Genomic DNA, 55,749 nt, shown 5'->3' with positions numbered 1-55,749 from the left:
TTGATACGTTGGTAGAAATGAAGGATGAAGTTTTCCACTACCTCAACTGCATCCTTGATAACATACAAACCTATCTTGATACACAGTCCTATTTAAGAGCTGCCGGTTGAAATTCGCTCAGATGCTGAACGATCGAGAGACCAATGGCTTTACCTAAGTTAACGGGAACAGCATTACCTATCATGCGGCCTACATTCTTCATCTTGATAGATTCGCCTGGTTGCGCAAATGAGTATGTAATAGGAAATGTTTGAAGTAATGCTGCTTCCCTAAGTGAGATGGCCCGATGTTGTTCTGGATGACCGAAACGTCCATTCCCGAATCCATAACAAAGAGTTGTTATTGTTGGACTCGGCTTATCCCAAGACATGCGGCCATAGACACTACCGTAACCCTGCCCGCTCTCCTTCGCATGACATGAAGCTATTAATTCAGGTGGCCAATCTCTCCATGTACCTCCGGGCTTAGAATGCAAGATACGTTTGAGATTGATTTCACTCAATTTGCTAGCCTTATGGAGAGGATCTTTTGGGTCTGTTTGACCCGCTTCTAATGCCGTCAAACCACCTATACAGTCTTTAACCGTCAGCATAATGTCTGATCGTGGTTTCACTAAAGAAATAGGTGCGAATTTTGAGGCAAGCAACACATGCCTAACCCTGTTCTGCGGAACACCAAAATCAACGCATTCAATCCTATCTGCCCAAACATGATAACCCATTGAGCTTAGGCTATTGTAAAAATCATCATAAACGGAATGTTTCGTCACATCAGGAACATTCTCCATGGTAACGATCTCAGGATTAGTTGCCCTTATTAATCTTTCGAATTCATATAGTAGCGGCCACTTTTTATCATTTTTTTTATCTTTCCCCTGAGTGTACTTGGAAAAGGGTTGGCATGGAGCACAGCCAGCTAAAACCCGAACACTAGCCCCTTCAAAAAGGTTATCAATTTCTTCTTTAGTCACCAGAGATATATCTTTTTCAATGAAAAGTGAGTCGTTATTGCTTTCGTAAGCGACACGACAATCACCTTCCAAATCAATGCCGGCAACAACGTCCAAACCGGCTAAATGTAAGCCATGTGTTAAGCCGCCTGCGCCGCAAAAAAGATCAACAACTTTTACCGCCATCTTAGTCTCCGATTTATTTCCAAACGGAGTATAACTGGAGATCTGTAAAATCTCGAGCATTTTAACAGAACCTTACCCAGTATATGCCGCTTCAACCCTGCTACTCACCTTCATCAATCTCGTATGGTTTCGCAGAGAAAACAACAGAAAATGACTTATTTCTCAACAAGTTTCCTCTAGCAATTTCAGCTATGAGATCCAGTGCAATCTCACGATCCTTTTCCTGACATACCCCCTCGGTAGTCAGTCGCGCAATCATTTCCACCCGTTCAAGCATGACCCGCTCATTCAATTCATTATCCACAAGACCTCCTCAAACGAGATACTGTATAAACATACAGTAACACGTATTAGCAAAAGGTGTGAAGAAAAAAATCACAGTTAAATTCACTGTATGTACATGATATGGATGAATATTAGCGGTTACATTTTCGTAGCCAGTTCAGCTAAAGCCGCAACACGATTAAGGATTTTCTTGGCTTTAGCCTGATGCGATGGCGCTGCGGAAAATATTTCTCCTTTGGACGTTCCGCGTAGCCATTTGCCATCAAAACAACTTTTACCACCGGCCATCAAGTGCAGGGATTCTCCCCGGCTGATTGTGATGCCGGTTGTCAGATGTATCTCGTCGATAGTTTTCGCTATAGCTGCGTTTTGCTCATCCCTTCCGTGGATAAATTTTCGCCGTGTTGCTGGCTTTTGCTTCCTTAGTCGGTTGGTCAGCTCCCGTCTTTCACGCCGACTTAGTGGTTTTGTTAAATCCAGTATCGGTGGATCGCTTTCACTTCCCGTACAGTTATTGACAGAACTCCGAGAGGGCGCAGGAGCGCCCTTAACGTCAACGGCCAAATCAACGGCACGCTTCGGTACAATTTTCCACTGCGTTAGCCGGGTTAAAATCGGGGTACCAGCACCGACAGCAGAATCGTACACGCCACGGATGCAGACGGTTTCCTCACCATACTGGTTAAACTCGGCGCGCGGTTCATACAGCGTGCGCACCTGCAAATCATCGCGACGGACAAACGGGCCACCCTGCGCATTAACGTAACCAGCCCAGTCACCGGCGTCAGCGGCATCATGGACGGCGGCAAATTCAACGCTCAGACCGTGCGCGGTCTCGGTATCGGCGAGACGACGCAATTCACGGTAGACCGTCACCGGCGCACCGCCGATAAACTGGAATTGACGAATGTGCCAGCGCGCCGCCCATGCTGATACAGCGGGGGCTGTCTCTTTCAGCAGCTCACCGCTTTCGTCATCGGTTTCACCATCAAGAGCATAGCCGTCGATATTTTTCGAAATGTATTTAGCAACATAGCCGGTAGCGCTGCCTTTTTCCTGGTCAATGGCCTCGGCATGAAAGCGCGCTTTTTTGGCTTTATCGCTTCTCAGTTCGTGGCGGTCTTCCTCCCACGCATAATCACGGATGATGAGGCGCACGCGCTCGACGTCTTCCGGCAACATGAACATAAGCATGTGCCAGTGTGGCGTTCCGTCGTGATGAGGTTCGGCAACACGGATGCCGAAAATGCGGATTTCTTCCCGATGTAACTTGGCACGAATGCGCGCCCAAAGGCCGGTGAGATAACTTTGCGTGTCCGACGGGCTGGCTCCTTTCCATTTGGTGTTACGGTAACCCGCCTTAGTTGTGGCGTGATATTTTGACGGCGCGGTCAGGGTATAAAACTCACCGACATAACCGAGCTCATTGCAGATATTTTCAAACCCACGGATGCGGGTCATCAGCTCGCAGCGACGTATCGCAGGGTTAGCGACCGAGCCATCGTATTTTTCAATCAGGCTGATGCGGTTGCCGTCTTCGTCTTCGAGATCCAGCCCCTTGAGAAATTCACGCGTGCGGCGCTTTTGCTCGCGCCAGTCGGTCACGCAGATTTTACTCGCATAGACATGTCTTTTCTTGCTGACGTTGCCAGCGGCAATGTGCAGGTGTTCGCGCCATGCAGCCGCAATGCGCCGTAATCGGCCACGCCACCAAACCTCATTAAACATGCGAGTGATAGCAGGGGCTATTTCATCCTCACCAACATATTTCTTTGTCACCCTCTCCCAATGCGGCGGGGTAACGTTGAATTGCAGGGAAATGAAACCGGCTTGCATGTACCAGGTGTACAGCGTTTTAAGCTCGCTAAATCCGGTGTCATCAATGTCAGCCAGTTCAGCGCGAATGAAATTAGCGATATCAGCGGCCAGCAGGTCAATATCGGCGCGCGACATATCCGGGAGGCGGTTATATCTGGCAACCATATTGACCATGCGTGACGCCAGATATTGCATAAGCTGGGTATCAAAATGACCGCCAAAAACAGCGGCTGATACGTTGCTGTGGATACCTGCACACTCATATTTTTTTGCGACCAGTTCAAGACGCGGCAATGCCTTTTTGCAGAAGCTGATTAAAAAGGCATTGGCTCGTTGACTGCCCTGATTTTGCTCCAGCACTGCAGCGGTGCGATAAACGTCAAAGCGCACGCACTCAGGCTGGAGAGAAAGCACCTTTCTCGCATGCAGCAAAGCCGCGAACATACGGTCGCGGCGATACTGTTGGTCGTAGGTGAGATATGGGCTGGCTATTGCCGACCGTGGAGCATTCCACGGATAAGCATAAGCAACCGTAGAGCTATGCATCAACGCTAGCCCCTTGAATGGCTGCTATGCATAGTTGCCCTACCCGCTCAATTTCTACCGCCATAGCGTCAATGGCAGTAATATCCGAGCCATGAATCTGATGGTGTATCAGGCCGGAAATAAGCTGGTTAATCTTCGGATAATAGCCGATAGTGTCGAGCCATTCTTCACCAGCTTTTTTACCGGACTTAACGACTTTCTTTTCATTCAGGATGAATTGATATTGGTCGCTGGTAATAACCCATTTGTCACCTATTACAATGCGGAGGCTCATTTTTTACCCCCGGCAATAGAACGGATTACACCCAACGTCAGATAGCAATCATAAAGCGCACGGTGCGGATTCTCGTCAATTTCTTCCGGCCACGCATCCAACGATGTAGCGGCGTCGGTTAGTTTCTTCCATTTGTATTTGCGGCGTTTTTTATCCCACTCCCCGTTATATTCAGCATAGAGTTGCATAGCACACTCAGGCATACCAAAATAATCAGGGTCAACGCGAGAGCCTGACGCTTGCTCTAACATTCTCGCGTCAAATTTCGCATTATAAGCAACCCAGCCGTGCGATATTAGCTCTAAGACTTGAGGTAACATTTCTTTCCAGCTTGGCGCATCCTCAACCATTTCATCAGTGATGCCATGAATCTCGGTAGCTTCTGCCGGAATATCTTTGGATGGTTTAATAAGGGTGTTAAGCAGAATAGCACCGGTACAGTCGATGATTGATATTTCAATTATTTCGGCTTCTCTGTTCAGCCCCGTAGTTTCGGTATCAACAATAACGATATTTTTATTAATCCATCTGTTAGCAATCTCGCGTGGTGATTCCACTCGGTCAGAATGGTAAATAATACGGTCAGCCATCGCCCAGCATGTGCGGATAGCCTCATCAGGATTAGCATCATTAAACTGGTCTTTATGAGATAAAAAACCGTTAAATATCGCCGCGAAAAATGCCTCTCTTTTATTCAGTTCCATATTAAACACCTCTGTAATGCTTTGATTTGAGTTCTTCGATTTGCTGGCAGGTCACGCAAAAAGCCACGCCCGGAATCGCAATGCGGCGAGCTTCCGGGATTGGTGCGTCACACTCTTCGCATAGAAAACGGGAAGGCGCAGCGATACGGCTGCGCGCGTTGCTTATGTGGCGTTCGCGGTCTTCCTGCTCGCGCAGTTGTGCTAAATCCATTGCATCGGCCATTAGTGCAGCTCCTGTGATTCGTTCTCAAAGCGGGTGGCTTCACGGCGCAGCAGTTCAGCGGCTTCGGTGCCGCTCATCCCCTCTTTGGTGATATGAATCGCCAGTGCCTCAAGACGGATTGAAACAGCGAGTGCGCGGTCTTTACGTTCTTCTTTTTTGGCATCGGTCAGCAATACGGCCAGCGCATCGCTATCAGTGTTAAAACTACGGGTTACGGTATTACGCATAATTGATTCTCCTGATTTCGGGCAATAAGAAGCCCGGCGGGTTTACGCCATTAAATTTCTGTTTGGATTAATTCGGCATGGTTAGCCGTTTGGGAAATAAACTCACCACTGCACGAAAATGATTCATCGCTGTAATAAGCGCCTTTTTCTCGTCAGTAGTCAGCTCACTTAATTCGAGCTCATGACGAGCCGCCGGGATTTTTGCCAAAAAGAAAATAGCGGCCAGCGCCCGATTATTTTCTTCAAATTGTGGGTCACGTTTATCGCGCATATCATCGACAAATCGCTCAACCTCTTTCCAGCTATCGCCCCAATATCTCGCGCGCAGTTCAGCCACATGATTGAGACCGGCCAGACGTTCACCCGCTTTTAGCGGAACAGTTGCGGAAACAGCTTCGATAGCCATGATTCCCCCTGCTTTTGAGTAGAGAGGCCAGCAAGTAAATCAGCCTGTGAGCGGCTCGGGTGCCAACGCTTGCCGTCCTTACCTGCGATCCAGCCGTGGCCGTAGTGCATGCCGGGGCTTTGTTTAACGAGCAGAGACGCGAATGACGGTTCACTTTTCAGCATACGCACCTCAAATCAGCCCGAAGGATGCGCCAATACCGCTCATGGTATCGACCACGCTCGACATAGCGGGATTAGTCTGCAGACGCGCATGCAACGCCAGCGCCGACAACGACAACATGCGAATGCCAGCATTAACGCTTTCAATCATGTTGTGCTTACGGGCAGAGGTCAGGCGTTCATCAGATACCGCACCGCTCGCCAGCTCGCCGAGTTCACGCATTGCGCGCATGACATAAGACTGCAATTTGTCTTTAGCCAGCTCATTAACCGGTACACATGGCAGGCAATGAATCTGCGCCAGAAAACCATCAACGAGGGTTGAGTCTTCGGTAAGGTCAGTTAGTAGCCACAATTCAGGCGGCGTGAACTGGTGAGGCTGTTCCGGGTTGAGTTTGTTACGTAACGTCTGAACATTCATACCCGCACGCTCGGCCAGCTTCGCCATGTTGTGACGCTGCGCAAAAGCGCGGCATGCTTCGTCATAGTGGGGATGTTTGGAAACCTGAAAATCAAACATGTTGCATCCTTAAAATTCACATAAAGTGAATCAAGCGCCAATGACGAGTTGAAAACGGGAATGACCCAATGCCTTACGCAACTGTTCTTCTTTCCAGCGTGCGTAATAAATACGAATCGGGCCACCTGCTTTCTTACAGCCTTTACGGATGGTGCGGGGTTCGATTGGTACACAAGGGTTGTCGCCGGTTGTCCAGCGGTAAGCGGTGCGTTCAGAAACACCCTCAAGCTCTGCGAATTGTTGCAGAGTAACGATAGGTGCAGGCACTTTGATGATTGCGATTTCAGAAGCCATATTGCATGATTCCCTATTTGCCAATACTTACAATTAATGGTCATCAGTTTGCCAACGTTTGCCATTAATCACATTAGGTTTAGCCGCATACTAATGCGCATAAACCGCAACAGTCAATACGTGGATGCGAATTTTATGCAAATCGATTCAGGAATCAGTAACGAACATGTCTTAGACAGGATTTGTGATGTTTACGGTTACGCCCAAAAAATACAGCTTGCTCGGCACTTCAATATCGCTGCCAGCTCCTTGCAGAACCGCTACACGCGGGGCAGTATCTCTTATGACTTTATCGTCCATTGCGCTCTTGAAACTGGTGCCAATATTGAATGGTTGCTTACCGGAAAAGGGGATAAATTCGCAAACGACAAAGCATCTCCCTCTTGCACATCTGAGGAACTGACCATCAAATCATTCACATTAAGTGAAGGGAAACTGGTTGATGAGTCAGAAATAAGAATTTCAAAGTCACTTTTTAGCCGAGCCCCCCTTAACCCACAATGCCTACGGTCAGACAACGTAATTCACTTTCTTGAGCTTGATGCTTCGCTCTCCGATGGCTCATGGCTTGTAGATATTGAGGGGGCAAAAAGTATCCGCGAGTTAACTGTTTTGCCTGGCAAAAAGTTACATGTGGCAGGCGGCAAAGTACCGTTTGAGTGTGGGATTGATGAGATAAAAACGATTGGCCGTGTAGTGGGTGTATACAGCGAGGTTAATTGATGACTGTCCGTAAAAATCCGGCTGGCGGTTGGATTTGTGAGCTTTACCCAAACGGTGCAAAAGGCAAACGCATCAGAAAGAAATTCGCTACTAAGGGCGAGGCTCTGGCGTTTGAACAGTACACCGTTCAAAACCCGTGGCAGGAAGAAAAGGAAGACAGGCGCACGTTAAAAGAGCTGGTTGATTCATGGTATAGCGCTCATGGCATTACACTGAAAGACGGCTTGAAACGCCAGTTAGCCATGCACCATGCTTTTGAGTGTTTGGGCGAACCACTCGCACGCGATTTCGATGCGCAGATGTTTTCCCGCTACCGAGAAAAACGGTTAAAAGGTGAGTATGCCCGTTCAAACAGAGTGAAAGAGGTATCACCTCGCACGCTTAATCTTGAGCTTGCCTACTTCCGGGCAGTATTCAATGAGCTAAACCGCCTCGGAGAATGGAAGGGTGAAAACCCACTGAAAAATATGCGCCCATTCCGCACAGAAGAAATGGAAATGGCCTGGCTAACTCACGACCAAATTTCGCAACTGCTCGGAGAGTGTAATCGGCATGACCACCCTGATTTAGAAACCGTGGTAAGAATCTGTCTCGCCACTGGCGCACGGTGGTCTGAGGCCGAGAGCCTGAGAAAAAGCCAGCTCACGAAATACAAAATCACATACACCAACACGAAAGGCAGAAAAAACCGCACCGTCCCAATCAGCAAAGAGCTCTATGAGTCTCTGCCTAATGATAAAAAAGGCCGGTTGTTTAGTGATTGCTATGGCGCGATCCGGTCAGCTCTGGAAAGAACAGGCATCGAACTACCGGCAGGGCAGCTTACCCACGTTTTGCGCCACACCTTCGCCAGCCACTTTATGATGAATGGTGGTAATATTTTGGTCTTGCAGCGCGTACTCGGCCATACCGACATAAAAATGACAATGCGATATGCGCACTTTGCCCCTGACCATTTAGAGGATGCCGTGAAGCTCAACCCACTGGCGGTGAGTGGCGATAAAGTGGCGGTAGAAATGGCGAATAATGGGTAATCATTGGCAAACAATGGCAATCTATGTCAATGATAAATAACGCAAACTATTGTTTATCTGCTTCAACGCGGCGTATAACGCGCAAAAGCGCAGCAAATATATCGACAAAGCCTTTGTGTCATCATTTATCGCCATTACCACCGGGGCCGGGCTGACGCTGGCGGTGCTGGTTTTCTCCGGCTCGATTGCCTTTGTGCCGATGCAGGTGATCCCTATCTCTGGGATGATTGCCGGTAACGCGATGATTGCGGTGGGCCTGTGCTACAACAACCTCGGCCAGCGCTTTAGCGCCGAGCAGCAGCAAATTCAGGAGAAGCTGAGCCTGGGGGCCACGCCGAAAATGGCCTCCGCGCGGCTGATTCGCGAGAGCATTCGCGCATCGTTAATCCCGACCGTGGATTCGGCGAAAACCGTGGGGCTGGTGAGCTTACCGGGGATGATGTCGGGGCTGATTTTTGCCGGTATCGACCCGGTGAAGGCGATTAAGTATCAGATTATGGTCACTATTATGCTGCTTTCTACCGCCCGCCTGTCGACCATTATTGCCTGCTATCTGACCTATCGGAAGTTTTACAACGCCCGTCACCAGCTGGTAGTAACGCAGTTGAAGAAGCGTGGGTAACGTTGCCGTGGGTTCCCGGAGTCGGCTTTGCCTCGTCCGGGCTACATATAACTGCAAACTGTAGCCCGGCCGAGCAAAGCGACGCCGGGATTTGCACCTGAGCCGCCTCGGGGTCGGCGTGAACGCCTCGCCCGGGCTACAAATGTGCACAAGATGAGATCAGTACAGCAGCGAATACAGCTGGCGGCGGTACTTCGACGCCAGCGCGTCGCCGGTGCCGAGCGCCGCCAGAATTTCCTGCAGCATTTTGCGCGCCTGACCATCGGCCGCGCCTAAATCTTTGCGCAGGTGGCTGAACAGCAGCTCCAGCGCCTCTTCATTACGCCCAACCTGATGCAGCTGAAGTGCCAGCTTCGAGGCCAGCGCCGCGTCGTCCGGGTTCTGCTCAACCTGCTGCTGTAGCTGCTGAATCTCCGGCGTATCCGCCGCTTGCTTCAGCAGCTCAATCTGCGCGACCAGCCCCTGATAGCGGGTATCCTGATCCTGCATTGGGATGGTTTTCAGCACCGCTTCCGCGTCTTCAGAACGGTTGAGCGCAATCTGCGTTTCCGCCAGCAGCAGGCCAATCTGGCTGTCCTGGCCGGAGAGCTGCCACGCGTCTTTCAGCAGCGGCAGCGCTTCGGCGTGCTTGCCTTCCTGAATCAGCGCCAGCGCCTCTTGCGCCTTCAGCTCTTCTTCACGCGGCAGCACTTTATCGAGCAGCGCGCGAATGGCTTCTTCCGGCTGCGGGCCCTGGAAGCCGTCAACCGGCTGGCCGTTCTGGAACAGATAGACGGTGGGAATCGCGCGCAGGCCAAACTGTGACGCGACCATCTGCTCGGCGTCGCAGTCGACCTTCGCCAGAATAAACTGACCGTTGTACTGCGCCGCCAGATTTTCCAGCACCGGCGTCAGCTCCAGGCAGTGCTGGCTGCGCTCGGACCAGAAGTAGAACAGCACCGGCGTGGCAACGGACTGTTCCAGCGTCTGGTGCAGGTTAGCTTCAGTAATGTTTACGATATTCTGTACGGACATGAGTCATTCTCTGTAGTCGGTTTGTATTCGAGATGGGGGCAAAAACGTGCGCTTCAACGCTACCCCTGCAGAATTTTGTCCATCGCGCGCCCCGGCAGCAGGCGCTTCAGCCAGCTTACGGCGTGGGTGACCAGCGTCACCGGATAGCGTAATTTTGGTTTATCGCTGATAAAGGCGTGGCGCACTTTTTCCACCACCGCGTCCGGGCCGAGGGTAAAACGAGCGGCGATCCCCGGGTTCTCGACGCGCTGGTCGCTGGTCTGATTGACGTTGTCGGTAAAGCGGGTGCGAATCGGGCCGGGTTCAATCAGGCTGACCTTGACGCCGGAATGGCGCAGCTCCATGCGCAGCGCGTCGGACCACGCCTCCAGCGCATACTTGCTGGCCGCATAGGCACCGCGGCCCGGGGTAGAAATCAACCCCATCACCGATGAGGTCATCACAATTCGCCCTTCGCCGTGGGGCACCATGGCGGGCAGCAGACGCATCGTTAGCTGATGGGCGCCAAAAAAGTTGGCGGAAAACTGCTGCTCCATTTGCTCGCGGCTGATGCTGGTCAGCGGGCCATACACACCGTAGCCGGCGTTGTTGAACAGGCCAAACAGGCGATTATGGGTGAGGGCGATCACCTCTTCGGCGGCGCTATCGATGCTCTCCGGGCTGTCGAGATCGAGCAATACGCCGGTAAATCCCATGCCGTTCATTCGCTTCACATCATCAGGCTTACGGCAGGCGGCCAGCACGCGAAAGCCCTGGCGTTTCAGCTCAAGCGCGCTTTCCAGGCCAATTCCGCTGGAACATCCTGTAATTAAGACCGATTTTTGCATAACTTTACCTGAAGACACCGCTTTACTTTCCGGCGTCGTGATTAACTAATGGAGCCAGACGTGTCGCCATCCAGTCGGCAATAAACGGCTGGGCGTCACGGTTGGGATGAATGCCATCATCCTGCATCCACTGCGGCTTGAGGTAGACCTCTTCCATAAAGAAGGGCAGCAGTGGAATAGAGAATTCGCTGGCGAGCTTGGGATACACCGCGCTAAAGGCCTCATTATAGCGGCGTCCGTAGTTTGCGGGCAGAGCAATTTGCATTAACAGCGGCTGCACGTTAGCGGCTTTGACCTGCTGCAAAACGGTGCGCAGGGTCTGTTCAATCTGCTGCGGTGGAAAACCGCGCAGGCCATCGTTGCCGCCAAGCTCTACCAGCACCCAGCGCGGCTGGTGCTGTTTGAGCAGCGCCGGTAAGCGCGCCAGCCCCTGCTGGGCGGTGTCGCCGCTGATGCTGCCGTTAACGACTTTGATATCAGGCTGCCACTTATCGTTTAACAGGGCAGGCCAGGCGGTATTCCCCGCCATGCGGTAGCCCGCGCTCAGGCTATCGCCGAGAACTAACAGCGTGTCCGCCGCCGCGGCGCGAAGGCTAAACAGCATTAAAAACAGGAAAGGCAAATGCCAGCGGAAAACGTACTTGAAGTGCATCATCTTAAGAAATCCGTCGGTCAGGGGGAGCATGAGCTTTCCATCCTTACCGGAGTTAACCTGATTGTCAAACCGGCGCAAACCCTTGCTTTAATTGGCGAGTCGGGTTCCGGCAAGTCGACGCTGCTGGCGATCCTTGCCGGGCTGGACGACGGCAGCAGCGGTGAAGTAAAGCTGCTAGGGCAGCCGTTGCACAAAATGGACGAAGAGGCGCGAGCGCGCCTGCGCGCTCAGCACATCGGCTTTGTGTTTCAATCCTTTATGTTGATTCCCACGCTGAACGCGCTGGAAAACGTCGAATTACCGGCGCTGCTGCGCGGCGAAAGCGACGCGCAAAGCCGACAGGGGGCGAAGGCGCTGCTGGAACAGCTTGGTCTTGGAAAACGCCTCCAGCATCTTCCCGCCCAGCTTTCCGGCGGCGAGCAGCAGCGTGTGGCGCTGGCCCGCGCGTTTAACGGCCGTCCGGATCTCCTGTTTGCCGACGAACCAACCGGTAACCTCGACCGTCATACCGGCGATAAAATCGCCGACCTGCTGTTTTCACTCAACCGCGAGCATGGCACCACGCTGATTCTGGTCACCCACGACGCTCAGCTGGCCGCCCGCTGCGACCGCCGTCTGCGTCTGGTCGACGGGCAGCTCAGGGAGGAAGCATGATCTTACGCTGGTTCTGGCGCGAGTGGCGCTCGCCGTCGCTGCTGATTGTCTGGATGGCGTTAAGCCTGGCGGTGGCCTGCGTGCTGGCGCTGGGGAGCATCAGCGACCGCATGGAGAAAGGGCTTAATCAGCAAAGCCGTGAATATATGGCGGGCGACCGGGTGCTGCGCAGCTCGCGTGAAGTGCCGCAGGAATGGCTGGAGAAAGCCCGCGTGCTGGGGCTGACGGTGGGCGAGCAGATTAACTTCTCCACCATGACCTGGGCGGGCGATACCCTGCAGTTAGCGGACGTGAAGGCGGTGGACGATAGCTATCCGCTGTACGGCCAGCTGGAAACTACGCCGGCTAGCCTGAAGCCAGCCGCCGGAACGGTGCTGCTGGCGTCGCGTCTGCTGGCGCTGCTGAACCTGAAGCCTGGCGACAATATCGACGTTGGCGACGCCACGCTGCGCATTGCCGGGGAAATCGTCCAGGAGCCGGACAGCGGCTTTAACCCGTTCCAGATGGCCCCGCGGCTGATGATGAACCTGGCGGACGTGGCGAAAACCGGCGCGGTGCAGCCCGGCAGTCGGGTAAGCTGGCGCTATATGTTCGCCGGTAACGCCTCGCAGCTGGCCAGCTACGAAAGCTGGCTTCTGCCGCAGCTGAAGCCGGAGCATCGCTGGCTTGGCCCGGATCAGGATGATGGCGCGCTGGGCAAATCGTTGCAGCGCTCGCAGCAGTTTTTACTGCTGTCGGCGCTGCTGACGCTGCTGCTGGCGGTGGCTGCCGTGGCGGTGGCGATGGGGCACTATTGCCGCAGTCGTTACGATCTGGTGGCCATTCTCAAAACGCTGGGGGCCGGTCGCGCGCAGCTGCGTAAGCTGATTATCGGTCAGTGGGTGCTGCTGCTGGCGCTTTCCGCACTGGCTGGCGGCGCGATGGGCCTGCTGTTTGAGTCTATTCTGCTGACCTTGCTGAAGCCGGTGCTGCCCGCGGCGCTGCCCGCCGCCAGCGCCTGGCCGTGGCTGTGGGCGGTGGGGTCGATGACGGTGATTTCCCTGCTGGTGGGCCTGCGCCCGTACCGGCTGCTGCTGGCCACCCAGCCGCTGCGCGTGCTGCGTCAGGATAGCGTGGCTAACGTCTGGCCGCTAAAAATCTATCTGCCGCTGGTCACCGTGGTGACCGTCCTGCTGCTGGCATGGCTGATGGGCGGTAGCCCGCTGCTGTGGTCGGTTCTGGCCGGTGCGGTGGTGCTGGCGGCGCTGTGCGGCCTGGTCGGCTGGCTGCTGCTGAAGGTGCTTAAGCGCCTGACTCTGCGCGCGCTGCCGCTGCGTCTGGCGGTTAACCGCCTGCTGCGCCAGCCGTGGTCAACGCTGAGTCAGCTGGCGGCCTTCTCGCTGTCGTTTATGCTGTTGGCGCTGCTGCTGGTGCTGCGCGGCGACCTGCTGGACCGCTGGCAGCAGCAGCTGCCGCCGGAAAGCCCGAACTATTTCCTGATCAACATCGCCCCGGAGCAGGTCAGTGAGGTGAAAACCTTCCTTGCCGAGCATCAGGTGATCCCGGCGGCGTTCTACCCGATTGTTCGCGCGCGGCTGACGCAGATTAACGGCCAGAGTACCGAAGGCAATAAGGATGAGTCGCTCAACCGCGAGCTGAACCTGACCTGGCAAAACCAGCGTCCGGCGCATAATCCGCTGGTGGCGGGAAGCTGGCCGCCAAAGGCTGGGGAGGTCTCGATTGAAGAGGGGCTGGCGCAGCGCCTGAAGATTCGCATTGGCGATAGCGTCACCTTTACCGGCGACACGCAGGACTTTAGCGCGAAGGTCAGCAGTATCCGCAAGGTCGACTGGGAGAGCCTGCGGCCGAACTTCTTCTTTATCTTCCCGGACGGTGCGCTGGACGGTCAGCCGCAGAGCTGGCTGACCAGCTTCCGCTGGGATCGCGGCAACACGCTGCTGACGCAGCTTAACCGTGAGTTCCCGACGGTGAGCCTGCTGGATATTGGCGCGATCTTAAAGCAGATTGGTCAGGTGCTGGCGCAGGTGAGCCGGGCGCTGGAGGTGATGGTGGTGCTGGTGACCGCCTGCGGCGTACTGCTACTCCTGGCGCAGGTGCAGGTGGGTATGCGTCAGCGTCATCAGGAGCTGGTGGTGTACCGCACGCTCGGCGCCGGGAAGTCGCTGCTGCGGATGACGCTGTGGGCCGAGTTTGCCCTGCTGGGTGCTATTTCCGGCCTGGTGGCGGCCATCGGCGCGGAGACGGCGCTAGCGATGCTGCAAACCCACGTGTTCGACTTCCCGTGGTCGCCGGACTGGCGGCTGTGGGTGGCGTTGCCGCTCAGCGGCGCGTTCCTGCTGTCGCTGTGCGGCGGCGGTTTAGGTTTGCGGCTGTTAAAAGGTAGGGCGCTGTTCCGCCAGTTTTCCAGTTAGTCTGTGGCCTGTAGTTTCCCGGGGTCGGCGTGAACGCCTCGCCCGGGCTACCAATGACCCGTAGCCCGGGCGAGCGCAAGCGACCCCGGGTTGCCCCATTTTTGTTTATCCTTTCATCATGTTGCCTTTTTTATGGCACCTTTCGGTAATTCTGGAAACCTAAGTCGCACGTTTTATTAAAAATCAGCGAGGTGGAATTTATTAATAAACGATAATATTTGTAAGCCAGATAGTTGGCTATAAATCTATCAAGGAAAAATAATGACTATAAAAATGAAAGCACTGGCGTTATCGATCGGTGCTGCAGTGGCTTTAACGTCTTTCGCATCCCAGGCTGAAATTACCCTGCTCAAGCAGGATCCTCAGGCCGGGAACCCGCTTAGCCGTCTGAATTTCACCGTGGGCGGCAGTATTCGTCCGCAGTTCAACATGATGACCGGCGACGGCGACAAAGGCTCTTACAAACGTAATGGCTTCGACGGCGGCACCCGTTTCCGCTTCGCCGCAGATTACTACCTGTTCGATGACATTAGCTGGGTCAGCTACTACGAGCTGGGCGTGAACATTCCGGCGGTCTTCGACTGGGATAACCACTACGCTGAAGGCGCCAACGACACCACCCGTCGTATGCTCTACACCGGCCTGAAGAGCGATACCTGGGGTACGCTGACCTTCGGTCAACAGAACAGCATCTACTACGATGTGGTCGGTGCGAAAACCGATATCTGGGACTATGACATGATTGGTCAGGCGCCGGGTAACGGTATCAACGGCGACTACGATGGCTCCTATCGTACCCGTAAATCCCTGAAGTATAAGAAAACCGTAGGCGATGTGGATCTCTACGCCTCTTACCTGTTCAGCGACGATCTGAACCTGAACAACGGCCTGATGTACAAACGTAAAGGCGGCGGTTCACTGGGCGTGGATTACCATATCACCGACGACCTCTCCTGGGGTACGGCGTGGAACTATACCCGTGCGGATATGAATACCACTTACAACAACGACGGTAAAACCTACGATCAGAACATCCTCGGTACCGCGCTGAGCTGGACCCCGGATAACTGGACGTTCTCCGTTGGCGGCGGCTGGTATCAGAACTTTATGACCACCAAAAAATCATCCGTTCACGACTACTTCGCGGGCGATGCGTGGGGTATTGAATACTTCGCGGGTTACAAAATTCCGGTGGGCCAGTACGCGCTTAAATCCGTTCAGCCGTACTTTATGGGTGACCGTATTGAATACGTGAATGGTCGCAACTACCAGCGCATCGATAACGGCGTGGGTATCAGCTTCCAGCTGGATTATGGTTTCCGCGTGGACTACGAACACGTGTTTACTTCCAGCACCGACGATCTGGGCGATATGAACCTGGTGCGTCTGCGTTACGATTTCTAAACGCAACAGTAACGCCGGGCATCCCCGGCGTCACTGCGTTCGGCTGGGCTACATTGCATTTTTGTAGCCCGGCCGAGGTGCGCGAGCACCGACTCCGGGAGCGCTACTGCGTTGCCGCCAACCACTCCGTTACCGCCTCCGACGTTCCCCGAAACACAATCTTGTCGGCTTTCTTCTCCAGCTGATAGCAATACATCGGATCGTAATACTCGTTTAATAACGGCACCAGCCAGGCAAAATGCGCCTCGGTAGCGCCAGTGCGCTGCTGTTCCGCCAGCGCCTCGTCGAGCGTCGCCGTCAGTTCAGCAAAGCGCTGTAATCCCAGACGACGGCGAATAGCGAACAGGCCGTGATGCAGATATTCACTGTACTCCAGCCAGCCTTTTTCTTCGCCGTAGGCGGCGAGGAAATCGTGATGCATGCCGGTGAAATACTCTTCGCGCAGGCGCTCAAGACGCAGATCGAACGGATCTTCCACCACCGCGATCGGCGACTCGGCCATTCGATCCCGCAGGCATTCCGGCAGATGATTGGCGCCGATCATCCGGCCTTCATCTTCCAGCACCCAGCGCACGTTGTCCCGCTGATGCGCGTCCTTAAGCAGCGCGGTGGCCAGATGATTTTCAAAGGTGGCCTGGGAAAACTGCGCGTTGAGCGTGCGGCCAAACGACGAACCGCGATGGTGCGCCAGCCCTTCCAGGTCGATCCCCAATGGCTGCTGGCGAACCAGCGGCGTTTTACCGTTGCCGGTGCAGCCGCCGATCAGCACGATCGGGTGACGAACCAGATCTTCCGTGGCCTGCATTGCCGCCAGACGCAGCGCTTTGTAACCGCCGACGATCAGCGGATAGTCGACGCCCTCGGCTTTCAGCCAGCTTTGGCTAATATGCGAACGCTGCCCGCCGCGCGCGCAGCACAGGTAGCCCTGCGGCACCTGGCGGCAGGCCTCCAGCCAGGCGTCGATACGCTGCCGGCGCGTTTCGCCAGAGACCAGTTCATGCCCCAGCGCCAGCGCGGCTTCCGGCCCCTGACGTTTATAACAGGTACCGACGGCGGCGCGTTCTTGATCGTTCATTAACGGCAGGTTGACGGCGGCGGGCATCGCGCCATGGGCAAACTCAACCGGCGCGCGAACGTCAATGATGGGCGTTTCTGCGCGCAGAATCGCGCAGTAATCCGTCCCATTTTTCATGGGGCAATCCTTCTCTAACAATGTGCGGTAAGGCGGTCAGGGCAGGATTTTACGCTTCAAGGAGGGGGCCGGGGAAGCGTTAGATACTTTCCCCGGCACGAAAGGCCTATTTCAGACGCGCCTGCGCCCAGGCAATGCCGCTGGCATATTCGCCCGGCAGCAGCGGAACCAGCGCTTCCAGCGTCGCGCTCAGGCGGCCCGTGTCGCTGTCGTTAAGATTCAGGTGGCCCACTTTACGGCCCGGACGCACCTCTTTGTCATACCAGTGCAGATGCACCAGCGGCAGCTTCAGCCAGTCGTAGTTCAGGTCGCTGCCAATCAGGTTGACCATCACCGACGGGCTGTTAACCACCGGCGGCGGTAGCGGCAGGTCGGTAATGGCGCGCAGATGCAGCTCGAACTGGCTGATGGAGGCACCGTTTTGCGTCCAGTGGCCGCTGTTGTGCACGCGCGGGGCCAGCTCGTTGATCAGCAGGCCGCCCGGGGTGACGAAGCATTCCATCGCCATCACGCCAACGTAGTTCAGCTCCTGCATAATGGCGCTGAGCATGGCTTCCGCCTGCGCCTGCTGCTCGGCATCGGCCTGCGGGAAGGCCACGCTCATCCGCAGAATGCCGTCCTGATGCAGGTTATGGGTCAGCGGATAGAACACGGTGCTGCCGTCGTGAGCGCGGGCACCAACCAGCGACACTTCGCCGGAGAAGTTAATGCCCTGCTCAACGATGCACTCGCCGTAGCACTCATCCGGCAGCTGTGCGGTATCGTCTTTACGCAGACGCCACTGGCCGCGGCCGTCGTAGCCGCCGGTGCGGCGCTTAACGATCGCCAGCTCGCCCAGACGGTCAAAAACGCCCGGCCACTCATCGGCGCTGGCCAGCAGCTGCCACGGCGCGGTCGCCAGGCTGAGTTTATCGAACAGCTGCTTTTGCGTCAGACGGTCAGCAATAATCGGGAAAACGTCGCGATTCACAAACGCGGTATGTTCCGCCAGCTCACGGGTGAGGGCGGTTTCCGGCCAGCGCTCGATTTCCGCGGTGATCACGCTCTGCTGAAACGGCACGGCGGCCGGGTCTGCTTCTAAACCCACCGGCCAGACCGCGATGCCCAGCGGCTCGCCGGCCTGACGCAGCATGCGGCCCAGCTGACCGTTGCCCAGCACGCAGACCTGCTTCATGCGGCACCTCGTGGATCCGGGTTATCCAGCACTTCATCGGTTTGCGCTTTACGCCAGTCGGCGAGGCGTTGATGCAGCTCGGCGTCGTGCTGAGCCAGAATCTGTGCGGCAAGCAGGGCGGCGTTCGCGGCACCGGCTTTACCGATCGCCAGCGTACCGACCGGAATTCCGCGCGGCATCTGAACGATGGAATAGAGGCTGTCGACACCGCTTAATGCGGCGCTCTGTACCGGCACGCCCAGCACTGGAACCAGCGTTTTGGCGGCAATCATTCCGGGTAAATGCGCAGCGCCGCCGGCACCGGCAATAATCACCTGATAACCGTTGCTTTCGGCGCCTTCGGCGAAGCTGAACAGTTTATCGGGGGTGCGGTGGGCGGAAACCACTTCAACATGGTGAGGAACGTTCAGAATATCGAGGATTTCTGCGGCGAACTGCATGGTAGCCCAGTCGCTTTTGGACCCCATCACGATGGCGATACGTGCCGGATTATTGCGGGAAGACATGCGTCTTAAAACTCCTGTGGGTGTGCTGCACACGACGTTAGAGGCCACAGAGAATAACACGGAAAACGGGCAAGGAAAACGGTTGCGTCACCGTGGGACGGCCCATTACGGCGGAAAAATTAAAACGGGAAGGGGATCAGTTCAACGTCGTCCGCGGTCACTTTGACCATGGAACCGTGGCTGTGCCATGCGCCGAGCACCACGCGGTGCGCCAGCTCGTCGTTGGCGCTGAGCGTGTGGATATCCGGGCGATGGGTATGGCCGTGAATCAGCCACTGCACCTGATGCTTTTCCATCACCTCAACCACCGCCTGCGGGTTGACGTCCATGATTTCCATCGATTTGCTGCTGTTGGCGGCCTTGCTGTCGTTACGCATTTTCTGCGCAATACGGCGGCGGACAAACAGCGGCAGGGCGAGGAACAGCGTCTGGATCCACGGGGTATGCACTTTAGCGCGAAAGGCGAGGTAGCCTGGGTCGTCGGTGCAGAGCGTGTCGCCGTGCATAATCAGCACCCGGCGGCCATACAGATTGAGCACCTGCTCCTCAGGCAGCAGCTGCATGCCGCTCTCAAGGGCAAAGCGCTTGCCGATCAGGAAATCACGGTTGCCGTGAATAAAGAAGCAGGGGACGCCGGAATCAACCAGCGATTTAATGGCAGCAGCCATTTCACGGTGCAGCGGGTTGGGGTCGTCGTCGCCAATCCAGGCTTCAAACAGGTCGCCTAAGATGTACAGCGCGTCGGCCTGACGAGCTTCACCGCGTAAAAAACGCAGAAAACCGGCGGTAATCGCCGGTTCTTCTGTTTGCAGATGCAAATCTGCAATAAAGAGTGTCGCCACCAATTACTCGCTGACGGTCACGCTTGTAATCACAACGTCTTCTTTTGGAACGTCCTGATGCATACCGCTGCGGCCGGTAGAAACGCCTTTGATCTTGTCAACCACGTCCATGCCTTCAACCACTTCAGCAAACACGCAGTAGCCCCAACCCTGCAGGCTTTCGCCGGAGAAGTTCAGGAAGTCGTTGTCTGCAACGTTGATAAAGAACTGCGCGGTTGCGGAGTGCGGAGCCTGGGTACGCGCCATCGCCAGCGTGCCACGGGTGTTTTTCAGGCCGTTGTTCGCTTCGTTTTTGATCGCTTCTTTGGTGTTTTTCTGCTTCATGCCCGGCTCGAAGCCGCCGCCCTGAATCATAAAACCATTGATAACACGGTGGAAAATCGTGTTGTCGTAGAAACCTTCGCGGCAGTAGTCCAGGAAGTTTTTGACTGTTTCCGGCGCTTTGTCGTCGAAAGTTTTGATAACGATGTCGCCGTGATTAGTGTGGAAAGTAACCATTTCTGCATCCTGTTCCGTTTAGAGTGGTGCTTTAGCCCGCCTGTGGGCGGCATATAGGCGTCTGTTATAGCATAACCGACAACATCGATCACCTTGCATTGTGTGCTGCTTCCGGGTTGAATTACGGGTAGAATATGCCGTTTCAGGCGAAAGCCCGGTTCACACACGTAAACATGGAATTCTCGATGCTAAAAATCTTCAACACAATGACCCGCCAAAAAGAGGAATTTAAGCCCATTCATGCCGGAGAAGTTGGCATGTACGTGTGTGGTATCACCGTTTACGATCTCTGTCATATCGGCCATGGCCGTACCTTCGTCTCCTTTGACGTCGTCGCGCGCTACCTGCATTTCCTCGGCTATAAGCTGAAGTACGTGCGCAACATCACCGATATCGACGATAAAATTATCAAACGCGCCAACGAGAACGGCGAAAGCTTCGTCGCGCTGGTGGATCGCATGATTACCGAGATGCACAACGACTTCGACGCGCTGAATATTCTGCGTCCGGATCAGGAGCCGCGCGCCACGCATCACATCCACGAGATCATTGAAATTACCGAGCAGCTGATCGCCAAAGGCCACGCCTACGTGGCGGACAACGGCGACGTGATGTTCTCCGTGCCGACCGATCCGAACTACGGCAAGCTGTCGCGTCAGGATCTGGACCAGCTGCAGGCCGGCGCGCGCGTCGACGTGGTTGACGTGAAGCGTAACCCGATGGACTTCGTGCTGTGGAAAATGTCCAAAGCGGGCGAGCCGAGCTGGCCGTCCCCGTGGGGCGAAGGGCGTCCGGGCTGGCACATTGAATGTTCCGCCATGAATTGCAAGCAGCTGGGCAACCATTTCGATATTCACGGTGGCGGTTCGGATCTGATGTTCCCGCACCATGAAAACGAAATCGCCCAGTCTACCTGCGCGCACGACGGCGAGTACGTGAACTACTGGATGCACTCCGGCATGGTAATGGTTGACCGCGAAAAGATGTCAAAATCGCTGGGTAACTTCTTTACCGTGCGCGACGTGCTGAAATACTACGACGCCGAAACCATCCGCTACTTCCTGATGTCCGGCCACTACCGTAGCCAGCTGAACTACAGCGAAGAGAACCTCAAGCAGGCGCGTTCCGCGCTGGAACGTCTGTATACCGCGCTGCGCGGCACCGACAAATCCGTCGCGGCGGCGGGCGGCGAAGCGTTCGAAGCGCGCTTTATCGAAGCGATGGACGACGATTTCAACACTCCGGAAGCCTACTCCGTGCTGTTCGATATGGCGCGTGAAGTGAACCGTCTGAAAACCGAAGATGCGCAGGCGGCCAACGCGCTGGCGTCGCATATGCGTAAGCTCGCTTCGGTACTCGGCCTGCTGGAGCAGGAGCCGGAACTCTTCCTGCAAAGCGGTGCGCAGGCGGATGACGGTGAAGTGGCGGAAATTGAAGCGTTGATCCAGCAGCGTCTGGACGCGCGCAAGGCGAAAGACTGGGCGGCGGCCGACGCCGCGCGTGACCGTCTCAATGAGATGGGCATCGTGCTGGAAGACGGCCCGCAGGGCACCACCTGGCGCCGTAAGTAAGCATTATCCCCTCTCACCCTCGGGGAGAGGGGCTTCCCTTCTAATACCCTTTAGCGTCTTCGCCACCACAGCCAGGCCATTACAATGGCTGCCGGCAGCCACACCCACAGAAGCTCAGAAATGATCACCTGATGCCCATATGGCGTGGTATAGCGCGAAAGCGCAAACGGCGCGACCTTAATTACCTGCCACGGCGCGAAAAAGCGTTCATCCGACCACGGCCACAGCCAGCCGACGCCTTTGCCGCCGGTGGTGATGGAATCCAGCAGGCTATGCGACAGCAGCGAAACCGTCAGAAAAAGCCAGCAGCGCATCAGCCCAGCCTTAAACCATTTACGTCCCACCAGAACGCAGATTAACGGCACGACAAAGGCGAAAAGCAGCGAGTGGGTAAAGCCGCGGTGGCCGAATATATTGCCGTAGGCGATACCGAATTTAAAGGCCAGCACGTCGGCGTCGGGCAGCATCGCCAGCGCCACGCCCGCGAACAGCAGGCGTGGCGGAATAACGCGGGTGCCGAGCCCTAAACCAAGGCACAGCGGAACGGCGGCATGGGTTACGATTGTTGGCATCGGGCGTCCGTTGTAGCAGAGGAAATACAGAGTATGACCGCTGAACGGGATGAATGCAGCAGGGTGTTAATCTGAATTTTGCGGGATAAAACCCGGCATCGCGCCGCGAAGCCGGGTGACTGGCAGGATTTAAGCGGTAACGGTGATGCTCTGGCCTTCAAAACTCACGGTTTGACCCGCGACAATTTTGCAGCGTTTGCGGGTTTCTACAGCGCCGTCTACTTTGACCAGACCGTCGGCGATGGCGATTTTCGCCTGTGCGCCGCTTTCGCTCCAGCCTTCCAGCTTCAGTAAGTCACAGAGTTCCACATGCGGATGCTTACCCAAAGAAAATGTTGCCATCTTATGCTTTCTCCACGTCGTGATACTCTTCACAAGCCTGTAAGGTGTTTTCAATCAGGGTGGCGACGGTCATTGGCCCGACGCCGCCCGGTACCGGTGTGATGTAAGACGCGCGCGCGGCGGCATCTTCAAACACCACATCGCCGACTACTTTACCGTTTTCGAGACGATTAATCCCGACATCAATGACGATCGCGCCTTCTTTAATCCACTCGCCCGGAATAAAGCCCGGTTTACCGACCGCGACGATCAGCAGATCGGCATGCTCAACGTGGTGACGCAGGTTTTTGGTAAAGCGGTGGGTGACGGTGGTGGTGCAGCCCGCCAGCAGCAGCTCCATGCTCAGCGGACGGCCAACGATATTGGATGCGCCAATCACCACGGCGTTCAGGCCGTAGGTGTCGATGTTGTAGCGCTCCAGCAGGGTGACGATACCGCGCGGCGTGCACGGGCGCAGGCGCGGCGCGCGCTGGCACAGGCGGCCCACATTGTACGGATGGAAGCCGTCGACGTCTTTATCCGGCGCGATGCGCTCAAGGACCTTAACGTTATCAATGCCCGCCGGCAGCGGAAGCTGGACCAGAATGCCGTCGATGGTGGTGTCGGCGTTCAGGGTGTCAATCAGCGTCAGCAGTTCGGCTTCGGACGTGGTTTCCGGCAGATCGTAGGAGCGGGAGACGAAGCCCACCTCTTCGCAGGCTTTACGCTTGCTGCCGACATAAATTTGCGAGGCCGGGTTGCTGCCAACCAGCACAACGGCAAGCCCAGGGGCGCGTTTTCCAGCGGCGACGCGCGCCTTCACTTTTTCCGCAACCTCAGAGCGCACCTGCTGCGCAATCGTTTTACCGTCAATAATCTTTGCTGCCATCAGGGAAAATTATCCATCTGTCATTCACGAAGGGGGGATGCACATATTTTGTCAGATGCGAGGCTTGCTGTCAGGTATCGTTTGCGAGTTTTCATCGGAAAGTCATTTTGCCGAAGAGTTGAGCGATAGTTGGTCGCACTTTATCCATCGCCGTCGGCGACGCAGGTTTCCGGAGGAAATGGATTGACTCACCTGTCAGTGACCGTATAATTCGACGCGTTTCACCCCATCATGAAGTTTTGACTTCCTCAGTGCGCCCTTAGCTCAGTTGGATAGAGCAACGACCTTCTAAGTCGTGGGCCGCAGGTTCGAATCCTGCAGGGCGCGCCATTTCAAATCATACGCATACACAATGCTCAACAAACACGCACACCACTGCGCGCACACTTCCACTTAATTGCGTATCAAATTTTTTTTGGGAAAGTTTAAGGTGCTGGTTTACATATCGGCAGGCAGGTCCTGAAATATATATTGATAGGTAGTTTCGACGACATGATTTTATGTCAGATGAATTTGAAAACGCTCAACTCGGATAAAAAGAGGTCGGCGCCTAAACGTCTTATTTAATTTGAAGTCAAATGACTTGTTTTTATTAAAATGGCGTCATTTGAGTCGTTTTATTCCCCGCCCATCAGGACGGGGCCTTGAGATATTAGTTGTTGTGGTGTCCGATGTGCTTTGAAAAAGCTCTCCATTTCTTTTTCTGCTTGTAGATGCAAATTTTTTTCGACAGTCTGGCGAGTGGAATGAATATTGCCTCGCCGATATTATCAACAATGACGAGCTTTATCTTTCCACAACTGTGAGTCTGGCAGAGGATGTTTTGTGGCTTGATAGTCATCGTTATCAGTTGGTTTTGGTATATCGATTGCTCCAGCTCGTTAAGAGCGTAGCTAATGGATTTGATGTCGTTGCCTTCCTGGATGAAAGTAGAGAGCGGTTTTGATACCCTTCCATCATAATCTCTTATTATATCATATACATAACCTTGTCCAATGTCCGTTTCAACAACGCCGTGGTAGCGGGGGAGAATGGACCAGTCCCGCATTTTCTTTGATAGGCGCTTATAGTATTTTAACTCGCGAACAATTTCTTTAGCACCTCCCGTGTTGTAATTATAGACGATCTTAATGCACTGCTCTTTATTGGCAGGGTTTTCGTAACACGCTCTGTGCGCCCCTTTTCCTAAAGGTTCTCTATCAGACAGGACTATCATTTTATTTCCGTGAGATATTAAAAATTTAAGAGCATTCTACGTATGTATGCTTTATTAATTTTGCGTTCGGTCAATGGTGCGCTCTGCATTTAATCTGTTTGTTAGAATGCGGGTATTTAATTATATTATTCTCTTATTTATGTTCAGGTATAACCTGATAATGAGTAGGGTGACTATTGCTCCTCAAATATATAGCTATTAATTTCATCGTCTGAGAACAGTGGGTATTCATTACTTCATCCCGAAATATCTACAGGAGGTAATGGTATTGGTATTATGTCAATTTTTGGAAATGCACGATTTTGGTCAGGAGGATAAGCTCCAGGAGCCCTATAACGGTTCTGTGCCTTTCTGGCGGGACGCAAGTGCACTTTAGCAAGAGTGCGAATTTGCTCACATAATGTTCAGAATGCGGTTGTCGTAATTCAGTTACGATGAATATACTGTATACATTTACAGTGTGATTCTGGAGGCAGCATGGAATACGAAGTCAAGCAGGTTGCAGCGCGTAAAATTGCCGGTTTTCATATGGTTGGGCCGTGGGAACAAACGGTCAAGCAGGGTTTTGAACAGCTGATGATGTGGGTTGACGGCCAGCAGATCCCCGTCATGGAGTGGCTGGCCGTGTATTACGACAATCCGGATGAAGTACCGGCGGAAAAGCTGCGCTGCGATACCGTGGTGTCGGTCGCCGATGATTTTGTTATTCCGCCGAACAGCGAAGGGGTGATGATGTCGGAGGTGGCGGGCGGCCTGTATGCGGCGGCGCGCGCGCGGGTTATCGATCACGATTTTTCCACGCCCTGGTATCAGTTTTTCGATAGCGTCCTGAAAGATGAGGCTTACCAGATAGCGCCGAAGCCCTGTCTGGAGATCTACCATAATAACGGCGCGGAAGACGGCTACTGGGATATTGAAATGTTTGTCGCCGTGGAGCCAAAGGCGTAATGAAACAACGCCAGTTCGCGCGGTGCTGGCTGCGTAGGCTATCGCCGACGATCGGCCATAATCACCAGCCCGATACCTGAGAGGGTAAGGGCGATAGCCAGCAGCATCCGCAGACCCAGCGGTTCGCCCATAAAGACTAACCCGCCCAGCGCCGCAAGACAGGGAACGCTCAGCTGTAGCGTGCTGGCGGTGGCCGGGCTAAGCTGCGGTAACAGTGAATACCACAGCAGATACGCGCCGCCGGACATCAGCGCGCCGGAGATCACCGCTAACAGCAGCCCAACGCTATCGGCGTGAACCTGCGTACCGCCAGGCACAAATACCACCAGCGCCATCGGCACGGCCAGCGTAAAGTTGCCCGCGGTGGCCGCCGCCGCGTTGTTGACCTTTTTACCGGTAATGCAGTAGGCGGCCCAGGCCGCGCCGGAGACCATCATCAGCAGCGCCGCGCCGCCGGAAGGATGGCCTGCGCCCGGCAAGAGCAGCAGCGCCAGCCCGGCCATCGCCCCCAGCATGCCCACGCTTTTTAGCCACGTCAGCCGCTCGCCGCGCATCAGCCCCCAGCCGGTCATCACGCACTGCACCGTACCGAACAGCAGCAGCGCCCCGGCGGCGGCGGTTAAGGAAAGATAAGCGAGAGAAAAGGCAAACACGTAAACCGCCAGCAGCGCCGCGTTCAGCAGGTTGAATTCCGGCCTTTTTCTGATGCCGGGCAGCCTCAGCAGAATCAACAGCGCCACCGCGCCGCTCACTAAGCGCACGCTGCTAAAGGAAACGGCATCCATATGCATGCCCTTCAGCGCCAGCCGACAAAGCAGAGAGTTGGCGGCAAATGCGGCCATGGCAAGCAGGATTTTGAGCAGCACGGAGAATTCCTCGAAATAAAGTGAGCGAATTATGCCGCAAGCCGCCGCGCGCCGCGCCACCGTTTTGTGCGTCAAAGGGGCTAAGAACATGTATTGAGTATGGTTATTGTATTTGGTTACGTCTATTTACGCTTGATTACGGAAAGATAATGAGTATAGTTCTCAGTCTCTTTTTTATTCACTTATATGGCACAGTCGGCCCAGTAATCGGTGAGGATATTTCACAGGGGGATTCTGCGGCGTGAAGTTCCGACCAACCGACTGCCGGCATCGGTGAATTTTTGATGGCTACCGGGAATCCTCTTATGAAAACCAAACTCTCCGTGCTGGCTCTGGCGATAAGCGCCGTGATGCCTGCCGCCTATGCCGATGATGCAACGGCGACAAAAAAACAACCCGAAACGATGATCGTTCAGGGCGTTGACGGCAGCGACTTTAAAGCCGGCGGCGAACAGCTGGTGCCAGCGTACATGGACGGGCAGGTGGCCCACGGTGGGCGCGTTGGGATGCTGGGCGAACAAAAATCGATGGACGTGCCGTTTAACGTTATCGGCTACACCTCGAAGCTGGTCGAGGATCAGCAGGCCAAAACCATCGCCGACGTAGTGAAGAACGATGCGGGCGTGCAGGCGGTACAGGGCTACGGGAACTTTGCCGAAACCTACCGCATTCGCGGCTTTAAGCTCGACGGCGACGACATGACCATGGGCGGCCTTTCCGGCGTGGTGCCGCGTCAGGTGATGGACACCCAAATGCTGGAGCGCATTGAAGTCTTCAAAGGGGCGAACGCGCTGGTCAACGGCGCGGCCAGCTCCGGCGTGGGCGGCATGATTAACCTCGAGCCAAAGCGCGCCGAAGATATCCCGACGACGCGCGTCGGTGTGGATTATACCGGTGACTCGCAGGTTGGCGGGGCGCTGGACGTTGGCCGTCGTTTCGGCGATGACAACCAGTTCGGCGCGCGGGTGAACGTGCTGCACCGCGAAGGGGAAGGGCGTATCGATAATGATAATCGCCGTACCACGCTGGCCTCCATCGGGCTCGACTACCGCGGCGATCGCTTCCGCTCCTCTTTCGATTTTGGCTACCAGAAAAAAACCTTCCACGGCGGTGAGATGGGCGTCGGTTTTGCGGCGATTGACGAAGTGCCAGCGGTGCCGAGCAACAGTAAAAATACCGGCCAGAAGTGGGGCTACAGCGACATCGAAAACGAATTCGGTATGGCGAAAGCGGAGTACGATCTTAACGATAGCTGGACGACCTACGCCGCTTTAGGCGGGCAGCATGCACACGAACTGGGGACCTACGGCGCGCCGAAACTCACCAATATCAACGGTGACGCGACCATCAGCCGAATGGACACCAACCGTATTATCGACAGCTTTAGCGGGATGGGCGGTATACGCGGCAGCTTTGACACCGGCGTGGTGTCGCACAAGGTGAACGTGGGTTATTCCGCGCAGATCCGCCGCGATGCCACCGCCTGGCGCATGTCAAACAGCAAAAGCAACCCGGCGGTCAATATCTACGACAACCACGATGTGGCGATGCCGGACTACGCCTCGGTGGGCGGTAACTATCATGACCCGCTGACCACCTCACGCAACCGCACGCAGGGCTGGCTGATTAGCGACACGCTGGGCTTCTTTGACGATACCGTGCTGTTTACCGCCGCGGCGCGCCATCAAAAGGTGGTGATTCGTAACTACAGCAATGAAACCGGCCTGGAGACGACGTCATCAAGCTTTACCGAAAGCCGCTGGATGCCAACCTTTGGTCTGGTCTACAAGCCGTGGGAAACGGTATCGCTGTACGCCAACCATACGGAAGCGCTTCAACCAGCGAGTAATGCGCCAAAAACGGCGAAAAACTACGGCCAGAGCATCGGGATTGCCCATTCTAAACAGGATGAAGTGGGCGTGAAAATTGACTACGCCCGCGTCGGCGGCTCGCTGTCGCTGTTCCAGATCACCAAACCGTCCGGGGTTCTGGATAACGACGACTACTACCGTATGGACGGCGAGCAGCGTAACCGCGGTCTCGAGCTGAACGTCTTCGGGGAACCGGTACTCGGCCTGCGTCTCAACGGCAGCACGCTGTGGATTGATCCTGAGATGACCAAAACCGCTGGCGGCCTGAACGATGGCCACGACGCTATCGGCGTGTCCCGCTTCTATGCGGTGCTGGGCGCGGAGTACGACATCAAACCGGTTGACGGCTTAACCGCCACCGCGCGCGTTAACTACACCGGCTCGCAGTATGCCGATACCGCCAACACCAAGAAACTCGACAGCTACACGACGCTGGATTTAGGCATGCGTTATCGCATGCGCCTCAACCAGGAGCAGAACGATCTGGTGTGGCGCGTGGGCGTAACCAACGTGACCAATGAAAAATACTGGTCCGGCGTCGATGATACCGGCGTTTACCTCTATCAGGGCGAGCCGCGCACGCTGAAAGTCTCGGTCAGCTACGACTTCTAAGTCATTGCAAAAATAAGGTTATTGCCCCGGAAGCCCGTGCTTTCCGGGGCTTTTTATTACCGGACTGCGGGTACCGATAGCCTTGCGACAAGCCGCGCTAAGTGTTAAAAGGTGCCCCTTCCTATAAAAGCTACAGGGGTTAGACGTGAAAAACGCGTCCTCAGCATCCAGCCAGAATCAACCGGATGCTTCGTCGGAGCAGGGGCCGACGCTTCACCGCGGGTTACAAAACCGCCATATTCAACTTATTGCCCTCGGGGGCGCTATCGGCACCGGCCTGTTCCTCGGCATCGGCCCGGCTATTCAGATGGCAGGCCCGGCGGTGGTGCTCGGCTATGCGATTGCCGGGATCATCGCGTTTCTGATTATGCGCCAGCTTGGCGAGATGGTCGTTGAGGAACCGGTATCCGGTTCGTTTGCCCATTTTGCTTATAAATACTGGGGGCCGTTCGCCGGTTTTCTTTCCGGCTGGAACTACTGGGTGATGTTCGTGCTGGTGGGAATGGCCGAACTGACCGCCGCCGGGATCTATATGCAATATTGGCTGCCAGACGTGCCGACCTGGGTCTGGGCCGCAGGCTTCTTTATCCTGATCAACGCCGTGAACCTGGTTAACGTGCGCATGTACGGTGAAACCGAGTTCTGGTTTGCGCTGATTAAGGTGCTGGCGATTATTGGTATGATCGGCTTTGGCATCTGGATGCTGACCACCGGCCGCGGTGGCGATCATGCCAGCATTGATAACCTCTGGCGCGACGGCGGTTTCTTTGCCACCGGCTGGAAGGGGCTGATTCTGTCGCTGGCGGTCATCATGTTCTCCTTCGGCGGGCTGGAGCTTATCGGCATTACGGCAGCGGAAGCGCGCAGCCCGGAAACCACCATCCCGAAAGCGGTTAACCAGGTGGTTTATCGTATCCTGCTGTTTTACATCGGTTCGCTGATTGTTCTGCTGGCGCTGTATCCGTGGCAGGGCGTGAAGTCCGACAGCAGCCCGTTTGTGATGATCTTCCATAATCTTGACAGCAACGTTGTGGCATCTGCACTGAACTTCGTCATTCTGGTGGCCTCATTATCGGTTTATAACAGCGGCGTGTACTCCAATAGCCGGATGCTGTTCGGCCTCTCCGTGCAGGGCAACGCGCCGCGCTTCCTGACCCGGGTGAGTCGCCGTGGCGTGCCGGTAAATTCGCTGCTGCTGTCTGGCGCGATCACCTCGCTGGTGGTGCTGGTGAACTATCTGCTGCCGCAGAAAGCCTTTGGTTTGCTGATGGCGCTGGTGGTGGCGACGCTGCTGCTGAACTGGATCATGATCTGCATGGCGCACCTCAAGTTCCGCGCCGCCATGCGCCGTAAGGGCCGCGAGCCGAAGTTCAAAGCGCTGCTGGCGCCGGCCAGTAACTATATCTGCATCGCGTTCCTGCTGATGATCCTTGGGCTGATGTGCACCATGGACGGCATGCGCCTGTCGGCGATTCTGCTGCCGGTGTGGGTACTGTTTCTGTTCGTGGCCTTCAAAACGCTGCGCCGTAAGGCCTAAGTCGCCAACGCCGGGGCATTCGCCCCGGCGATCTCTTTCTCTCTTTTATCGTGACCGCTCTCCCAAATTCGGATCAACCTGCGGGAACTTATTTTTGTAATCGATTACTTTTTATTTGAACTGTTTTGTAATCGATTACTTTTGAGGGTGAGAAAATGGTCTCAACAACGGAAAGTCGTGAGCATAGCGGCGTACAGCACCGGCTGTTAGTCCCGCGCCTGTCGTTAATGATGTTTATGCAGTTTTTTATCTGGGGAAGCTGGTCGGTCACGCTCGGACTGGTGATGACGCAGTACAACATGTCGCTGCTGATTGGCGACGCTTTCTCCGCGGGGCCGATTGCCTCGATTCTCTCGCCGTTCGTGCTGGGGATGCTGGTTGACCGCTTCTTTGCCTCGCAAAAGGTGATGGCGGTGATGCACCTGCTGGGCGCGGCGATTCTGTGGTTTGTACCGCAGGCGCTGGTGGCGGAAAACGGCGCGTTGCTGATATCGCTGCTGTTTGGCTACACGCTCTGCTACATGCCGACGCTGGCGCTGACCAACAATATTGCGTTCCACAGCCTGAAAAATATTGATAAAACCTTCCCGGTGGTACGCGTCTTCGGCACCATCGGCTGGATTATCGCGGGCATCTTTATCGGCGTGACCGGTATTTCTGATACCACCGGCATCTTTACGCTGGCGGCGCTGTGTTCAGTGGTGCTGGCGGTCTACAGCCTGACGCTCCCCCATACCCCGGCCCCGGCGAAAGGCCAGCCGCTGAAGCTGCGCGATCTGTTCTGCGCCGATGCCTTCGCGCTGCTCAAAACCCGCCACTTCCTGGTCTTTGCCGTCTGCGCCACGCTGATTTCCGTCCCGTTGGGCACTTACTACGCCTATACCGCGTCGTATCTGGCGGATGCCGGCGTGGCGGATGTGAGCACCGCGATGTCCTTCGGTCAGATGTCTGAAATCTTCTTTATGCTGATTATCCCGCTGCTGTTCCGCCGCCTGGGCGTCAAGTACATGCTGCTGATCGGCATGCTGGCGTGGTTCGTGCGCTACATGTTCTTTGCGCTGGGTATCAATGAAGAGACGCGTTTCCTGCTGTACCTCGGCATTCTGCTGCACGGCGTGTGCTACGACTTCTTCTTTGTGGTGGGCTTCATCTATACCGACCGCGTGGCGGGCGAAAAGGTCAAAGGGCAGGCGCAAAGCATGGTGGTGATGTTTACCTACGGCATCGGCATGCTGCTCGGATCGCAGATTTCCGGCGCGCTGTACAACCATCTGGTGGCTGGCCAGACCGTTCCGGCGGCGTGGGTCAATTTCTGGTGGATCCCCGCCGTTGCGGCGGTAGTGATTGCTTTAGTTTTCCTTGTTTCGTTTAAGTACGACGAGCAAGAACAGGCGTAAATTTTAAGGAGGTGGCATGAAAACCATCAAGGGACCGGGCATTTTTCTGGCGCAGTTTATCAGCGGGCAGCCGCCGTTTAATACGCTCGACGGGCTGGCCGAGTGGGCGGCGGGGCTGGGCTTTAAAGCGCTACAGCTGCCGTGCAACCACCCGGCCATATTCGATCTGACGCAGGCGGCTGCGAGCCAAACCTACTGCGACGATATCGCCGGTCGGCTGGCGGAGCGTGGCCTGGTGATTAGCGAACTGTCAACGCATCTGGAAGGGCAGCTTGTGGCCGTTAACCCGGCCTACGACAGCGCTTTCGATGCCTTTGCGCCAGCGGCGTTGCGTGGTCACCCGGCGGCGCGTCAGCAGTGGGCAGTGGAGAGCGTCAAAAAAGCGGCGCAGGCCTCAGCCCGACTGGGGCTGAAGGCGCATGCGACTTTCTCCGGGGCGCTGGCCTGGCCCTATTTTTACCCGTGGCCGCCGCACAATGCGACGCTGCTGGACGACGCGTTTAACGAGTTGGCCCGTCGCTGGCGGCCAATTCTGGACTGCTTTGACGAGCACGGCGTCGACCTGTGCTACGAAATTCATCCCGGTGAGGATCTGCACGACGGCGTAACGTTCGAGCGTTTTCTGCATAAGCTGGATAATCACCCGCGCTGCCACATGCTGTACGACCCGAGCCATCTGCATTTGCAGAATATTGATTACCTTAACTATATCGATATCTACCATTCGCGTATCCGCGCCTTCCACGTCAAAGACGCGGAGTTCGAACGCAACGGGCGCAGCGGCGTCTACGGCGGCTACCAGAACTGGGCCGATCGCGCCGGGCGTTTCCGCTCGTTGGGCGACGGCGATATCGATTTCAAAAAGATATTCAGCAAATTAACCCAGCATGATTTCGACGGCTGGGCGGTGATGGAGTGGGAGTGCTGCCTGAAGGACGCGCAGACCGGCGCGCGCGAAGGCAGCGAATTTATTCAGCGGCATATCATCCCCGTCTCCGCGCGGGCGTTTGATGACTTTGCCGCCGGTAGCGAGGTTCGCGGATGATTCAGGTGGGTATTGTTGGTTCAGGTTTCATTGGCCCGGCGCATATTGAAGCGCTGCGGCGGCTGGGGTTTGTGGAGGTAGTGGCGCTGTGCGATGCCTCGCTGGAGCAGGCGCAGGCCAAAGCGCAGCAGCTCAATATTCCGCACGCTTACGCGGACGTTGACGCGCTGCTGGCGCATCCGGGGCTACAGGTCGTGCATAACTGCACGCCCAATTTTCTGCATGCGTCGGTCAACCGGCAGATTTTACGCGCGGGAAAACACGTCTTCTCTGAGAAACCGCTGTGCATGACGCCGGAAGAGGCGCGCGAACTGGAACAGATGGCGCGGGAGGCGGGCGTGGTCCACGGCGTCAGCTTCGTCTATCGCCAGTTTGCCATGGTACAGCAGGCGGCCAGCATGATGCGCGCAGGCCAGGCCGGGCGGCTGTTTTCAACCTACGGCGGCTATCATCAGGACTGGATGCTGCTGGAAAACGATTTTAACTGGCGAGTCGATGCGGAGCAGGGCGGCGTATCGCGCGCGGTGGCCGACATCGGATCGCACTGGTGCGACACGGTGCAGTTTGTTACCGGGCGGCGGATTGTGGAAGTGATGGCGGATCTTGCCATCGTCTGGCCGACGCGTAAGGCCAGCCTCACGGCGCGGTCCTCGTTCAGCGGGCCGCAAGACGGGGCGCAGTATCGCGATGTCCCGGTCACCACGGAGGACGCCGGTTCCGTGCTGTTCCGCTTCGACGACGGCAGTAAAGGCTGTTTCAGCGTCTCGCAGGTCAGCGCCGGGCGTAAAAATCGCCTGCATTTTGATATTAACGCCAGCGCCTGTTCGCTGGCCTGGGATCAGGAGACGCCGCAGCAGCTGTGGATTGGCCATCGCGATCGGCCAAACCAGCTGTTGAGCGACGACCCTGGGTTGCTTAACCGCGATGTTGCCGGGCAGGCGCACTTCCCCGGCGGCCATAATGAAGGCTGGCCGGACGCGTTTAAAAACATGATGGGCAATTTCTATCAGGCGGTGCAGAGCGGGGAAATGCCCGCTGCCGGAGAACGGCGTTTTGCTTCGTTCATTGACGGTGCAAATGTTATGTATATCATTGATGCTATTGTAAAAAGCCATCAGCAGCGGTGCTGGGTTAGCGTCGAACAATAACCCTGTGCCCGGTACGCCGGGCACGCTTTTTGTGGTAGCCTGCACGCAAAGCGTTAACTGCAGGGAACGGCGTTGTATGTCAATTCAGAAAATCGCCCAGCTGGCGGGGGTTTCGGTGGCGACCGTATCGCGGGTGCTCAACAACAGCGAGACGGTAAAAGCGAAAAACCGCGAACGGGTGCTTCAGGCCATCAAAGAGAGTAACTATCAGCCTAACCTGCTGGCGCGTCAGCTGCGCACGGCGCGTAGCTCGATGATTCTGGTGATGGTATCGAACATCGCCAACCCGTTCTGCGCCGAGGTGGTGAAGGGAATTGAAGAGGCGGCGGAAAAGAACGGCTATCGGATCCTGCTGTGCAACTCCGGCGCGGATATTGAACGCTCGAAATCAGGCCTGCGTCTGCTGACCGGGAAGATGGTCGACGGCATTATCACCATGGACGCGTTCAGCAAGCTGCCGGAGCTGACCGCGGTGATCGGCGACGCGCCGTGGGTGCAGTGCGCGGAATACGCCGATGCGGGCACTATCTCCTGCGTGGGGATTAACGACGTCGACGCGGCGGAGCACGCGGTGGGTTATCTGGCGGCGCTGGGGCGTCAGCGGATTGCGCTGATTAACCACGACCTGAGCTATAAGTACGCCCGGCTGCGCGAGCAGGGCTACAACAATGTGCTGCAATCTCAGGGACTGGCGTTTCAGGCGGTGGAGTATGCCAGCGATTTGAGCGCGGCGGCGGGTAAAGCGGCGATGAAAAATCTGCTGGCGATGAGCCCGCGCCCGGACGCGGTGTTTACGGTGTCCGACTCGCTGGCCGCCGGGGCCATCCGCGCCATTGACCAGGCGGGGCTGAAGGTGCCGGAAGAGATCGCGGTGGTTGGCTTTGACGGCACCGAGCTTGCCGAGATGCTATCGCCGCAGCTGACGACCGTCCAGCAGCCGTCGCGGGAGATCGGTGCCAGAGCGGTCGAACTGTTGCTGAATAAAATTGATAACCCGCAGGCCGTGGCCGAGCGGGTTATGCTGGACTGGCGCTTTATTTCACGCGCCAGCGCCTGATTATTGCTGCCCCATCGCGCCCGCCAGGGCGCGAATATCATTACCGGTCGGCGACTGGTGAATGCGCAGGCCAAACTCTTCAACCACCGCAAAGATATGGTCAAAAATATCGGCCTGAATACTTTCATATTCAGCCCATACGACGGTATTGGTAAAAGCGTATATCTCAATCGGCAGGCCGTTATTATCCGGCGCTAGCTGGCGGACCATCAGGGTCATATCTTTGCGAATTTTGGGATGGTTTCGCAGATATTCGTTGAGGTAAGCGCGGAAGGTGCCAATATTGGTCATCTTGCGCAGATTCAGCACCGAGCCGTCGCCACCGTGCTCCTGATTCCACAGATTAATTTCCTGATGACGCGAGTCCATATACGGTTTCAGCAGCCGCGCCTGAATTAACCGCTGCTGCTCGTGTTCATCGAGAAAATGCACGCTAGTGGTATCAACGTTGATGCTGCGCTTAATTCGTCGACCGCCCGACGCGGACATGCCGCTCCAGTTTTTAAAGGAGTCTGACACCAGTGACCAGGTGGGAATGGTGGTGATGGTATTATCCCAGTTACGCACTTTGACGGTGGTTAACCCAATATCGGTCACCGCGCCGTCGGCGCCGTATTTCGGCATTTCCAGCCAGTCGCCGAGCTTCAGCATGTCGTTGGCCGACAGCTGAATGCCCGCCACAAGGCCGAGGATCGGGTCCTTAAACACCAGCATTAATACCGCCGCCATCGCCCCGAGGCCGCTTATCAGAATAGCCGGCGATTGCCCCAGCAGCAGGGAGATCATCAGAATGCCAATCAGAATGGCGCTGACCAGCTTAACCCCCTGGAATATCCCTTTAAGCGGCAGCTGAGAAGAGAATGAGAGCTTCTGCGAGAGGTTGAAAATAACGTCCAGCAGCGAGAAGAACGACAGCAGGGCATAAAGCATCACCCACAGCTGTGCACAGGTGGTTAATATCTGTGCGGCATCGCTGCCTTTTTGCAGCCACAGCACGGCCTGCACGTTGACGATAATCCCCTGAAGGGTGAACGCCAGTCGGTGAAAAAGTTTATTCTGCGTAATGATTTGCAGCCATAAATGGCTGCTAGCCTGCGCCCGTTTTTCAAAGGTGCGTAGCACCACCCGATGGAGTATCAGATGGACAATGATGGCAGTGAGAAAAATAATACCAAAAATGATGATCAGCGAATTGGTATGATTTATTTCAATGCCCATCTCTTCGATCTGTGAAATCAGTTCCTGCATAACGTCTCCTGTATAGCCAGCTAATTATAATGGCTGTGCTGGCTATATTATGCAAACGACTATACAGGAACTTAAGCTCAGGACGCCGCCATTGCCGGGCTCCGGTTTAAATGATGACGCAGGCAGGCGGCCACGATCGCCAGCAGCAGCATCATTGCCGCCTCGACGCCGAGAAAACCGACCATCGCTTCGGTATAGCTGCCGTGATGGTTGCGCATCAGCACCAGCAGCAGCGAGCCAAACACCGCAGGGCCAAGACCGAGCGTGGCCTGCTGCAGGGTGCTCAGCAGCGCGCTGCCCGCGCCCGCGTCGTTGGCGGTAATATCGCGCATTCCTACCCGATAGAAACAGTTGACGATCAGCGCCTGGCCGTAGCCAATCAGCGCCGTCGACGGCACCAGCGTCAGCGTGGTGGTGGCCTGGCCGAAGTGATGGAACGTCTCCATCAGCAGCAGCAAGCCGCTAATCTGCACCGCCAGCCCGGCGAGCAGGATGCGCCCCATGCTGTGACGGGCAATCAGTTTCGGCGCGTACATCGCGGAGAGAAAATAGGCCACGCCCAGCGCCACGAAGCTATTGCCCGACTGCCACGGCGCCATGCCGAGGCCGGACTGCATGGTCAGCGCCATGCAGAACATAAAGCCGGACCAGGCGCTGAAGAACAGCAGGGCGATCACCATGCCGAAGCGAATGCTGGCAAATTTCAGCAGCCGGGGCGGCAGCAGCGGGTGTTCACCGCGCTGCTCTTTGCGCAGCGCGCTGGCGCGCATCCACAGCAGCAGCGGCACAATCGCCAGCAGCATCAGGCGCATCGACCACGGCCAGTGCAGCTCCGGCCCCAGCGCCATCGGGAACAGCAGGCAGCAGAGAATCAGCCCCAGGCTTAGCGTGCCCTGCCAGTCGATGCGGGAGTGCTCGTCGCGGCGAGTTTCCGGCACGTAGCGACGGCTGTAGGCCAGCACCAGCAGGCCAATCGGCACGTTGATAAAGAAGGCGTTACGCCAGCCGAGCCCGGCGATATCCGCCGACACCAGCCAGCCGCCGAACATCTGCCCGACGATAAACGAGATCCCGCCAATGCCGCCGTACAGGCTGATGGCGCGCGCATGCGCCGTGCCTTTCAGGGTGACGTGCAGGGTGGCGAGGATCTGCGGCACGATCAGCGCCGCGCCGGCGCCCTGTAAGGTGCGGGCGGCCAGCAGCGCGGTAATCGAATTCGACACGCCGCACAGCAGCGAGGCGAGGCTGAAAATTGCCACGCCCCACATAAACAGGCGGCGGCGACCGTAGTTGTCGCCGAGCTTGCTGCCCATCGCCAGGCACACGGCAAAGGCCACGCCGTACAGCGCGACGATCAGCTCCAGCTGGGTGGGGCTGGCGTGCAGCGACGCGGTGATTGAGTCGAGGGCGACGTTGGTGATCGAGGTGTCGATCTGCGGCAACATCAGGCCGGTCAACAGCAGGAAAAGCCCCGCGCGACCGGGGGAAACAGCGGACGTTTTCATGGTGACTCCATTGCGTCATTCAGCGAATGGTCGTAGCATCGCTGATTCAATAAACGGGTACCAGTTCCTGGTTATACGGGTACTGGCACTACTATGCTGGAGATACCATGAGCCTCATCAGCCACAGTGAAATGGACGTATTGCAGACGCGGCAGATGGATAGCCGTAAGCAGTTGGGTGCATTTCTTCGGGCGCGACGGGAAAGTCTCGATCCGCAGCGGTTAGGGTTACCGCGCAGCGGGCGGCGGCGCACGCCGGGCCTGCGTCGCGAAGAGGTGGCGATGCTGGCGGACGTTGGCGTGACCTGGTATACCTGGCTTGAGCAGGGGCGCGAGGTTAATCCGTCGGCGGCGGTAATGCAAGCGGTCGCCGAGGCGCTCCAGTGCAGCGCGCTGGAAACGCGGCACCTGTTTGTGCTGGCAGGCCTGACGCCGCTGGAATCGGTTAACGTTCCCCAGTGTGAAGGCATAAGCCCCGGCACGCGGCGTATGCTGGACAGTTTGCTGCCGCAGCCGGCGAGCATTCAGAAGCCAGATTTCGATATCGTGGCGTGGAATGAGGCGTTTTGTCGGCTAATGGGCATCGATTTTTCGACCATTCCAGAAGACGATCGAAATTGTATCTACCTGTATCTTACCCATCCCGGCTGGCGCTGTCGGCTGGCTAATCGCGACGCGCTGCCGACGTTTGTCTCGTATTTTCGTGCCGCCATGGCGGAGCATCGCGGCGATCCGGCGTGGGAAAACAAGCTGGCCCGATTCTTTGCCGCCTCCAGCGAATTTGAGGCGCTGTGGCACCAGCGCTACGAGGTGCGCGGCGTCGAAAATCAGATTAAAAATTTCCGTCATCCTGAGTTTGGCGAGTTCCAGCTCCAGCAGATGTACTGGTACTCCGCGCCGCGCAACGGCTCGCGTCTGCTGGTGTATTTACCGGTGGATGAGGTGGGGGAGGCGGTGCTGGCAAGGTTGTAGTTTAGAGTAAATCCCGGCGGCGCTTCGCTTGGCCGGGCTACAAGATAGGCGTAGCCCGGCCGAACAACGTGACGCCGGGAAGGTCAGTGACGCAAAATCCGATCTTTGTCCCGCCAGGTTGGTTGAGTTGTTTTACGATCCGTTTTCCAGATTACGTTCCTGAATCTGCATTGGCCACTTAGCCGGTGTAGGGTTAAGCACAATGGCTAAATTAGCCTTTAAGGCAATTTGCCTTATATGCTAATATTCAGGGACAAAATTGTGTTCAAAATACTTGTTCATGCGAACGTGAAAGACGAAATGCTGGCGCTACCCGCATCGGCGCAGGCCAAAATGATCGGTAAAATTGAAAAGCTGCGGCGTCATGCTACCGTTTTGCGGGAGCCAGACAGTAAGCCGTTACCCCATGGCCTTTTTGAAGTCCGCACCCTGGGAGCCATTCATTGTCGCGGCATTTATGCCTTTCAGCGAGGCGAGACGATTTTCTTACTGCGCGTTTTTATCAAGAAAACGCAGAAGACGCCCACCTCAGAGATTCGCCTGGCACTGGCACGGCTGAAGGAGATGCAAATTGAGCAAGACAATTATTGACTGGGATGACCTGAAGAGCGAAATGCTCGCACGAGCGGATGTTAAGGCGGCTTTTGATGCGCAAGAGAGGCAAGCGCGTTTGCGCGAGATGCTGGCGCAATGGCGTCAACACGCTGGGTTAACACGCGCGCAGGTAGCACAGCGCATGGGCGTGAGTGCACCAACGGTTTCAAGGATGGAGGCCAACGTAACGCGGGCGAGTCTCGACACGCTCACGCGCTATGCGCTGGCTTGCGGCGTAAAACATCCGCAGATTTTGCTCTATTAAGACGTCCCGACGGCGCTGTGCGACGCCGGGACCGATTAAAGCTAAATCAGATCTCAGTAATCACCACGTCTTCCGGCAGACGAGATTTCGGCAGCGCCTTGTTGAAATCTTCTACGCTGTGATGGCCCACCGGCACCACCACCAGGCTGGTGAAGCCTTTCTCTTTCAGGCCAAATTCGGCATCCAGAATCTCAGCATCAAAGCCTTCGATCGGCACCGCGTCCAGACCCATGGCGCCCATGGCCAGCAGGAAGTTGCCAACGTTCAGGTAGGTCTGGTTAGCTGCCCACTGTGCGTCATCGTGACGCTCTTTACGGTGCAGGTCGGCGAAGAAAGTGCGGCCTTTGTGATTAGCGGCTTTGGCTTCCGGGGTGGCGAAACGGCCATCGGCGTCTTCTTGATCGACCACTTTTTCCAGCCAGGCATCATCGATTGCCGTTTTTGCGCAGAATACCACGACGTGGGAAGCATCCAGCATTTTGCGTTCGTTGAACACATAGCCGCCAGCTGCGGATTTTGCAACGCGCGCTTTACCTTCGTCGGTGCTGGCGACGATAAAGTGCCACGGCTGGGAGTTGGTGCTGGACGGGCTATAGCGCAGCAGCGTTTTCAGATTGGCGGCCTGCTCGGCGGTCAGTTTTTTGCTGGCGTCAAAGGCCTTGGTGGAATAGCGCGCTTTAGCAACGGAAACGATATCCATAAATACTCCTGAATGATGATAGGCACCGCGAATCGGTGCGTTGAATCACAGCAGGGTACCGCGCGCGTTAATAAATGAGAAGGGTATTCAGTGCGATAACACTTATCGTTTTGAGCGCAAAATCAGGTGGGCCGCACCCGGTTCTGCACGCGTTTAGGGAGCTTATTGACGACCTGATTCCATGAATCTTCGATCAGGCCGTGAAGCAGATCGACCGTGATCTCCTCGCCGGGATAGACCGAGATCCAGTGCTTCTTGTTCATGTGGTAGCCGGGTTTAATCGACGGATAGATCGCCTGATGCAGCAGCGACAGTTCGGGATTCACTTTCAGGTTAACGATCGCTTCGCCGCGCAGAAAGGTTTTGATCATAAAGATCTTCCCTTCGACGGTAAACACGTCGTACTCCGGCCCAAAAGGCCAGTAAATCTCGGAAAAGGGGAGCGTCAGCGCAAACTCATGCGCCTGTGCGTGCAGCGTTTTACCGTCCATTATTGATCCTCGGCCAGCGCCAGCCACATGGCTTCAAAGCCTAGCGCTTTGAGCTTATCGGCGCGCTGCGGCTCACGGCTGGCGAACTCAATGGTGGTTTCCGCCAGTGACAGAAACAGGGCGTCGCCAAAGGCGCGGAAGTCGTCGGACATAAATACCGGGCGCACCGAGCGCTGGCAGAGCTTTTGCAGCTCCGGGAACATGGCCCTGACCTGGGTGATGGTCTCCTCGGTAATTTTTTCACTGACCGCCATCCGGCGCAGCGCATGGTGCCCGGTAGGGTTTTGTACGCCCCAGTCGATATAGCTGTTCCAGATGCTGTGGGTGAACGCTTTCGGTGACTCGGTATCGGTCAGCCCGGTGAGCATCGCCTGGCACAGGCCGGTTTTCAGGTGCAGGTAAAGCGCGTTAAGCAGGTCGTCTTTGGTGGCAAAATAGCGAAACAGGGTGCCTTCCGCCACGCCCGCACTGCGCGCGATCAGCGCGGTTGAGGCGGCAATGCCGGATTGAGCAATGGCGCTGGTGGCCGCTTCCAGTAACGCGTGTTTTTTATCTTCACTCTTCGGACGAGCCACTACACTTTACCTCTCTGACTGTAAAAAATGTGATTGAAACATGTCGACCCCAGTGACTTCAACGTCGATTGTCAAAATTTGAAAATGGCTTGACGATTTTTTCCTCTCCTTTCTATAATGAGTGCCTACTCACTCATAATCAACTTTTTTTGTGTGGCTTCCTGGATGAGGCCGGTCTTGGGTCAGGATATGAAACCTTTCATCATCAGCGTGGTTGCCATCATGCTTATCGCCAGTGCAGCAAGTTTGCCCTTTGTCCTGAACGCCGGTTTCGGCCAGGCGCCGCAGGGGGTAGAGAAAAGTCAGATTGAGCGCTCGCCGAACTACCGCGACGGGGCGTTTCAGAACACCCTGCCGACGCCGGGGTTTACCGGCGACAAAAATATGCTGATGGCGTGGTGGGAGTTTTTAACCGCCAGACGTGAGAACGCGCGGCCGCAGCAGCCGTTGCCGCTGGTGGCGACCGATCTCGCCAGCCTGACGCCGGAGCAGGACACCATGATCTGGCTGGGCCACTCATCGTGGTATCTGCAGCTGGCGGGCAAGCGCATTCTGATCGATCCGGTGTTCAGCCACTATGCCGCGCCGTTTTCGTTTCTCAATAAAGCGTTCGACGGCGACTACCCGTGGCGCGCCGAGACGATGCCGGAGATCGATCTGCTGATCATCTCTCACGATCACTACGACCATCTGGATTACGCCACCATCAAAGGGCTGATGCCAAAGGTTAAGCGCGCCGTGGTGCCGCTGGGCGTCGGTTCCCATCTGCGTTACTGGGGGATGGCGAGCGAGGTGATTACCGAGGCCGACTGGCAGCAGAGCGTAGCCATCAGCGACGCGCTGACCGTTCACCTGCTGCCCGCGCGTCACTTTTCTGGCCGCGGCCTGAAGCGTAACCAGACGTTGTGGGCCAGCTTTATGTTCGTCACGCCAGAACAAAAGATTTATTACAGCGGCGACAGCGGTTACGGCCCGCACTTCAGGGCGATTGGCGAGCAGTTTGGCAAGGTTGACGTGGCCATTCTGGAAGATGGCCAGTACGACCAGGACTGGCGCTACATCCATATGATGCCGGAGCAGACCGCCCAGGCCGCGGTTGATCTCAACGCCGAGCGCGTATTGCCAGGGCATGCCGGGCGCTTCGTGCTGGCGAAGCATACCTGGGATGACCCGTACAAACGGCTGGCGCAGGCCAGTAAAGACAAAGCGTATCGGCTGCTGACGCCGATGCAGGGCGAGCCGGTATGGCTGGCGAATCCAACGCAAACATTTCACGCCTGGTGGGAATAACCACCGGCTGTAGGTAAACGAGGGGAGGGGTGTATGACTGATTTAGCCACTCAGGTGATCGACACACTGGTCGAATGGATTGACGAAAATCTGCATCAGCCATTGCGCATTGATGAAATCGCCCGCCGGGCAGGGTATTCAAAATGGCATTTGCAGCGCCTGTTTTTGCAGCATAAAGGCGAAAGCCTTGGCCGCTACATTCGCCAGCGCAAGCTGAATCTGGCGGCGGATGAACTGTGCACGACCGATCAAAAGGTCTACGACATCTGCCTGAAGTACGGGTTTGATTCCCAGCAAACCTTTACCCGCATTTTCACCCGCACCTTTAACCAGTCGCCGGGTGCCTACCGTAAAGTCCATCATCGCCCACGGACGCATTGATACCAACGCCCTCTCCTTGTGGGAGGGCGGGCTAATCCGCCAGTGAAAACCAGCGCCGCCACACGTAGCGAACCACCAGATACTCAATGGCCCCCAGCGCCAGAAACCACACGCAGAACAGCACGGTATAAAACTGGTTCAGATCCATAAAGTGGAAGGTGGCAACCAGCTTTTGCGCCAGCGTCAGGCCGAGCGACGGTGCCGGCAGCAGCAGGCAGGAGAGGAACGCCATCAACAAAATGCCGGCTGCGGTCATCAGGGATTCAAGAGGATGCTTCATGCAGTGTTAATCTTTAGTTAAAGATATTATTGTCCGGTAATTTTTATTGGAACGCAATGTTTCTGAGCTAATAAACCCTTTTTGAATATTTAAAATAAATGACTAAGCCTACGAATATATTCGCAGGGGAAAACGTGTAATAATATTAAGGATTAAATAAAATAGTGCTTTCGTAAATTAACGTCATAATCACGATAATAATTTTACAAAAGTATAAGTACTATATCCAACCAGCGTCGCAACCACGATAGCCAGCACTATGTACAGCGCCAGACGGCGTCCTCTGTAGATTCCGAACATAATGACCTCGTTTAGATGGGGTTTAGGAACATTCTGTAATATTAATATGAGTAAATCAACTGAATGTCGTTTTGAAATTTAAAAAGCGAAAATATTGTGAGCTAAATAATATTCCTTCGCCTTAAGAAAATACCCAACGATGTCGCCTTGGCCAGAAATGATTTCAGGCTTTCCGTTTGCAGGAATTTAAAAGGAAAATTTATTGTGTCGAAAATGATGAATAGCAAAAATGTGCCGCACGCGGGTTACGACCCGCAAGAGCACGCCTACCAGCAGCCCACCGAGCGCGTGCTATCGCAGCTGAACAGCCAGCCGAAAGGGCTGAGCGCGGCCGATGCCGCGGAACGCCTGAATACCTACGGCCCGAACGCGCTGCCGGAGAAAAAAGGCAAGCCGGCGTGGCTGCGTTTCCTCGCCCACTTTAATGATGTCCTGATCTACGTTCTGCTGGCCGCCGCGGCGCTGACCGCCGTAATGGGCCACTGGGTGGATACCTTCGTTATCCTTGGCGTCACGGTGATCAACGCCCTGATTGGCCACATCCAGGAAAGCAACGCGGAAAAATCGCTGAAAAGCATCCGCAACATGCTCTCCAGCGATGCGCAGGTGGTTCGCGACGGCAGCCATAAAACGGTCGCCACCACCGAGCTGGTGCCGGGCGATATCGTGGTACTGCGCGCGGGCGACCGTATTCCGGCGGACATGCGTCTGATCGAGGCTCACAACCTGCGCGTTGAAGAGGCGATTCTGACCGGCGAGTCCACCGTGGTGGATAAGCACACCGACGTGCTGCACGGCGAACTGCCGCTGGGTGACCGCACCAATATGGTGTTCTCCGGCACCACCGTCAGCGCGGGCGGCGGCACCGGCGTGGTCGTCGCTACCGGCCAGGAGACCGAACTTGGCCACATCAACCAGATGATGGCGGGCATTGAAAAGCACCGTACGCCGCTGCTGGTGCAGATGGACAAGCTGGGCAAAGCCATTTTCGCCATTATTCTGGCGATGATGGCTGCGCTGTTCGTCTTCAGTATGCTGCTGCGCGATATTCCGCTGGGCGAGCTGCTGCTGTCGCTGATTAGCCTCGCGGTTGCCGCGGTACCGGAAGGCCTGCCGGCGATTATCTCGATTATTCTGTCGCTGGGCGTTCAGGCGATGGCGCGCAAGCGGGCGATTATCCGCAAGCGGCCTACCGTGGACACGCTGGGGGCGATGACCGTGGACTGCTCGGATAAAACCGGCACCCTGACCATGAACGAACTGACCGTGAAAGCGGTAATTACCGCCGATAGCTGCTACCGCGTGGACGGCGACAGCTACGAGCCGCACGGCAATATCTACCTCGAAGGCAGCAACGAGCCGGTGCAGGTTCAGCCGAACACCGTGCTGGAAAAATACCTGCGCACTATCGACCTGTGCAACGACAGCCAGCTGGTGAAGGATGCGCAGGGCCACTGGGGCATTACCGGCGGTCCAACCGAAGGCGCGCTGAAGGTGCTGGCGGCGAAAGTCAGCCTGGAGCCGGTGCGCACTCAGCTGATTGCCAAGATCCCGTTTGACTCGCAGTACAAGTACATGTCCACCCACTTCCAGCTGGGTGACGAAGAGATTGTGATGGTGACCGGCGCGCCGGACGTCCTCTTCGCGCTGTGCCAGCAGCAGCAGACCTCGCGCGGCGTGGTGCCGTTCGAGCGCAGCTACTGGGAAGCGGAAATGGCGCGCTTTGCCAGCCAGGGTCTGCGGATGGTGGCGGCGGCAACCAAGCCTGCCAACGCCGGGCAGAATACCCTTGACCACAGCGACCTGCAGGAAGGCCTGGTGTTCCTCGGCATTGCCGGCATGATGGACCCGCCGCGCCCGGAAGCGGTCGACGCGATCCACACCTGCCAGAATGCGGGGATCCGCGTGAAGATGATCACCGGCGATCACCCGCAGACGGCGATGAGTATCGGCCAGATGCTGGGGATCCGCAACAGCAGCGAAGCGATGACCGGCTACCAGCTGGAGCACATGGATGACGCTGAGCTAGCGAAAGCGGCGGTGGAGTATGACATCTTCGCCCGTACCAGCCCGGAGCATAAGCTGCGTCTGGTGAAAGCCTTACAGGAAAGCGGCGAAATCGTCGGCATGACCGGCGACGGCGTCAACGACGCTCCGGCGCTGCGTCAGGCGGACGTGGGTATCGCCATGGGCATCAAAGGCACCGAGGTGACCAAAGAGGCCGCCGACATGGTCCTGACCGACGACAACTTTGCCACCATCGCCAGTTCGGTCAAAGAGGGGCGTCGCGTTTACGACAACCTGAAGAAAACGATTCTGTTCATCATGCCGACCAACCTGGCGCAGGGGCTGCTGATTATCATCGCCCTGCTGGCGGGGAACATTATTCCGCTGACGCCGGTGCTAATTCTGTGGATGAACATGGCGACCTCCGCCACGCTCTCCTTCGGCCTCGCGTTTGAAGCCGCCGAGCGTAACGTGATGAATCGCCCGCCGCGTAAAACCGGCCAGCACGTGATGGATCTGTTCGCCGTGTGGCGCGTCGCCTTCGTCGGCTCGATGATTGCTATCGCCGCCTTCATTCTTGAGGCATGGCTGGCACCGCGCGGCCACAGCGCCGAGTTTACCCGCACCGTGCTGTTGCAGATGCTGGTGACCGCGCAGTGGGTGTACATGATTAACTGCCGCAGCAGCGACCGCTTCTCTCTGAACAGCGGCCTGCTGAAGAACAAAGGCATCTGGCTGGTGACCGGCGTCCTGCTTCTGCTGCAGCTGGCGATTATCTACCTGCCGCTGATGCAGACGCTGTTCGGCACCGAAGCGCTGCCGCTGCGCTACTGGGGCATCACCCTGGCGATTGGCGTCGCGATGTTCCTGGTGGTGGAAGTTGAAAAGCGTCTGACCCGCCGTTTCCGCAAGACCACGTAGTGATGACTTGCCCCTCTCCACGCGGAGAGGGGCGCTTGCCACGCAAGGATCCCCGACATGAAAAACACTTTCCGCCTCGCCCTGTTGGCCTGCGGGCTGGCCAGCTGCACGCTGGCTTTCGCCTCGATACCGGTCCGCGTCGCCACCGTCGAGCGCGCGCCGCACGCGGTTGAGCGCCAGCTGCCGGGCCGCGTTGAGGCGATTCACGCCGTTGAAATTCGCGCCCGCACCGAAGGCACTATCGTGCAGCGCCATTTCCAGGACGGGCAGGACGTTAAGCAAGGTGACCTGCTGTTCACGCTGGATGATGCCCAGCCCCGCGCCGCGTTAGCGCTGGCGCAGGCGGAGCTGAAGAGTGCGCAGGCCTCGCTGCGTCAGGCTCAGCAGCTGTTGACGCGCTATCAGAGCCTCAAAACCAACCATTCCATCAGCCGTAACGACGTAGATACCGCACAGATGCAGCGTGATGTCGCCGCCGCCGCCGTTGAACAGGCGAAGGCGCGGGTGACGGCGCAGCAGATCGTCCTTGATTACACCCGTATCACCTCGCCGGTCAGCGGCCGCGTGGGCCACAGCGGCTTTCACGTTGGCACGCTGGTGAATGCCGCCAGCGGCGTGCTGGTGGATATCGCCCAGCTTGACCCGATCCGCGTGAGTTTTGCCCTCGACGAGGCCGCGTTTTACAGCAAGGCGGGGCAGTATGCCGATATCCGCGCGCTGAAGGCCGCGTGGCTGGCGCAGATTACCCTCGACGGCAAACGTGAGGACGGCGTGCTGACCTCGGTGGATAACCGTATTGACGCCCGAACCGCCAGCGTGGCGGTGCGCGCCGAATTTGCCAACCCGCAGCATCGGCTGCTGCCCGGCGGCAACGTCACGGTAACGCTGCGCCCGCAGGCGCAGGACGAGAGCGTGATGATCCCGGCCGCAGCGGTGCAGCAGGACGCCAGCGGCTATTTCAGCTGGGTACTGACCGCCGAGAACACCGCCGGGCTGCGCCGTCTGGAATTAGGCGGACAGCAGGGGCAAAGCTTCGCGGTGGCGAAGGGGCTGAACGCCGGTGAGCGCGTAGTCACCGATGGCGCGCAGCGTCTGAGCGACGGCGCCGCCGTGCAGTTGTTGAATTAAGGAGTTCAGGATGCTGACGTTTTTTATCCGTCGTCCACGTTTCGCGATGGTGATTGCGCTGCTGATGACCTTTGTCGGCGCGGTCGCGCTAAAGCTCATTCCGGTAGAGCAGTACCCGCAAATCACGCCGCCGGTCGTGAACGTCAGCGCCAGCTGGCCGGGCGCCAGCGCGCAGGACGTGGCGGAAGCCATCGCCGCGCCGCTGGAGACGCAGCTCAACGGCGTGGATCACATGCTCTATATGGAGTCGACCAGCGCCGATGACGGCGGCTATAGCCTCAACCTGACCTTCGCCGCGGGCACCGACCCGGATATGGCGGCTATCGACGTGCAGAACCGCGTGTCGCAGGCGGTGGCGCAACTGCCGTCCGAAGCGCAGCAGAATGGCGTACAGGTACGTAAGCGCGCCAGTAACCTGTTAATGGGGGTGAGCCTCTATTCGCCGGAGGCGACCCTGTCGCCGTTGCAAATCAGTAACTACGCCAGCACCCAGGTGCGTGAAGCGCTGGCGCGTCTGCCGGGCGTCGGCCAGGTGCAGATGTTCGGTGCGCGCGACTACAGCATGCGCATCTGGCTGCGGCCAGACCGCATGAACGCGCTGAACATCACCAGCGAAGATATCGCCCAGGCGCTGAACGAGCAGCACGTGCAGGGCGCCGCCGGGCAGATTGGCACCCCGCCGGTGTTTAACGGCCAGCAGCAAACCCTGACCATCAACGGCCTCGGGCGGCTGAGCGACGCCGATGAATTCCGCAGCATCGTGGTGCGCAGCGGCGAGCAGGGACAGCTGGTGCGCCTTGCCGATGTCGCCACTATCGAGCTTGGCGCGCGGAGCTACAGCGCCAGCGCCCAGCTTAACGGCGTGGACTCGTCCTATATGGGGATCTACCCGACGCCAACCGCTAACGCCTTACAGGTAGCAAACGTGGTGCGCGCCGAGCTCACGCGCCTGCAAAGCCGTTTCCCGGCGGATCTCAAATGGGAAGTGAAGTTCGACACCACCCGTTTCGTCGCTGCGACCATCAAAGAGATCGGCACATCGCTGGCCCTGACGCTGCTGGCGGTCGTCGCGGTGGTTTCACTGTTCCTGCAAAGCCTGCGCGCGACGCTGATTGTCGTGCTGGCAATCCCCGTTTCGCTGATTGGCACCTTTGCGGTGCTTTACGTGCTGGGCTACAGCGCCAATACCCTGAGCCTGTTTGCCATCATTCTGGCGCTGACGATGGTGGTTGACGATGCCATTGTGGTGGTCGAAAACGTGGAAGGTCACATGGCCGAAGGGCTGGGGCGTAAAGAGGCGACCGCGCTGGCGCTGCGGCAGATTGCCGGGCCGGTTATCGCCACCACCCTGGTACTGCTGGCGGTGTTTGTTCCGGTGGCGATGCTGCCGGGGATCGTCGGCGAACTGTATCGTCAGTTTGCGGTCACGCTCTCCACGGCGGTGACGCTGTCTAGCATCGTGGCGCTGACGTTGACCCCCGCGCTGTGCGCGCTGCTGCTTCGCCCGCGTCCGGCAAAGCCCGCCGCCGTTTTCCAGCTGTTTAATCGCGGGCTGAATACTACCCGCGATGCCTATGGGTGCCTGGTGGCATGGATGAACCGCCGTCCGCTGGTGGCGGTGGGGGCGACGTTAACCGCCGCGCTGCTGGTGGCGTTGAGCTTCACCACCATGCCGAAGGGCTTTCTGCCGCAGGAAGATCAGGGCTACGTGTTCGCCAACGTGCAGCTGCCGGAGTCGGCCTCGCTGGAGCGTACCGAAGCGGTGATGGCGCAGGCCCGCACGCTGCTGGGCGCACACCCGGCAGTGGAGGATGTGATTCAGGTGTCCGGCTTCAGCATTCTCAGCGGCACCAGCGCGTCGAACGGCGGGTTCATCTCGCTGATGCTGAAAGACTGGTCGCAGCGCGCGCCGCTGGATGCGGTGATGAGTGAACTGCAGCGTCAGCTGCATGCGCTGCCGGAAGCCAACATTATGCTGTTTGCGCCGCCCACGCTGCCGGGCCTCGGCAGCGCCGCGGGTTTCGACCTGCGTATTCTGGCGCAGGCCGGGCAAACGCCCGCCGAGCTGGAGCAGGTGACGCGTCATATTCTGATGAAAGCCAACCAGCACCCGAAGCTGAGCCGCGTATTTACCACCTGGAGCAGCAACGTCCCGCAGCTGACGCTAACCGTCGACCGCGACCAGGCCGCACGTCTCGACGTGCCGGTATCCCGCATCTTTAACAGCCTGCAAACCGCGTTCGGCGGCACCCGCGCCGGTGATTTCAGCATCAATAACCGCGTTTATCACGTGGTGCTGCAGAACGAGATGCAGTGGCGCGAGCGCGCCGAGCAGATTAGCGAGCTATTTGTGCGCAGCAACCACGGCGAGCGGGTACGCCTGAGTAACCTGGTGACCATTACGCCAACCGTGGGCGCGCCGTTTATCCAGCAGTTTAACCAGTTCCCGTCGGTGTCGGTGAGCGGCTCAGCGGCGGAAGGCGTCAGCAGCCGTACGGCAATGAGCGAAATGGAAAGCCTGCTGGCGATGCACCTGCCGGAGGGCTACGACTACGCGTGGAGCGGACTGTCCTGGCAGGAGCAGCAGACCGGCAATCAGGCTATCTGGATTGTGCTGGCGGCGGTGGCGATGGCGTGGCTGTTCCTCGTGGCGCAGTACGAAAGCTGGACGCTGCCGGGCAGCGTGATGCTGTCGGTACTGTTCGCCATCGGCGGCGCGCTGCTGTGGCTGTGGATCGCCGGTTACGCCAATGACGTATACGTGCAGATTGGCCTGGTGCTATTGATAGCCCTGGCGGCGAAGAACGCGATACTGATCGTTGAATTCGCCCGCGCGCGTCGGCAGTCCGGCTTGTCTATCGTCGAGGCCGCGCGCGAGGGGGCAACCCGCCGCTTCCGCGCGGTGATGATGACGGCGGTGTCGTTTATTATCGGCATTATGCCGATGATGTTCTCCACCGGGGCCGGGGCGCAGAGCCGTCGCATCATTGGCACCACGGTGTTCAGCGGGATGCTGGTGGCGACGGTCATTGGGATCCTGTTTATCCCCTCGCTGTACGTCCTGTTCCAGCGTCTGCGCGAGTGGGCGCACCGGCGGGCGGGCTAACCCATCTGCGCCAGCTGGCTGCGCAGCACATCGACCCCCGGCGCGATGGCGTCGGGGTTGATGGCGTGAAACCCCATGCGGAAGAAGTTATCCGGCGGCGCGGCGTCGAGAAAATGGCGCGCGCCGGGTTCAATCAATACCCCGGTATGGGCGGCGCGCCAGGTGAGCTGCTGCGTACTGATGCCGCCGGGCGTACGCAGCCAGAAGGCGTTGGCATGCTCGCTGCCGGGCAGCGGCTGGCACTCCGGGAGCAGGGTTGATAGCGCCGTGTTGAGCATCTCCCAGCGGCGCGCGGAGTCTTCGCGGTAGCGCCGCAGGTGGGTTTCATAGTGGCCCTGGGCGAGAAAATGCGCCATCTGATACTGAATGTTGGTCGGCGGATGGCGATACACCAGGCGGCGCAGGGCGCGGGCCTCATCAATCAGATCCGGGTCGGCGACCATAAAGCCCAGCCGCAGCCCCGGCGACAGCGCTTTCGACAGGCTGCTGACGTAAATCACCCGTCCGCTGCGATCGCTGGCCTTCAGCGCCGGCAGCGGATTGGCCTGGAAGTTACTCTCCGAATCATAATCATCTTCAATAATCACCGCATCGTGCTGCGCCGCGTGCGCCAGCAGCTGGCCGCGCCGCGCCTTGCTCATGGTGACGCCGGTCGGCACCTGATGCCCCGGCGTGACGTAGTAGTAGTCGCACGGCGTTTCGTTCAGCACCAGACCTTCGGCATCCACGGCGTGCGGCACAATCTGGCTTTCGCCGAGTAAAAAGGTGTTAATCGCCTCGCGAAAGCCGGGGTTCTCGACGCCGACCCGGGTCTGGCGCGACATCAGCAGCCGGGTGAGCAGGTAGAGCGCATTTTGCGAACCCAGGGTGATGAGGATTTCATCCGGCGCGGCGACGATGCCGCGTTTGGGCAGCACGCGGGTGCGGATTTGCTCAATCAGCATCGGCACGTCCTGGTCGATATGGTCCACCACCCACGCCGGGTCGCGCATGCCACCATGCAGCCAGTTGGCCGCCGAACGCCAGCTGGCGAGCGGGAACTGACGGGTGTCCGGCTGGCCGTAGATAAACGGATAGCGGTAGTGCATCCAGCCGGCGGGTTTGAGGATCGACTCCTGCTGGCTGGGGGTAATATTCAGCCGTTTGCCCCATGATGGTGCGTTGTCGGCGGCGCTGAGTGCAGGCGTTGGCGCGGAAAGGCGCGGCGCATGATAGTCCGGATGCAGGTAATAACCGCTGCGCGGGCGGCTTATCAGATAGCCCTCGTTGACCAGGCTTTCAAACACCAGCGCGGTGGTGTTACGGGAAACCTGCAGCTGCTGGGCCAGCTGCCGACACGAGGGCAGCGGCGTGTCGGCGGCAAAAATGCCGCCGAGGATCGCGTTGACCAGCGACTCGCGAACCTGCTCCTGCAAACCGCGTTGCGCCTCAAAATCCACATGCAGTAAGTGCCGAATCATGCGCTCCCCTCCCGATTGTTCGCTTTCCTCCTGCGCAGCAATTTCTGTACCAGCCTGAAATCGTCTGCCACAAGCGCACGCGAAAACTGGCTCTATTCAGAATGCAAAAAGTCTCCTTACAGTAAAAACGTCGTCAGCCAGCGCCTGAAAATGCCGCTGTCGGCACACATCTTGCAACGCTGGAATAAACGCATCCGGCATATTGGAGTAGGGGTCAAACGATGAAAAAAACGATGGGTTCGTATTATCTGGCCGCCATCATGGCGATGACCTTTTCTTTGCAGGTGGCCGCCGCCGATTTACCGGAAATTGAAAAATCCGGCACTCTGAAAGTGGCGACCGAGGATGACTACGCGCCGTTTAACTTTATGAATAACGGCAATGCCGACGGTTTTAATAAAGATATGCTGGCGGCGCTGCGCGAATACGCCAAATTTAACGTCACGCAAAGTATTTTGCCGTGGACCGGTTTATTAGCGGCGGTTTCTACCGGGCAGTACGATATGGCGTTAACCGGCGCGGTGGTGACCGATGAACGCCTCAACGTGTTTAATTTCACGCCGCCGTGGGCCTCCGCTCAGCATTATTTTGTGAAGCGCGCGGGCGATGATTCGTTAAATACCATTGCCGACCTCAGCGGTAAAAAGGTTGGGCTTCAGGCGGGCAGCGCGTTATTAGCGCGATTACCGGAACTGAAGGCCATGATTGAGAAAACCGGCGGCAAACTGGGGCCGGTGGTGGAATACCCGTCCTACCCGGAAGCCTACGCCGATTTAGCCAACAAGCGCCTCGATTACGTCATCAACGTAGTGATTTCGGTCAACGACCTGGTCAAAGCCAAACCGAAGGTATTTGCCAAAGGGTTACCGGTCTCCGGCCCGGGCTATATGGCGTGGCCAATCCCGAAAAACTCGCCGGAGCTTTTGGCCTATATGACCAAATTTATCAACCATATGCGTGAAACCGGCAAGCTTGCCGAGCTGCAGAAAAAATGGTTTGGCGAAACCTATGACGATCTGCCGACCGAGCCGATTACCAGCGCCGCTCAGTTTCACCAACTAGCCGGACAATAATCCAGGTCGCCCGGCCGAGCCGCGCGACGCCGGGAGCGACGACAAGGTTAACTTCAGGAGGGCAGCATGGACTTAATCGCATGGCAGTTACTGATTGAAGGCGCATGGACAACCCTCTGGATTTCCGCCATCGCCATCGCTTGCGGGGTGGTGATTGGGCTGGTTATCGCTTTCGTGCGCATGATGAAAATCCCGGTTGTCGATCAGATTCTGGTCATCTACATCAGCCTGGCGCGGGCCACGCCGCTGGTAACGCTGGTGCTGTTTCTGTTTTTGTCGCTGCCAACGGTGGGGATCAACCTCGACAAAACGGTGGCGGCTATCGTCGCCCTGACGCTCAACACTTCGGCATTTAACGCGGAAATCTGGCGTAATGCCTTTCGCACCTTTCCGCGCGAACAGCGCGAGGCGGCGGAGTCGGTAGGGATGCGCCGCTGGCCCTATTTTCGTTACATCATGCTGCCGCAGATGTGGCTGGAAAGCCTGCCGGCGCTGGTCAATGAGATGTCTTTTTTAATCAAAGGTAGCCCGGCGATTGCGGTGATCGGCGTGGTGGATCTCACCCGCGTCACCAACCGTATCGCGTCCGTCACCTATGAACCGCTTTCCCCCATTCTGGCCGCCGGGCTGCTGTATGTGGTGATTATTGGCCTGCTGCTGAAGCTCCAGAGCCTGGCGGAACGCAAAGCAAAACGACTGGCGCGCTAAGCCCGGGAGGACTGATGAATCAATGGGCAATTATCTGGGCCGAGCACGACAACTTTATTGCCGGGCTGCTGGCGACGCTTGAGCTGTTTATTATCGCTGCCGTTTGTGGGTTATTGATTGGCATCGTTTTGTGTTACATCACCGAATACCAGAAACGCGTCCTGAATAACGTCATTATGGGTTTTGTGAACCTGATGCGAGCGATCCCCTTTCTCATTCTGGCGTATTTACTCTATTACGGGTTACCGGAGCTGGGGATAAGTCTTGACGCCTGGGCGGCGGGGCTGGTGGCGTTAATTATCTATCATGGTGCTTATTTCTTTGAGATTCTGCGTAGCCAGCGGCGGGTATTTTCTAATGGCTATATTGAAGCCGCGGTAGTACAGGGTTTCTCGCGTTATACCCTGTTTCGCCGCATCGTCCTGCCGAATATTTTCTCCTCCGCGCTGCCGCTGTTGGGTAATCAGCTGATTATCTGTCTGAAGGATACCGCGTTTCTGAGCATTATTACCGTACAAGAGATTACCGCCGCCGCGAACAGCGTCCAGGCCACCTATTTTATTCCGTTTAACGCCTTTATTGTCGCCATTGCGCTGTATTGGGCGATCAGCATCGTACTGGAATTGCTGATTAAGCGGTTGACTGTGTATAGCGCCAAAAGAGGAATGAGCCATGTCTGATATCACGGCGGTAAGCGTCAAAAATGTCTCCAAGCAGTTTGATAACGTGGAGGTGCTGCGGGATATCAACCTGACGGTGGAGAAGGGGACGGTGGTCAGTATTCTCGGGTCTTCCGGTTCGGGTAAATCCACGCTGCTGCGCTGTATGAACTGGCTGGAGCAGCCGGATCGCGGCGAGATTCATATCGGCGGTCAGCGCATCGGCGTGAACGACCAGACCGGTAAAGCCATGTCGCACCGCGATCTGGCAAAAATTCGCGAACGGGTGGGGATGGTGTTTCAGAGCTTTAACCTGTGGCCCCATCTGACCGTGCAGCAAAACGTGATGGAGGCGCTGCTGCACGTGAAGGGGATGAAGCGCGAGGAAGCGCGCGCGATGGCCGACCAGCAGCTCAGGAAGGTGGGCATGGACCATAAGGCCGATGCGTATCCCATTACGCTCTCCGGCGGGCAAAAGCAGCGGGTCGCCATCGCCCGCTCGCTGGCGATGTCGCCGGAAGTGCTGCTGTTTGATGAGCCGACGTCGGCGCTGGACCCGGAGCGCGTCAACGAAGTGCTGAGCGTGATGAAGTCGCTGGCGGCGGAGGGCTACACCATGGTGGTGGTGACCCACGAAATGGAGTTTGCACGGCAGGTGTCGAATGAGGTGGTGTTTCTTGAAAAGGGGATTTTGATCGAGAAAGCGCCGCCGGAGATCTTCTTTAGCCAGCCGAAGTCGGAGCGGGTGAGGCAATTTTTGCAAAGCAGCCGCTAAACCCTCACCCCGGCCCTCTCCCTGGAAGGGAGAGGGAGAAAACCAGGCCCTTGCAAACCCGCAGCTAGCCGATAAACCGCACCGCACAGTCCCCTCTCCCCATTGGGGAGAGG

56 protein-coding genes, 1 tRNA gene and 2 pseudogenes (1 of these 59 only partly in view) are annotated in these 55,749 nt (G+C 56.9%); 28 read left to right on the top strand and 31 right to left on the bottom strand.

What is annotated here, in order from left to right; all coding sequences use genetic code 11:
• A protein-coding gene (locus tag ACK5JN_RS14515) for an MAE_28990/MAE_18760 family HEPN-like nuclease (RefSeq protein ID WP_153689359.1) crosses the window boundary here: on the top strand, nt 1–110 show its end. 610 nt of this gene lie to the left of the window's left edge; only the last 110 of its 720 coding nucleotides appear in the window; its start codon lies beyond the left edge, outside the window; its stop codon occupies nt 108–110.
• Here ACK5JN_RS14515 and ACK5JN_RS14510 read toward each other — a convergent pair.
• The 11 genes and pseudogenes from ACK5JN_RS14510 to ACK5JN_RS14460 form a co-directional block, all read right to left on the bottom strand.
• Nucleotides 89–1,135, bottom strand: a complete 1,047-nt coding sequence (locus ACK5JN_RS14510) for a DNA cytosine methyltransferase (RefSeq protein ID WP_416870845.1) — start codon at nt 1,133–1,135, stop codon at nt 89–91. The two genes, ACK5JN_RS14515 and ACK5JN_RS14510, sit on opposite strands and share 22 nt — an antisense overlap.
• A gap of 124 nt (nt 1,136–1,259) precedes the next feature.
• Nucleotides 1,260–1,439, bottom strand: a pseudogene (locus tag ACK5JN_RS14505) (DinI family protein); the annotation flags it as partial.
• A gap of 119 nt (nt 1,440–1,558) precedes the next feature.
• Nucleotides 1,559–3,784 (bottom strand): replication endonuclease, encoded by a 2,226-nt coding sequence (locus ACK5JN_RS14500; RefSeq protein ID WP_416870826.1) that lies wholly within the window; start codon nt 3,782–3,784, stop codon nt 1,559–1,561.
• A complete protein-coding gene (locus ACK5JN_RS14495) occupies nt 3,777–4,058 on the bottom strand; it encodes a DUF5405 family protein (protein ID WP_000058625.1) in 282 nt (93 codons plus the stop codon). The genes ACK5JN_RS14500 and ACK5JN_RS14495 overlap by 8 nt, the downstream gene beginning before the upstream one ends.
• Nucleotides 4,055–4,762 (bottom strand): 3'-5' exonuclease, encoded by a 708-nt coding sequence (locus ACK5JN_RS14490; protein WP_416870825.1) that lies wholly within the window; start codon nt 4,760–4,762, stop codon nt 4,055–4,057. The genes ACK5JN_RS14495 and ACK5JN_RS14490 overlap by 4 nt, the downstream gene beginning before the upstream one ends.
• A gap of 1 nt (nt 4,763) precedes the next feature.
• Nucleotides 4,764–4,985 carry a TraR/DksA family transcriptional regulator gene (locus ACK5JN_RS14485; protein ID WP_000752600.1) on the bottom strand — a complete coding sequence of 74 codons (222 nt, stop codon included), beginning with the start codon at nt 4,983–4,985 and terminating at the stop codon, nt 4,764–4,766.
• Entirely contained in the window at nt 4,985–5,212 is a 228-nt protein-coding gene (locus tag ACK5JN_RS14480; protein WP_023333493.1) for a DUF2732 domain-containing protein, read from the bottom strand. The genes ACK5JN_RS14485 and ACK5JN_RS14480 overlap by 1 nt, the downstream gene beginning before the upstream one ends.
• A 67-nt stretch (nt 5,213–5,279) precedes the next feature.
• Nucleotides 5,280–5,618 carry a DUF5347 domain-containing protein gene (locus ACK5JN_RS14475; protein ID WP_000963463.1) on the bottom strand — a complete coding sequence of 113 codons (339 nt, stop codon included), beginning with the start codon at nt 5,616–5,618 and terminating at the stop codon, nt 5,280–5,282.
• On the bottom strand, nt 5,582–5,782 hold the full coding sequence (locus ACK5JN_RS14470; protein WP_040151250.1) for a phage filamentation protein Fil family protein: 201 nt from the start codon (nt 5,780–5,782) through the stop codon (nt 5,582–5,584). The genes ACK5JN_RS14475 and ACK5JN_RS14470 overlap by 37 nt, the downstream gene beginning before the upstream one ends.
• A gap of 7 nt (nt 5,783–5,789) precedes the next feature.
• On the bottom strand, nt 5,790–6,299 hold the full coding sequence (locus tag ACK5JN_RS14465) for a phage regulatory CII family protein (RefSeq protein WP_020316738.1): 510 nt from the start codon (nt 6,297–6,299) through the stop codon (nt 5,790–5,792).
• A 30-nt stretch (nt 6,300–6,329) separates the two neighbouring features.
• Nucleotides 6,330–6,593: a hypothetical protein gene (locus tag ACK5JN_RS14460; protein WP_001630878.1), complete on the bottom strand. Its 264-nt coding sequence runs from the start codon at nt 6,591–6,593 to the stop codon at nt 6,330–6,332.
• 135 nt (nt 6,594–6,728) lie between these two features.
• On the opposite strand from ACK5JN_RS14460, the gene ACK5JN_RS14455 reads away from it, so the two are divergent.
• The 3 genes and pseudogenes from ACK5JN_RS14455 to ACK5JN_RS14445 all read left to right on the top strand — a co-directional run.
• Nucleotides 6,729–7,316: a phage repressor protein CI gene (locus ACK5JN_RS14455; protein ID WP_416870824.1), complete on the top strand. Its 588-nt coding sequence runs from the start codon at nt 6,729–6,731 to the stop codon at nt 7,314–7,316.
• On the top strand, nt 7,316–8,350 hold the full coding sequence (locus tag ACK5JN_RS14450; protein ID WP_416870823.1) for a tyrosine-type recombinase/integrase: 1,035 nt from the start codon (nt 7,316–7,318) through the stop codon (nt 8,348–8,350). Before ACK5JN_RS14455 ends, ACK5JN_RS14450 begins: the two co-directional genes overlap by 1 nt.
• Before the next feature lie 46 nt (nt 8,351–8,396).
• Nucleotides 8,397–8,972, top strand: a pseudogene (locus tag ACK5JN_RS14445) (ABC transporter permease); the annotation flags it as partial.
• 159 nt (nt 8,973–9,131) lie between these two features.
• Here the strand turns inward: ACK5JN_RS14445 and ACK5JN_RS14440 are convergent.
• From ACK5JN_RS14440 to tesA, 3 genes are read right to left on the bottom strand one after another with little or no spacing between them, the layout of a single operon-like run.
• Nucleotides 9,132–9,986, bottom strand: coding sequence for a co-chaperone YbbN (locus ACK5JN_RS14440; RefSeq protein ID WP_064548044.1), 855 nt, complete (start codon nt 9,984–9,986; stop codon nt 9,132–9,134).
• Between the two features lie 59 nt (nt 9,987–10,045).
• On the bottom strand, nt 10,046–10,813 hold the full coding sequence (locus tag ACK5JN_RS14435; protein WP_416870822.1) for an SDR family oxidoreductase: 768 nt from the start codon (nt 10,811–10,813) through the stop codon (nt 10,046–10,048).
• Nucleotides 10,814–10,835: 22 nt separating this feature from the next.
• Nucleotides 10,836–11,468: a multifunctional acyl-CoA thioesterase I/protease I/lysophospholipase L1 gene (tesA, locus tag ACK5JN_RS14430; RefSeq protein WP_416870821.1), complete on the bottom strand. Its 633-nt coding sequence runs from the start codon at nt 11,466–11,468 to the stop codon at nt 10,836–10,838.
• On the opposite strand from tesA, the gene ybbA reads away from it, so the two are divergent.
• From ybbA to ACK5JN_RS14415, 3 genes are all read left to right on the top strand, one after another.
• Nucleotides 11,436–12,122, top strand: a complete 687-nt coding sequence (gene ybbA / locus ACK5JN_RS14425) for a putative ABC transporter ATP-binding protein YbbA (RefSeq protein ID WP_416870820.1) — start codon at nt 11,436–11,438, stop codon at nt 12,120–12,122. The two genes, tesA and ybbA, sit on opposite strands and share 33 nt — an antisense overlap.
• Nucleotides 12,119–14,533, top strand: a complete 2,415-nt coding sequence (gene ybbP / locus ACK5JN_RS14420) for a putative ABC transporter permease subunit YbbP (RefSeq protein WP_416870819.1) — start codon at nt 12,119–12,121, stop codon at nt 14,531–14,533. The genes ybbA and ybbP overlap by 4 nt, the downstream gene beginning before the upstream one ends.
• A 261-nt stretch (nt 14,534–14,794) precedes the next feature.
• Entirely contained in the window at nt 14,795–15,937 is a 1,143-nt protein-coding gene (locus ACK5JN_RS14415) for a porin (protein WP_416870818.1), read from the top strand.
• Between the two features lie 103 nt (nt 15,938–16,040).
• On the opposite strand, the gene mnmH is transcribed toward ACK5JN_RS14415, so the two are convergent.
• The 5 genes from mnmH to ppiB all read right to left on the bottom strand — a co-directional run bounded on the left by mnmH (nt 16,041) and on the right by ppiB (nt 20,149).
• Nucleotides 16,041–17,129: a tRNA 2-selenouridine(34) synthase MnmH gene (gene mnmH / locus ACK5JN_RS14410; RefSeq protein ID WP_416870817.1), complete on the bottom strand. Its 1,089-nt coding sequence runs from the start codon at nt 17,127–17,129 to the stop codon at nt 16,041–16,043.
• 106 nt (nt 17,130–17,235) lie between these two features.
• Nucleotides 17,236–18,303: a 5-(carboxyamino)imidazole ribonucleotide synthase gene (purK, locus tag ACK5JN_RS14405; protein WP_416870816.1), complete on the bottom strand. Its 1,068-nt coding sequence runs from the start codon at nt 18,301–18,303 to the stop codon at nt 17,236–17,238.
• Nucleotides 18,300–18,809: a 5-(carboxyamino)imidazole ribonucleotide mutase gene (gene purE / locus ACK5JN_RS14400; protein ID WP_416870815.1), complete on the bottom strand. Its 510-nt coding sequence runs from the start codon at nt 18,807–18,809 to the stop codon at nt 18,300–18,302. Before purE ends, purK begins: the two co-directional genes overlap by 4 nt.
• 119 nt (nt 18,810–18,928) lie before the next feature.
• Entirely contained in the window at nt 18,929–19,651 is a 723-nt protein-coding gene (gene lpxH / locus ACK5JN_RS14395) for a UDP-2,3-diacylglucosamine diphosphatase (RefSeq protein ID WP_416870814.1), read from the bottom strand.
• A 3-nt stretch (nt 19,652–19,654) separates the two neighbouring features.
• Nucleotides 19,655–20,149 (bottom strand): peptidylprolyl isomerase B, encoded by a 495-nt coding sequence (gene ppiB, locus ACK5JN_RS14390; protein WP_416870813.1) that lies wholly within the window; start codon nt 20,147–20,149, stop codon nt 19,655–19,657.
• A gap of 185 nt (nt 20,150–20,334) precedes the next feature.
• Here ppiB and cysS point away from each other — a divergent pair, with 185 nt between their 5' ends.
• The gene (gene cysS, locus ACK5JN_RS14385) at nt 20,335–21,720 is read left to right on the top strand and encodes a cysteine--tRNA ligase (protein WP_416870812.1); all 1,386 of its coding nucleotides are present in this window, start codon (nt 20,335–20,337) and stop codon (nt 21,718–21,720) included.
• Between the two features lie 50 nt (nt 21,721–21,770).
• On the opposite strand, the gene ACK5JN_RS14380 is transcribed toward cysS, so the two are convergent.
• From ACK5JN_RS14380 to folD, 3 genes are all read right to left on the bottom strand, one after another.
• The gene (locus ACK5JN_RS14380; RefSeq protein WP_416870811.1) at nt 21,771–22,292 is read right to left on the bottom strand and encodes a metal-dependent hydrolase; all 522 of its coding nucleotides are present in this window, start codon (nt 22,290–22,292) and stop codon (nt 21,771–21,773) included.
• Between the two features lie 129 nt (nt 22,293–22,421).
• Nucleotides 22,422–22,634 (bottom strand): ribosome-associated protein YbcJ, encoded by a 213-nt coding sequence (ybcJ, locus tag ACK5JN_RS14375; RefSeq protein ID WP_061497011.1) that lies wholly within the window; start codon nt 22,632–22,634, stop codon nt 22,422–22,424.
• 1 nt (nt 22,635) lies between these two features.
• Entirely contained in the window at nt 22,636–23,502 is an 867-nt protein-coding gene (gene folD, locus ACK5JN_RS14370) for a bifunctional methylenetetrahydrofolate dehydrogenase/methenyltetrahydrofolate cyclohydrolase FolD (RefSeq protein WP_416870810.1), read from the bottom strand.
• A 253-nt stretch (nt 23,503–23,755) separates the two neighbouring features.
• Here folD and ACK5JN_RS14365 point away from each other — a divergent pair.
• Nucleotides 23,756–23,832: transfer RNA gene (locus ACK5JN_RS14365), tRNA-Arg, on the top strand.
• A 322-nt stretch (nt 23,833–24,154) separates the two neighbouring features.
• On the opposite strand, the gene ACK5JN_RS14360 is transcribed toward ACK5JN_RS14365, so the two are convergent.
• The gene (locus ACK5JN_RS14360) at nt 24,155–24,718 is read right to left on the bottom strand and encodes a YrbL family protein (RefSeq protein ID WP_416870809.1); all 564 of its coding nucleotides are present in this window, start codon (nt 24,716–24,718) and stop codon (nt 24,155–24,157) included.
• 477 nt (nt 24,719–25,195) lie between these two features.
• Here ACK5JN_RS14360 and sbmC point away from each other — a divergent pair, with 477 nt between their 5' ends.
• A complete protein-coding gene (gene sbmC, locus ACK5JN_RS14355) occupies nt 25,196–25,666 on the top strand; it encodes a DNA gyrase inhibitor SbmC (protein WP_416870808.1) in 471 nt (156 codons plus the stop codon).
• Nucleotides 25,667–25,704: 38 nt separating this feature from the next.
• On the opposite strand, the gene ACK5JN_RS14350 is transcribed toward sbmC, so the two are convergent.
• Nucleotides 25,705–26,532: an EamA family transporter gene (locus ACK5JN_RS14350; RefSeq protein ID WP_416870807.1), complete on the bottom strand. Its 828-nt coding sequence runs from the start codon at nt 26,530–26,532 to the stop codon at nt 25,705–25,707.
• Between the two features lie 284 nt (nt 26,533–26,816).
• On the opposite strand from ACK5JN_RS14350, the gene ACK5JN_RS14345 reads away from it, so the two are divergent.
• The 6 genes from ACK5JN_RS14345 to ACK5JN_RS14320 all read left to right on the top strand — a co-directional run bounded on the left by ACK5JN_RS14345 (nt 26,817) and on the right by ACK5JN_RS14320 (nt 35,199).
• Nucleotides 26,817–29,015: a TonB-dependent receptor gene (locus tag ACK5JN_RS14345; RefSeq protein ID WP_416870806.1), complete on the top strand. Its 2,199-nt coding sequence runs from the start codon at nt 26,817–26,819 to the stop codon at nt 29,013–29,015.
• A gap of 145 nt (nt 29,016–29,160) precedes the next feature.
• The gene (gene pheP / locus ACK5JN_RS14340; RefSeq protein ID WP_416870805.1) at nt 29,161–30,552 is read left to right on the top strand and encodes a phenylalanine transporter; all 1,392 of its coding nucleotides are present in this window, start codon (nt 29,161–29,163) and stop codon (nt 30,550–30,552) included.
• A gap of 155 nt (nt 30,553–30,707) precedes the next feature.
• Nucleotides 30,708–31,949, top strand: a complete 1,242-nt coding sequence (locus ACK5JN_RS14335; protein ID WP_416870804.1) for an MFS transporter — start codon at nt 30,708–30,710, stop codon at nt 31,947–31,949.
• 16 nt (nt 31,950–31,965) lie between these two features.
• The gene (locus ACK5JN_RS14330; protein ID WP_416870803.1) at nt 31,966–32,994 is read left to right on the top strand and encodes a sugar phosphate isomerase/epimerase family protein; all 1,029 of its coding nucleotides are present in this window, start codon (nt 31,966–31,968) and stop codon (nt 32,992–32,994) included.
• The gene (locus ACK5JN_RS14325; RefSeq protein WP_416870802.1) at nt 32,991–34,142 is read left to right on the top strand and encodes a Gfo/Idh/MocA family protein; all 1,152 of its coding nucleotides are present in this window, start codon (nt 32,991–32,993) and stop codon (nt 34,140–34,142) included. The genes ACK5JN_RS14330 and ACK5JN_RS14325 overlap by 4 nt, the downstream gene beginning before the upstream one ends.
• Before the next feature lie 76 nt (nt 34,143–34,218).
• Nucleotides 34,219–35,199, top strand: a complete 981-nt coding sequence (locus ACK5JN_RS14320) for a LacI family DNA-binding transcriptional regulator (protein ID WP_416870801.1) — start codon at nt 34,219–34,221, stop codon at nt 35,197–35,199.
• Here the strand turns inward: ACK5JN_RS14320 and ACK5JN_RS14315 are convergent, their stop codons facing one another.
• Both ACK5JN_RS14315 and ACK5JN_RS14310 read right to left on the bottom strand, forming a co-directional pair.
• Nucleotides 35,200–36,447 carry a mechanosensitive ion channel family protein gene (locus ACK5JN_RS14315; RefSeq protein ID WP_416870800.1) on the bottom strand — a complete coding sequence of 416 codons (1,248 nt, stop codon included), beginning with the start codon at nt 36,445–36,447 and terminating at the stop codon, nt 35,200–35,202.
• A gap of 77 nt (nt 36,448–36,524) precedes the next feature.
• Nucleotides 36,525–37,952 (bottom strand): MFS transporter, encoded by a 1,428-nt coding sequence (locus ACK5JN_RS14310; protein WP_416870799.1) that lies wholly within the window; start codon nt 37,950–37,952, stop codon nt 36,525–36,527.
• 131 nt (nt 37,953–38,083) lie between these two features.
• Here ACK5JN_RS14310 and ACK5JN_RS14305 point away from each other — a divergent pair, with 131 nt between their 5' ends.
• The 3 genes from ACK5JN_RS14305 (at nt 38,084) to ACK5JN_RS14295 (ending at nt 39,782) form a co-directional block, all read left to right on the top strand.
• Nucleotides 38,084–38,923, top strand: coding sequence for a helix-turn-helix transcriptional regulator (locus ACK5JN_RS14305; RefSeq protein ID WP_416870844.1), 840 nt, complete (start codon nt 38,084–38,086; stop codon nt 38,921–38,923).
• A gap of 261 nt (nt 38,924–39,184) precedes the next feature.
• The gene (locus tag ACK5JN_RS14300; RefSeq protein WP_416870798.1) at nt 39,185–39,514 is read left to right on the top strand and encodes a type II toxin-antitoxin system RelE/ParE family toxin; all 330 of its coding nucleotides are present in this window, start codon (nt 39,185–39,187) and stop codon (nt 39,512–39,514) included.
• A gap of 22 nt (nt 39,515–39,536) precedes the next feature.
• Entirely contained in the window at nt 39,537–39,782 is a 246-nt protein-coding gene (locus ACK5JN_RS14295; protein ID WP_416870843.1) for a helix-turn-helix domain-containing protein, read from the top strand.
• A gap of 46 nt (nt 39,783–39,828) precedes the next feature.
• On the opposite strand, the gene nfsB is transcribed toward ACK5JN_RS14295, so the two are convergent.
• From nfsB to ACK5JN_RS14280, 3 genes are all read right to left on the bottom strand, one after another.
• The gene (gene nfsB, locus ACK5JN_RS14290; protein ID WP_416870797.1) at nt 39,829–40,482 is read right to left on the bottom strand and encodes an oxygen-insensitive NAD(P)H nitroreductase; all 654 of its coding nucleotides are present in this window, start codon (nt 40,480–40,482) and stop codon (nt 39,829–39,831) included.
• A 122-nt stretch (nt 40,483–40,604) separates the two neighbouring features.
• Nucleotides 40,605–40,973, bottom strand: coding sequence for an MmcQ/YjbR family DNA-binding protein (locus tag ACK5JN_RS14285; RefSeq protein WP_416870796.1), 369 nt, complete (start codon nt 40,971–40,973; stop codon nt 40,605–40,607).
• Nucleotides 40,973–41,548: a TetR/AcrR family transcriptional regulator gene (locus tag ACK5JN_RS14280; protein WP_416870795.1), complete on the bottom strand. Its 576-nt coding sequence runs from the start codon at nt 41,546–41,548 to the stop codon at nt 40,973–40,975. Before ACK5JN_RS14280 ends, ACK5JN_RS14285 begins: the two co-directional genes overlap by 1 nt.
• Nucleotides 41,549–41,713: 165 nt before the next feature.
• Here ACK5JN_RS14280 and ACK5JN_RS14275 point away from each other — a divergent pair, with 165 nt between their 5' ends.
• Together ACK5JN_RS14275 and ACK5JN_RS14270 are read left to right on the top strand one after the other, a co-directional pair.
• On the top strand, nt 41,714–42,838 hold the full coding sequence (locus ACK5JN_RS14275) for an MBL fold metallo-hydrolase (protein ID WP_416870794.1): 1,125 nt from the start codon (nt 41,714–41,716) through the stop codon (nt 42,836–42,838).
• A 33-nt stretch (nt 42,839–42,871) separates the two neighbouring features.
• Nucleotides 42,872–43,219 (top strand): RamA family antibiotic efflux transcriptional regulator, encoded by a 348-nt coding sequence (locus ACK5JN_RS14270; protein WP_416870793.1) that lies wholly within the window; start codon nt 42,872–42,874, stop codon nt 43,217–43,219.
• Between the two features lie 31 nt (nt 43,220–43,250).
• Here ACK5JN_RS14270 and ACK5JN_RS14265 read toward each other — a convergent pair whose 3' ends face one another.
• The gene (locus ACK5JN_RS14265) at nt 43,251–43,499 is read right to left on the bottom strand and encodes a DUF1158 domain-containing protein (RefSeq protein WP_416870792.1); all 249 of its coding nucleotides are present in this window, start codon (nt 43,497–43,499) and stop codon (nt 43,251–43,253) included.
• A gap of 504 nt (nt 43,500–44,003) precedes the next feature.
• Between ACK5JN_RS14265 and ACK5JN_RS14260 the strand changes: the two genes are divergently transcribed.
• The 3 genes from ACK5JN_RS14260 to ACK5JN_RS14250 are packed head-to-tail and all read left to right on the top strand — an operon-like array spanning nt 44,004 to nt 50,961.
• Entirely contained in the window at nt 44,004–46,727 is a 2,724-nt protein-coding gene (locus tag ACK5JN_RS14260; protein ID WP_416870791.1) for a cation-transporting P-type ATPase, read from the top strand.
• 57 nt (nt 46,728–46,784) lie between these two features.
• Entirely contained in the window at nt 46,785–47,855 is a 1,071-nt protein-coding gene (locus tag ACK5JN_RS14255; protein ID WP_416870790.1) for an efflux RND transporter periplasmic adaptor subunit, read from the top strand.
• 10 nt (nt 47,856–47,865) lie between these two features.
• Entirely contained in the window at nt 47,866–50,961 is a 3,096-nt protein-coding gene (locus ACK5JN_RS14250; RefSeq protein WP_416870789.1) for an efflux RND transporter permease subunit, read from the top strand.
• On the opposite strand, the gene ACK5JN_RS14245 is transcribed toward ACK5JN_RS14250, so the two are convergent.
• Nucleotides 50,958–52,421 carry a PLP-dependent aminotransferase family protein gene (locus tag ACK5JN_RS14245; protein WP_416870788.1) on the bottom strand — a complete coding sequence of 488 codons (1,464 nt, stop codon included), beginning with the start codon at nt 52,419–52,421 and terminating at the stop codon, nt 50,958–50,960. The two genes, ACK5JN_RS14250 and ACK5JN_RS14245, sit on opposite strands and share 4 nt — an antisense overlap.
• A gap of 221 nt (nt 52,422–52,642) precedes the next feature.
• Between ACK5JN_RS14245 and ACK5JN_RS14240 the strand changes: the two genes are divergently transcribed.
• From ACK5JN_RS14240 to ACK5JN_RS14225, 4 genes are all read left to right on the top strand, one after another.
• Nucleotides 52,643–53,494, top strand: a complete 852-nt coding sequence (locus ACK5JN_RS14240) for a transporter substrate-binding domain-containing protein (protein ID WP_416870787.1) — start codon at nt 52,643–52,645, stop codon at nt 53,492–53,494.
• Nucleotides 53,495–53,560: 66 nt separating this feature from the next.
• Nucleotides 53,561–54,202: an amino acid ABC transporter permease gene (locus ACK5JN_RS14235; protein ID WP_416870786.1), complete on the top strand. Its 642-nt coding sequence runs from the start codon at nt 53,561–53,563 to the stop codon at nt 54,200–54,202.
• A gap of 14 nt (nt 54,203–54,216) precedes the next feature.
• Nucleotides 54,217–54,882, top strand: a complete 666-nt coding sequence (locus tag ACK5JN_RS14230) for an amino acid ABC transporter permease (RefSeq protein WP_416870785.1) — start codon at nt 54,217–54,219, stop codon at nt 54,880–54,882.
• A complete protein-coding gene (locus ACK5JN_RS14225; RefSeq protein ID WP_416870784.1) occupies nt 54,875–55,636 on the top strand; it encodes an amino acid ABC transporter ATP-binding protein in 762 nt (253 codons plus the stop codon). The genes ACK5JN_RS14230 and ACK5JN_RS14225 overlap by 8 nt, the downstream gene beginning before the upstream one ends.
• The last annotated feature ends 113 nt before the right edge of the window (nt 55,637–55,749 follow it).

It is taken from the genome of Kluyvera sp., assembly GCF_047971185.1.
In the GTDB taxonomy this organism is placed as follows: Bacteria; Pseudomonadota; Gammaproteobacteria; order Enterobacterales; family Enterobacteriaceae; genus Kluyvera.
Note: the sequence above shows the minus strand (reverse complement) of the source record. Positions and strands in the feature narration are given on the sequence as shown.

Coding starts and splice junctions, on each gene's coding strand:
- ACK5JN_RS14270 (WP_416870793.1), top strand. CDS start 42,872: ATGACTGATTTAGCCACTCAGGTGATCGACACACTGGTCGAATGGATT.
- ACK5JN_RS14455 (WP_416870824.1), top strand. CDS start 6,729: ATGCAAATCGATTCAGGAATCAGTAACGAACATGTCTTAGACAGGATT.
- ACK5JN_RS14295 (WP_416870843.1), top strand. CDS start 39,537: ATGCTCGCACGAGCGGATGTTAAGGCGGCTTTTGATGCGCAAGAGAGG.
- ppiB (WP_416870813.1), bottom strand. CDS start 20,149: ATGGTTACTTTCCACACTAATCACGGCGACATCGTTATCAAAACTTTC.
- ACK5JN_RS14435 (WP_416870822.1), bottom strand. CDS start 10,813: ATGCAAAAATCGGTCTTAATTACAGGATGTTCCAGCGGAATTGGCCTG.
- ACK5JN_RS14470 (WP_040151250.1), bottom strand. CDS start 5,782: ATGCTGAAAAGTGAACCGTCATTCGCGTCTCTGCTCGTTAAACAAAGC.
- ACK5JN_RS14250 (WP_416870789.1), top strand. CDS start 47,866: ATGCTGACGTTTTTTATCCGTCGTCCACGTTTCGCGATGGTGATTGCG.
- ACK5JN_RS14490 (WP_416870825.1), bottom strand. CDS start 4,762: ATGGAACTGAATAAAAGAGAGGCATTTTTCGCGGCGATATTTAACGGT.
- ACK5JN_RS14360 (WP_416870809.1), bottom strand. CDS start 24,718: ATGATAGTCCTGTCTGATAGAGAACCTTTAGGAAAAGGGGCGCACAGA.
- ACK5JN_RS14235 (WP_416870786.1), top strand. CDS start 53,561: ATGGACTTAATCGCATGGCAGTTACTGATTGAAGGCGCATGGACAACC.
- ACK5JN_RS14225 (WP_416870784.1), top strand. CDS start 54,875: ATGTCTGATATCACGGCGGTAAGCGTCAAAAATGTCTCCAAGCAGTTT.
- ACK5JN_RS14500 (WP_416870826.1), bottom strand. CDS start 3,784: ATGCATAGCTCTACGGTTGCTTATGCTTATCCGTGGAATGCTCCACGG.
- tesA (WP_416870821.1), bottom strand. CDS start 11,468: ATGATGCACTTCAAGTACGTTTTCCGCTGGCATTTGCCTTTCCTGTTT.
- ACK5JN_RS14265 (WP_416870792.1), bottom strand. CDS start 43,499: ATGAAGCATCCTCTTGAATCCCTGATGACCGCAGCCGGCATTTTGTTG.
- nfsB (WP_416870797.1), bottom strand. CDS start 40,482: ATGGATATCGTTTCCGTTGCTAAAGCGCGCTATTCCACCAAGGCCTTT.
- ACK5JN_RS14325 (WP_416870802.1), top strand. CDS start 32,991: ATGATTCAGGTGGGTATTGTTGGTTCAGGTTTCATTGGCCCGGCGCAT.
- ybbP (WP_416870819.1), top strand. CDS start 12,119: ATGATCTTACGCTGGTTCTGGCGCGAGTGGCGCTCGCCGTCGCTGCTG.
- ACK5JN_RS14285 (WP_416870796.1), bottom strand. CDS start 40,973: ATGGACGGTAAAACGCTGCACGCACAGGCGCATGAGTTTGCGCTGACG.
- sbmC (WP_416870808.1), top strand. CDS start 25,196: ATGGAATACGAAGTCAAGCAGGTTGCAGCGCGTAAAATTGCCGGTTTT.
- ACK5JN_RS14475 (WP_000963463.1), bottom strand. CDS start 5,618: ATGGCTATCGAAGCTGTTTCCGCAACTGTTCCGCTAAAAGCGGGTGAA.
- ACK5JN_RS14480 (WP_023333493.1), bottom strand. CDS start 5,212: ATGCGTAATACCGTAACCCGTAGTTTTAACACTGATAGCGATGCGCTG.
- folD (WP_416870810.1), bottom strand. CDS start 23,502: ATGGCAGCAAAGATTATTGACGGTAAAACGATTGCGCAGCAGGTGCGC.
- ACK5JN_RS14415 (WP_416870818.1), top strand. CDS start 14,795: ATGACTATAAAAATGAAAGCACTGGCGTTATCGATCGGTGCTGCAGTG.
- purK (WP_416870816.1), bottom strand. CDS start 18,303: ATGAAGCAGGTCTGCGTGCTGGGCAACGGTCAGCTGGGCCGCATGCTG.
- ACK5JN_RS14510 (WP_416870845.1), bottom strand. CDS start 1,135: ATGGCGGTAAAAGTTGTTGATCTTTTTTGCGGCGCAGGCGGCTTAACA.
- ACK5JN_RS14255 (WP_416870790.1), top strand. CDS start 46,785: ATGAAAAACACTTTCCGCCTCGCCCTGTTGGCCTGCGGGCTGGCCAGC.
- ACK5JN_RS14320 (WP_416870801.1), top strand. CDS start 34,219: ATGTCAATTCAGAAAATCGCCCAGCTGGCGGGGGTTTCGGTGGCGACC.
- ACK5JN_RS14230 (WP_416870785.1), top strand. CDS start 54,217: ATGAATCAATGGGCAATTATCTGGGCCGAGCACGACAACTTTATTGCC.
- cysS (WP_416870812.1), top strand. CDS start 20,335: ATGCTAAAAATCTTCAACACAATGACCCGCCAAAAAGAGGAATTTAAG.
- ACK5JN_RS14240 (WP_416870787.1), top strand. CDS start 52,643: ATGAAAAAAACGATGGGTTCGTATTATCTGGCCGCCATCATGGCGATG.
- ACK5JN_RS14335 (WP_416870804.1), top strand. CDS start 30,708: ATGGTCTCAACAACGGAAAGTCGTGAGCATAGCGGCGTACAGCACCGG.
- ACK5JN_RS14380 (WP_416870811.1), bottom strand. CDS start 22,292: ATGCCAACAATCGTAACCCATGCCGCCGTTCCGCTGTGCCTTGGTTTA.
- ACK5JN_RS14275 (WP_416870794.1), top strand. CDS start 41,714: ATGAGGCCGGTCTTGGGTCAGGATATGAAACCTTTCATCATCAGCGTG.
- ACK5JN_RS14330 (WP_416870803.1), top strand. CDS start 31,966: ATGAAAACCATCAAGGGACCGGGCATTTTTCTGGCGCAGTTTATCAGC.
- ACK5JN_RS14450 (WP_416870823.1), top strand. CDS start 7,316: ATGACTGTCCGTAAAAATCCGGCTGGCGGTTGGATTTGTGAGCTTTAC.
- ACK5JN_RS14440 (WP_064548044.1), bottom strand. CDS start 9,986: ATGTCCGTACAGAATATCGTAAACATTACTGAAGCTAACCTGCACCAG.
- ACK5JN_RS14245 (WP_416870788.1), bottom strand. CDS start 52,421: ATGATTCGGCACTTACTGCATGTGGATTTTGAGGCGCAACGCGGTTTG.
- mnmH (WP_416870817.1), bottom strand. CDS start 17,129: ATGAAAAATGGGACGGATTACTGCGCGATTCTGCGCGCAGAAACGCCC.
- ACK5JN_RS14345 (WP_416870806.1), top strand. CDS start 26,817: ATGGCTACCGGGAATCCTCTTATGAAAACCAAACTCTCCGTGCTGGCT.
- ACK5JN_RS14485 (WP_000752600.1), bottom strand. CDS start 4,985: ATGGCCGATGCAATGGATTTAGCACAACTGCGCGAGCAGGAAGACCGC.
- ACK5JN_RS14495 (WP_000058625.1), bottom strand. CDS start 4,058: ATGAGCCTCCGCATTGTAATAGGTGACAAATGGGTTATTACCAGCGAC.
- ACK5JN_RS14315 (WP_416870800.1), bottom strand. CDS start 36,447: ATGCAGGAACTGATTTCACAGATCGAAGAGATGGGCATTGAAATAAAT.
- ACK5JN_RS14310 (WP_416870799.1), bottom strand. CDS start 37,952: ATGAAAACGTCCGCTGTTTCCCCCGGTCGCGCGGGGCTTTTCCTGCTG.
- ACK5JN_RS14305 (WP_416870844.1), top strand. CDS start 38,084: ATGGACGTATTGCAGACGCGGCAGATGGATAGCCGTAAGCAGTTGGGT.
- ybcJ (WP_061497011.1), bottom strand. CDS start 22,634: ATGGCAACATTTTCTTTGGGTAAGCATCCGCATGTGGAACTCTGTGAC.
- purE (WP_416870815.1), bottom strand. CDS start 18,809: ATGTCTTCCCGCAATAATCCGGCACGTATCGCCATCGTGATGGGGTCC.
- ACK5JN_RS14460 (WP_001630878.1), bottom strand. CDS start 6,593: ATGGCTTCTGAAATCGCAATCATCAAAGTGCCTGCACCTATCGTTACT.
- ybbA (WP_416870820.1), top strand. CDS start 11,436: ATGCCAGCGGAAAACGTACTTGAAGTGCATCATCTTAAGAAATCCGTC.
- ACK5JN_RS14465 (WP_020316738.1), bottom strand. CDS start 6,299: ATGTTTGATTTTCAGGTTTCCAAACATCCCCACTATGACGAAGCATGC.